Origin of the sequence: Thiothrix caldifontis (genome assembly GCF_900107695.1) — a bacterium.
GTDB lineage: Bacteria > Pseudomonadota > Gammaproteobacteria > Thiotrichales > Thiotrichaceae > Thiothrix > Thiothrix caldifontis.
On sequence record NZ_FNQP01000017.1, the window covers coordinates 1 to 56,643 of the forward strand.

At 49.9% G+C, this 56,643-nt stretch carries 60 protein-coding genes and 2 tRNA genes (1 of these 62 only partly in view); 48 read left to right on the forward strand and 14 right to left on the reverse strand.

Features of this window, described 5'->3' with window-relative positions; genetic code table 11:
• Positions 1–782 precede the first annotated feature (782 nt).
• Genes BLV87_RS13305 through trxB form a run of 5 tightly spaced genes read right to left on the reverse strand, consistent with a single transcriptional unit; the run spans position 783 to position 4,249 of the window.
• The gene (locus tag BLV87_RS13305; RefSeq protein WP_093069448.1) at positions 783–1,124 is read right to left on the reverse strand and encodes an AF1514 family protein; all 342 of its coding nucleotides are present in this window, start codon (positions 1,122–1,124) and stop codon (positions 783–785) included.
• Between the two features lie 11 nt (positions 1,125–1,135).
• Positions 1,136–1,834 carry a 7-cyano-7-deazaguanine synthase QueC gene (gene queC, locus BLV87_RS13310; protein WP_093069450.1) on the reverse strand — a complete coding sequence of 233 codons (699 nt, stop codon included), beginning with the start codon at positions 1,832–1,834 and terminating at the stop codon, positions 1,136–1,138.
• A gap of 11 nt (positions 1,835–1,845) precedes the next feature.
• Positions 1,846–2,502: a YceH family protein gene (locus BLV87_RS13315; protein WP_093069452.1), complete on the reverse strand. Its 657-nt coding sequence runs from the start codon at positions 2,500–2,502 to the stop codon at positions 1,846–1,848.
• 25 nt (positions 2,503–2,527) lie between these two features.
• Positions 2,528–3,277 carry a leucyl/phenylalanyl-tRNA--protein transferase gene (aat, locus tag BLV87_RS13320; RefSeq protein ID WP_093069454.1) on the reverse strand — a complete coding sequence of 250 codons (750 nt, stop codon included), beginning with the start codon at positions 3,275–3,277 and terminating at the stop codon, positions 2,528–2,530.
• A gap of 9 nt (positions 3,278–3,286) precedes the next feature.
• Positions 3,287–4,249, reverse strand: a complete 963-nt coding sequence (trxB, locus tag BLV87_RS13325; RefSeq protein WP_093069456.1) for a thioredoxin-disulfide reductase — start codon at positions 4,247–4,249, stop codon at positions 3,287–3,289.
• Positions 4,250–4,362: 113 nt separating this feature from the next.
• Between trxB and BLV87_RS13330 the strand changes: the two genes are divergently transcribed.
• The 3 genes from BLV87_RS13330 to BLV87_RS13340 are packed head-to-tail and all read left to right on the forward strand — an operon-like array spanning position 4,363 to position 8,812.
• Positions 4,363–6,885, forward strand: coding sequence for an FtsK/SpoIIIE family DNA translocase (locus BLV87_RS13330; RefSeq protein ID WP_093069458.1), 2,523 nt, complete (start codon positions 4,363–4,365; stop codon positions 6,883–6,885).
• A gap of 17 nt (positions 6,886–6,902) precedes the next feature.
• Complete coding sequence (lolA, locus tag BLV87_RS13335; RefSeq protein WP_093069459.1) at positions 6,903–7,538, forward strand: outer membrane lipoprotein periplasmic chaperone LolA; 636 nt, start codon at positions 6,903–6,905, stop codon at positions 7,536–7,538.
• A gap of 17 nt (positions 7,539–7,555) precedes the next feature.
• On the forward strand, positions 7,556–8,812 hold the full coding sequence (locus BLV87_RS13340) for a replication-associated recombination protein A (protein WP_093069461.1): 1,257 nt from the start codon (positions 7,556–7,558) through the stop codon (positions 8,810–8,812).
• Between the two features lie 12 nt (positions 8,813–8,824).
• Here BLV87_RS13340 and BLV87_RS13345 read toward each other — a convergent pair whose 3' ends face one another.
• On the reverse strand, positions 8,825–9,700 hold the full coding sequence (locus tag BLV87_RS13345; RefSeq protein WP_093069463.1) for a LysR family transcriptional regulator: 876 nt from the start codon (positions 9,698–9,700) through the stop codon (positions 8,825–8,827).
• A 103-nt stretch (positions 9,701–9,803) separates the two neighbouring features.
• Here BLV87_RS13345 and BLV87_RS13350 point away from each other — a divergent pair, with 103 nt between their 5' ends.
• The 4 genes from BLV87_RS13350 to soxA are packed head-to-tail and all read left to right on the forward strand — an operon-like array spanning position 9,804 to position 12,915.
• Positions 9,804–11,006 (forward strand): MFS transporter, encoded by a 1,203-nt coding sequence (locus BLV87_RS13350; protein WP_093069465.1) that lies wholly within the window; start codon positions 9,804–9,806, stop codon positions 11,004–11,006.
• Positions 11,007–11,032: 26 nt separating this feature from the next.
• Positions 11,033–11,611 carry a 2OG-Fe(II) oxygenase family protein gene (locus BLV87_RS13355; RefSeq protein WP_093069467.1) on the forward strand — a complete coding sequence of 193 codons (579 nt, stop codon included), beginning with the start codon at positions 11,033–11,035 and terminating at the stop codon, positions 11,609–11,611.
• A 54-nt stretch (positions 11,612–11,665) separates the two neighbouring features.
• Positions 11,666–12,136, forward strand: a complete 471-nt coding sequence (gene soxX, locus BLV87_RS13360) for a sulfur oxidation c-type cytochrome SoxX (RefSeq protein ID WP_093069468.1) — start codon at positions 11,666–11,668, stop codon at positions 12,134–12,136.
• On the forward strand, positions 12,133–12,915 hold the full coding sequence (soxA, locus tag BLV87_RS13365) for a sulfur oxidation c-type cytochrome SoxA (RefSeq protein WP_093069470.1): 783 nt from the start codon (positions 12,133–12,135) through the stop codon (positions 12,913–12,915). Before soxX ends, soxA begins: the two co-directional genes overlap by 4 nt.
• Before the next feature lie 6 nt (positions 12,916–12,921).
• Here soxA and BLV87_RS13370 read toward each other — a convergent pair whose 3' ends face one another.
• A complete protein-coding gene (locus BLV87_RS13370) occupies positions 12,922–13,239 on the reverse strand; it encodes a hypothetical protein (protein WP_093069472.1) in 318 nt (105 codons plus the stop codon).
• A 66-nt stretch (positions 13,240–13,305) separates the two neighbouring features.
• Here BLV87_RS13370 and BLV87_RS13375 point away from each other — a divergent pair, with 66 nt between their 5' ends.
• Together BLV87_RS13375 and BLV87_RS13380 are read left to right on the forward strand one after the other, a co-directional pair.
• Positions 13,306–13,974 (forward strand): Fe2+-dependent dioxygenase, encoded by a 669-nt coding sequence (locus tag BLV87_RS13375; RefSeq protein WP_093069473.1) that lies wholly within the window; start codon positions 13,306–13,308, stop codon positions 13,972–13,974.
• Between the two features lie 127 nt (positions 13,975–14,101).
• A complete protein-coding gene (locus BLV87_RS13380; RefSeq protein WP_093069475.1) occupies positions 14,102–14,992 on the forward strand; it encodes a hypothetical protein in 891 nt (296 codons plus the stop codon).
• A 48-nt stretch (positions 14,993–15,040) separates the two neighbouring features.
• Here BLV87_RS13380 and BLV87_RS13385 read toward each other — a convergent pair whose 3' ends face one another.
• From BLV87_RS13385 to BLV87_RS13405, 5 genes are all read right to left on the reverse strand, one after another.
• Positions 15,041–15,232: a hypothetical protein gene (locus tag BLV87_RS13385; protein ID WP_093069477.1), complete on the reverse strand. Its 192-nt coding sequence runs from the start codon at positions 15,230–15,232 to the stop codon at positions 15,041–15,043.
• Between the two features lie 87 nt (positions 15,233–15,319).
• The gene (locus BLV87_RS13390; RefSeq protein WP_093069479.1) at positions 15,320–15,664 is read right to left on the reverse strand and encodes a TusE/DsrC/DsvC family sulfur relay protein; all 345 of its coding nucleotides are present in this window, start codon (positions 15,662–15,664) and stop codon (positions 15,320–15,322) included.
• A 160-nt stretch (positions 15,665–15,824) separates the two neighbouring features.
• Positions 15,825–16,514, reverse strand: a complete 690-nt coding sequence (cas6, locus tag BLV87_RS13395; protein ID WP_093069480.1) for a type I-MYXAN CRISPR-associated protein Cas6/Cmx6 — start codon at positions 16,512–16,514, stop codon at positions 15,825–15,827.
• A gap of 5 nt (positions 16,515–16,519) precedes the next feature.
• A complete protein-coding gene (locus BLV87_RS13400) occupies positions 16,520–16,717 on the reverse strand; it encodes a hypothetical protein (protein WP_093069482.1) in 198 nt (65 codons plus the stop codon).
• Positions 16,705–17,610 carry a TauD/TfdA family dioxygenase gene (locus BLV87_RS13405; RefSeq protein ID WP_093069484.1) on the reverse strand — a complete coding sequence of 302 codons (906 nt, stop codon included), beginning with the start codon at positions 17,608–17,610 and terminating at the stop codon, positions 16,705–16,707. The genes BLV87_RS13400 and BLV87_RS13405 overlap by 13 nt, the downstream gene beginning before the upstream one ends.
• 319 nt (positions 17,611–17,929) lie before the next feature.
• Here BLV87_RS13405 and dsrA point away from each other — a divergent pair, with 319 nt between their 5' ends.
• The 13 genes from dsrA to BLV87_RS13470 all read left to right on the forward strand — a co-directional run bounded on the left by dsrA (position 17,930) and on the right by BLV87_RS13470 (position 29,689).
• Positions 17,930–19,231, forward strand: coding sequence for a dissimilatory-type sulfite reductase subunit alpha (gene dsrA, locus BLV87_RS13410; RefSeq protein ID WP_093069485.1), 1,302 nt, complete (start codon positions 17,930–17,932; stop codon positions 19,229–19,231).
• Between the two features lie 83 nt (positions 19,232–19,314).
• A complete protein-coding gene (dsrB, locus tag BLV87_RS13415; protein WP_093069487.1) occupies positions 19,315–20,391 on the forward strand; it encodes a dissimilatory-type sulfite reductase subunit beta in 1,077 nt (358 codons plus the stop codon).
• Between the two features lie 28 nt (positions 20,392–20,419).
• Positions 20,420–20,812 carry a sulfurtransferase complex subunit TusD gene (gene tusD, locus BLV87_RS13420; RefSeq protein ID WP_093069489.1) on the forward strand — a complete coding sequence of 131 codons (393 nt, stop codon included), beginning with the start codon at positions 20,420–20,422 and terminating at the stop codon, positions 20,810–20,812.
• Between the two features lie 11 nt (positions 20,813–20,823).
• Complete coding sequence (tusC, locus tag BLV87_RS13425; RefSeq protein WP_093069492.1) at positions 20,824–21,228, forward strand: sulfurtransferase complex subunit TusC; 405 nt, start codon at positions 20,824–20,826, stop codon at positions 21,226–21,228.
• 14 nt (positions 21,229–21,242) lie between these two features.
• On the forward strand, positions 21,243–21,548 hold the full coding sequence (gene tusB / locus BLV87_RS13430; protein WP_175517942.1) for a sulfurtransferase complex subunit TusB: 306 nt from the start codon (positions 21,243–21,245) through the stop codon (positions 21,546–21,548).
• Positions 21,549–21,579: 31 nt separating this feature from the next.
• Positions 21,580–21,915 (forward strand): TusE/DsrC/DsvC family sulfur relay protein, encoded by a 336-nt coding sequence (locus tag BLV87_RS13435; protein WP_093069494.1) that lies wholly within the window; start codon positions 21,580–21,582, stop codon positions 21,913–21,915.
• A 96-nt stretch (positions 21,916–22,011) separates the two neighbouring features.
• Complete coding sequence (locus BLV87_RS13440) at positions 22,012–22,779, forward strand: respiratory nitrate reductase subunit gamma (RefSeq protein ID WP_093069495.1); 768 nt, start codon at positions 22,012–22,014, stop codon at positions 22,777–22,779.
• A gap of 12 nt (positions 22,780–22,791) precedes the next feature.
• Positions 22,792–24,348, forward strand: a complete 1,557-nt coding sequence (gene dsrK, locus BLV87_RS13445) for a sulfate reduction electron transfer complex DsrMKJOP subunit DsrK (protein ID WP_093069497.1) — start codon at positions 22,792–22,794, stop codon at positions 24,346–24,348.
• Positions 24,349–24,410: 62 nt separating this feature from the next.
• Positions 24,411–26,372 (forward strand): NAD(P)-binding protein, encoded by a 1,962-nt coding sequence (locus BLV87_RS13450; RefSeq protein ID WP_093069499.1) that lies wholly within the window; start codon positions 24,411–24,413, stop codon positions 26,370–26,372.
• Between the two features lie 38 nt (positions 26,373–26,410).
• On the forward strand, positions 26,411–26,932 hold the full coding sequence (locus tag BLV87_RS13455; RefSeq protein ID WP_093069501.1) for a hypothetical protein: 522 nt from the start codon (positions 26,411–26,413) through the stop codon (positions 26,930–26,932).
• The gene (dsrO, locus tag BLV87_RS13460; protein ID WP_093069502.1) at positions 26,929–27,681 is read left to right on the forward strand and encodes a sulfate reduction electron transfer complex DsrMKJOP subunit DsrO; all 753 of its coding nucleotides are present in this window, start codon (positions 26,929–26,931) and stop codon (positions 27,679–27,681) included. The genes BLV87_RS13455 and dsrO overlap by 4 nt, the downstream gene beginning before the upstream one ends.
• Before the next feature lie 20 nt (positions 27,682–27,701).
• A complete protein-coding gene (nrfD, locus tag BLV87_RS13465) occupies positions 27,702–28,910 on the forward strand; it encodes an NrfD/PsrC family molybdoenzyme membrane anchor subunit (protein WP_093069504.1) in 1,209 nt (402 codons plus the stop codon).
• 11 nt (positions 28,911–28,921) lie between these two features.
• Complete coding sequence (locus tag BLV87_RS13470; protein WP_175517943.1) at positions 28,922–29,689, forward strand: L,D-transpeptidase family protein; 768 nt, start codon at positions 28,922–28,924, stop codon at positions 29,687–29,689.
• Here BLV87_RS13470 and BLV87_RS13475 read toward each other — a convergent pair.
• Both BLV87_RS13475 and yhbY read right to left on the reverse strand, forming a co-directional pair.
• Positions 29,666–30,358 (reverse strand): hypothetical protein, encoded by a 693-nt coding sequence (locus BLV87_RS13475; protein WP_093069507.1) that lies wholly within the window; start codon positions 30,356–30,358, stop codon positions 29,666–29,668. The two genes, BLV87_RS13470 and BLV87_RS13475, sit on opposite strands and share 24 nt — an antisense overlap.
• Complete coding sequence (yhbY, locus tag BLV87_RS13480; RefSeq protein ID WP_093069508.1) at positions 30,359–30,673, reverse strand: ribosome assembly RNA-binding protein YhbY; 315 nt, start codon at positions 30,671–30,673, stop codon at positions 30,359–30,361.
• A 46-nt stretch (positions 30,674–30,719) separates the two neighbouring features.
• On the opposite strand from yhbY, the gene rlmE reads away from it, so the two are divergent.
• The 26 genes from rlmE to infB form a co-directional block, all read left to right on the forward strand.
• The gene (gene rlmE, locus BLV87_RS13485; RefSeq protein WP_093069510.1) at positions 30,720–31,340 is read left to right on the forward strand and encodes a 23S rRNA (uridine(2552)-2'-O)-methyltransferase RlmE; all 621 of its coding nucleotides are present in this window, start codon (positions 30,720–30,722) and stop codon (positions 31,338–31,340) included.
• Between the two features lie 56 nt (positions 31,341–31,396).
• Entirely contained in the window at positions 31,397–33,337 is a 1,941-nt protein-coding gene (ftsH, locus tag BLV87_RS13490; protein ID WP_245707037.1) for an ATP-dependent zinc metalloprotease FtsH, read from the forward strand.
• 75 nt (positions 33,338–33,412) lie between these two features.
• Positions 33,413–34,231, forward strand: coding sequence for a dihydropteroate synthase (gene folP / locus BLV87_RS13495; RefSeq protein ID WP_093069512.1), 819 nt, complete (start codon positions 33,413–33,415; stop codon positions 34,229–34,231).
• 13 nt (positions 34,232–34,244) lie between these two features.
• Positions 34,245–35,579: a phosphoglucosamine mutase gene (gene glmM, locus BLV87_RS13500; RefSeq protein WP_093069513.1), complete on the forward strand. Its 1,335-nt coding sequence runs from the start codon at positions 34,245–34,247 to the stop codon at positions 35,577–35,579.
• Between the two features lie 76 nt (positions 35,580–35,655).
• The gene (gene tpiA, locus BLV87_RS13505) at positions 35,656–36,408 is read left to right on the forward strand and encodes a triose-phosphate isomerase (RefSeq protein ID WP_093069515.1); all 753 of its coding nucleotides are present in this window, start codon (positions 35,656–35,658) and stop codon (positions 36,406–36,408) included.
• A gap of 13 nt (positions 36,409–36,421) precedes the next feature.
• Positions 36,422–36,880, forward strand: coding sequence for a preprotein translocase subunit SecG (secG, locus tag BLV87_RS13510; RefSeq protein ID WP_093069517.1), 459 nt, complete (start codon positions 36,422–36,424; stop codon positions 36,878–36,880).
• Positions 36,881–36,904: 24 nt separating this feature from the next.
• Positions 36,905–36,989 (forward strand) — tRNA-Leu (locus BLV87_RS13515).
• A gap of 224 nt (positions 36,990–37,213) precedes the next feature.
• Positions 37,214–37,570: an NADH-quinone oxidoreductase subunit A gene (ndhC, locus tag BLV87_RS13520; RefSeq protein WP_093069518.1), complete on the forward strand. Its 357-nt coding sequence runs from the start codon at positions 37,214–37,216 to the stop codon at positions 37,568–37,570.
• Positions 37,561–38,037: a NuoB/complex I 20 kDa subunit family protein gene (locus BLV87_RS13525; RefSeq protein WP_028490378.1), complete on the forward strand. Its 477-nt coding sequence runs from the start codon at positions 37,561–37,563 to the stop codon at positions 38,035–38,037. The genes ndhC and BLV87_RS13525 overlap by 10 nt, the downstream gene beginning before the upstream one ends.
• Before the next feature lie 3 nt (positions 38,038–38,040).
• On the forward strand, positions 38,041–38,754 hold the full coding sequence (locus tag BLV87_RS13530) for an NADH-quinone oxidoreductase subunit C (RefSeq protein WP_093069520.1): 714 nt from the start codon (positions 38,041–38,043) through the stop codon (positions 38,752–38,754).
• Positions 38,754–40,007 (forward strand): NADH-quinone oxidoreductase subunit D, encoded by a 1,254-nt coding sequence (locus BLV87_RS13535; RefSeq protein ID WP_093069522.1) that lies wholly within the window; start codon positions 38,754–38,756, stop codon positions 40,005–40,007. The genes BLV87_RS13530 and BLV87_RS13535 overlap by 1 nt, the downstream gene beginning before the upstream one ends.
• Complete coding sequence (locus tag BLV87_RS13540) at positions 40,007–40,528, forward strand: NADH-quinone oxidoreductase subunit NuoE family protein (RefSeq protein WP_093069524.1); 522 nt, start codon at positions 40,007–40,009, stop codon at positions 40,526–40,528. Before BLV87_RS13535 ends, BLV87_RS13540 begins: the two co-directional genes overlap by 1 nt.
• Before the next feature lie 4 nt (positions 40,529–40,532).
• Positions 40,533–41,813, forward strand: coding sequence for an NADH-quinone oxidoreductase subunit NuoF (gene nuoF, locus BLV87_RS13545; protein WP_093069526.1), 1,281 nt, complete (start codon positions 40,533–40,535; stop codon positions 41,811–41,813).
• A gap of 3 nt (positions 41,814–41,816) precedes the next feature.
• Entirely contained in the window at positions 41,817–44,123 is a 2,307-nt protein-coding gene (gene nuoG, locus BLV87_RS13550; RefSeq protein ID WP_093069527.1) for an NADH-quinone oxidoreductase subunit NuoG, read from the forward strand.
• A 4-nt stretch (positions 44,124–44,127) separates the two neighbouring features.
• The gene (gene nuoH, locus BLV87_RS13555) at positions 44,128–45,198 is read left to right on the forward strand and encodes an NADH-quinone oxidoreductase subunit NuoH (RefSeq protein ID WP_093069529.1); all 1,071 of its coding nucleotides are present in this window, start codon (positions 44,128–44,130) and stop codon (positions 45,196–45,198) included.
• 10 nt (positions 45,199–45,208) lie between these two features.
• Complete coding sequence (nuoI, locus tag BLV87_RS13560; protein ID WP_093069530.1) at positions 45,209–45,700, forward strand: NADH-quinone oxidoreductase subunit NuoI; 492 nt, start codon at positions 45,209–45,211, stop codon at positions 45,698–45,700.
• A 9-nt stretch (positions 45,701–45,709) separates the two neighbouring features.
• Positions 45,710–46,309: an NADH-quinone oxidoreductase subunit J gene (locus BLV87_RS13565; protein ID WP_093069532.1), complete on the forward strand. Its 600-nt coding sequence runs from the start codon at positions 45,710–45,712 to the stop codon at positions 46,307–46,309.
• Positions 46,306–46,611 (forward strand): NADH-quinone oxidoreductase subunit NuoK, encoded by a 306-nt coding sequence (gene nuoK / locus BLV87_RS13570; RefSeq protein ID WP_093069533.1) that lies wholly within the window; start codon positions 46,306–46,308, stop codon positions 46,609–46,611. The genes BLV87_RS13565 and nuoK overlap by 4 nt, the downstream gene beginning before the upstream one ends.
• Before the next feature lie 3 nt (positions 46,612–46,614).
• On the forward strand, positions 46,615–48,639 hold the full coding sequence (gene nuoL / locus BLV87_RS13575; RefSeq protein ID WP_093069535.1) for an NADH-quinone oxidoreductase subunit L: 2,025 nt from the start codon (positions 46,615–46,617) through the stop codon (positions 48,637–48,639).
• Between the two features lie 32 nt (positions 48,640–48,671).
• Positions 48,672–50,216 (forward strand): NADH-quinone oxidoreductase subunit M, encoded by a 1,545-nt coding sequence (locus BLV87_RS13580; protein ID WP_093069537.1) that lies wholly within the window; start codon positions 48,672–48,674, stop codon positions 50,214–50,216.
• Positions 50,216–51,652: an NADH-quinone oxidoreductase subunit NuoN gene (gene nuoN, locus BLV87_RS13585; RefSeq protein ID WP_093069538.1), complete on the forward strand. Its 1,437-nt coding sequence runs from the start codon at positions 50,216–50,218 to the stop codon at positions 51,650–51,652. The genes BLV87_RS13580 and nuoN overlap by 1 nt, the downstream gene beginning before the upstream one ends.
• Positions 51,649–51,939 (forward strand): DUF2818 family protein, encoded by a 291-nt coding sequence (locus BLV87_RS13590; protein WP_093069540.1) that lies wholly within the window; start codon positions 51,649–51,651, stop codon positions 51,937–51,939. Before nuoN ends, BLV87_RS13590 begins: the two co-directional genes overlap by 4 nt.
• Before the next feature lie 65 nt (positions 51,940–52,004).
• Positions 52,005–52,081 (forward strand) — tRNA-Met (locus tag BLV87_RS13595).
• Positions 52,082–52,147: 66 nt separating this feature from the next.
• Positions 52,148–52,624 (forward strand): ribosome maturation factor RimP, encoded by a 477-nt coding sequence (rimP, locus tag BLV87_RS13600; RefSeq protein WP_093069542.1) that lies wholly within the window; start codon positions 52,148–52,150, stop codon positions 52,622–52,624.
• Positions 52,621–54,117: a transcription termination factor NusA gene (gene nusA / locus BLV87_RS13605; protein WP_093069544.1), complete on the forward strand. Its 1,497-nt coding sequence runs from the start codon at positions 52,621–52,623 to the stop codon at positions 54,115–54,117. The genes rimP and nusA overlap by 4 nt, the downstream gene beginning before the upstream one ends.
• Before the next feature lie 21 nt (positions 54,118–54,138).
• Positions 54,139–56,643, forward strand: partial view of a translation initiation factor IF-2 gene (gene infB, locus BLV87_RS13610; protein WP_093069546.1) — the 5' portion only. 447 nt of this gene lie beyond the right edge of the window; only the first 2,505 of its 2,952 coding nucleotides appear in the window; it begins with the start codon at positions 54,139–54,141; its stop codon lies off the right edge, out of view.

A 56,643-nucleotide genomic window follows, 5' to 3' on the forward strand; every position in this document is an offset into this window, starting at 1 on the left:
CTAAGGTCTTTGATTCAAGACAATCTGGTTTTCTTGTTAGGGACTAAACAAATTCAAAAAATGCCAGAAGTTCTAACAGCTATCTACGAAATGGAAATAGATTAATCCTAAACATTCTCACCCTGTCCATGCAGGGTGGGACTCTAACCTTGTGGGTTCCACAGAATAAAAAAAATCGCCATAAACAAACCCCTAGGCGACGCAAGGAGCGTCCCCAGCACCAAGCCCCAGATTGGTGCTTGGGTAAAGGTTTATAAGCGAATACAAAAACAACGGTATACAAATTTGAATAGTGCGATACAGAACGTATCTAAAGGAGGGAGAACAGAGGGAGGAGCGAAAGCAATTAACAGTTTATTGGGCGGAATCTATGTCTAACAGACTAGGCAGCCTGCGGATAATCAGTGAGCACACGCCGCCTATCCTGTTCGTAAAGTCTTCCGCATATTCTGGGATTGTCGTCACTGCCTTCTAAAGCACCACACGAACCGAAAAACACGCTACCGCCCTGCCACGTTGAAACCAGCATAGGGTTGGCTGCGTGTTTTTATAATTGGTATGGCATAAGTTAAGTTGTCGTCAGTGCTTGATGAATTGACCGAAACTCTAGCATAAGCTGACGAAAAATACCCACTTATAATGCGTCAATTCAATCACACGGACATCCGCTTCAAGAAAGCCCCTACGCATTCTAGCAGGCGCTAAGTATCCGACTCAGCGGGTTGAGTGAAATCAACGCTTTTCGGTGAAATCCTTCTACTGAGCGAGAAGCTAGCGTAAGGCTACACCGCAAGGTAAAAGAAGATAAAGCGCCCCTTGTCGATGTCAATCTTCAGGGTTGCACCATGACTCAGCGCATAGTCGATATACGCGGGTATGGGGCTGCCTGCGTGGCATTCATCACCGTGTTGCGGAGAGTCAAAACCTTTGTCGCCATCATGAAATGCTAGCAGCATAGCACTTTCCAGCAGTGCTTCCGCTTTATTGTCCGCCAGTTGCTTGGCAGCATTGAAATCTTGAATCGGTGTTTCCTGCTCGATTTCGATGATGGTTATGCCGCTGTAATCGGGTTCGGAGCGGAGTTTACAGACGAATTCGGAAGGGAGGGGGTTAGTTTCTTTCATCAGGTCATTCCTCAGGCTGATCTTTGAGCATAGCGCAGCAATAACGGGTCAGCCACGCCCGCTTCAACAAAGCCCTTGGCGCGGAGCAGGCAGGAATCGCATTGCCCACACGGTTTGCCGCCATCACTGGGGTCATAACAACTGCTGGTCAGGCTGTAATCCACGCCAAGTTCCATGCCCTTGATGATAATGTCGGCTTTACTCATCTCAATCAGCGGCGCGTGGATAGTGAGTTTATTGCCTTCAACCCCGCTTTTGGTCGCAAGGTTTGCCATCGTCTCAAACGCGCTGATGAATTCCGGGCGGCAATCGGGGTAGCCGGAATAGTCGAGCGCGTTGACCCCCACGAAGATATGGTTAGCTTGCAGCACTTCCGCCCAACCCAGCGCGAACGACAGAAAAATGGTATTGCGAGCGGGGACGTAGGTAATCGGAATAGCCGCTTCCATCGCGGCAGTATCACGCCCTTTAGGAACATCAATATCAGCCGTCAACGCCGAACCGCCAAAAGCACGCAGGTTAATGTCAGCAATGACGTGTTCTTTAACTTGCATCGCCGCAGCAACCCGTTGAGCGGAGGTGAGCTCGATGCTGTGACGCTGCCCGTAGCGGAACGAGAGTGCATAAGGCTCATAGCCTTGCGCTTTGGCAATGGCGAGAACCGTGGTGGAATCGAGTCCGCCGCTGAGGAGGATGACTGCTTTGTTCATGGTGTCCCTTGTTAAAGCAATTGGCTTTCCAATGCTGCCAGCCGTTGTTCTAGGTCGGCGACCCGTGCCTCCAGTTGAGCGTAATGGTCTTGGCGTGAGGTGCTGCCTTGGCTAGCAGTGGTTGGGATTGCAGGTTCAGTGGTTTGCAACTCATCCAACTTTTCTGTACCAAGCGTATGAAAATAGCGGTCTTCACGCCGCCCCGCACCCGCAGGCAAGCGCACTGCCAGCGGTTTTTCGGCTGCCATCCATGCTTCTAAAATCTCACGGATTTCATCAGTGTTGGCAAAGTCTGCCATGCGCTCGGTGCGGGTTTTGATTTCATTGAGTGTTTGCGGGCGGCGTAGCAATAGTACGCACAGAACAGCTTGCTGCTGGCGGTTTAGTTTCAGGCGACGGTCGACTTTATGTTCCACGCGCTGGGCGCGTTCGCTGTATTGGATTGCAGTCCAACCGCCCTCCACCAGCACTTTAGCGGTATGCCCGACGACGCCTTCGGTCAAATTCATGGTGGGTTCGCGGCTGCTTTTTTGGTTGCAGGCGTTCATCAGGGAATTGAAGGTCAGCGGATAGCTGGCGGGCGTAGTGAGTTGTTTTTCCATCAGGCAACCGAGGATACGGAGTTCTTCGGCACTGAACGGTGGTCTGGGTTGTTCGTCGTCAAACATTGTGCTTAGCCCTGTGTGTTATTGTTTAAGTCGCTTGTGGTTCCCAATGGGAAAGGTCAGCATGAGTATCCGCGACCCAATAGCGTGGCGGGGGAAGGTGTAAATTATCCTGCAAAATCTTCAGATAGGCGCTGCGGGAAATGTTTTCCGCGCCCATGCTCATCAGATGCGGGTTCTCAATTTGGCAGTCGATCACGGCAAAGCCCCAACGTTGTAAGTGCCAGGCTAAGGCTACCATGGCAATTTTGGAGGTATCCGGTTCACGGCTGAACATGGATTCGCCACTGAATACGCCGCCGGTTGCTACACCGTATAAGCCGCCGACCAGCTCACCCGCCGGATTCCATACCTCTAGCGAATGGGCAATGTCGTGGGCGTGTAACATGCAGTATGCGGTGTGCATTTCGTGCGTAATCCACGTTTCGGCAGTATAAGCGCGAGGGGCAGCGCACGCATCAACGACATCGGCAAAGCAAGTATCAAAGGTGATGCGATAGCCTTTGTTGCGCAGTGATTTACGCAAACTACGGGTCATGCGAATGTTGTGTGGAAAGAGTACCGTGCGTGGATTCGGTGACCACCAGTAGATGGGTTCCCGTGGCCCAAACCACGGGAAAATACCTGCACGATACGCATTTTTCAGGCGAGTCACGCTTAAATCCCCGCCGACGGCTAATAAGCCGTTGGGTTCTTCCCACGCCATTTCCACGGGAGGGAAGGGTTCTTCCGACCAGGTGGGATTGAGTAAAGTGAGGCTAAGGGATCGTGGTAGCACGCCGTTCCTTTAGTGAGTTTTCGCTAATTGATCTAAGTATTTTTCAGCATCCAGTGCTGCCATGCAACCTGTGCCTGCGGAAGTAATAGCTTGACGGTAAATATGATCCATGACGTCACCGGCTGCAAATACCCCTTCGACACTGGTTTGGGTGGCATTGCCTTCCGAGCCGCTTTTCACTTTGAGGTAGCCGCCACTCATGTCCAATTGCCCATCAAAAATGGCAGTATTGGGTTTGTGACCAATGGCAATAAAAATGCCGTGTACGGCGATGTCTTGGGTTGTGCCGCTGTTCACGTCTTTGACGCGCATTCCGGTGACGCCGGTTTTGTCGCCCAGCACTTCATCGAGGGTGGTGTTCCACAGGATTTTGACCTTGCCTTGTTCAACTTTTTCAAACAGGTGTTTTTGCAAGATTTTTTCAGAACGCAATTCGTCACGACGGTGCACTAACGTGACTTCAGAGGCGATATTCGCAAGGTAGAGGGCTTCTTCAACGGCAGTATTGCCACCACCAATCACTGCGACCTTTTGATTGCGGTAGAAAAAGCCGTCACACGTGGCGCAGGCAGATACCCCTTTGCCACTGAATTTTTGCTCAGATTCCAGACCTAAGTACATCGCTGACGCACCAGTCGCTATAATCAAAGCGTCACAGGTGTATTGCCCATTGTCACCATTCAGCGTAAAAGGACGATTTTGCAGATCAACACTATTAATGTGGTCGAAAATGATCTCGGTATCGAAGCGTTCGGCATGTTTTTGCATCCGTTCCATTAATTGTGGCCCCATGACGCCAGCATCATCGCCCGGCCAGTTATCCACTTCGGTGGTGGTCATCAATTGCCCGCCTTGCGCCATGCCAGTGATCAATACGGGGTTTAGGTTGGCGCGTGCGGCGTAAACAGCAGCGGTATAGCCCGCTGGCCCCGAACCGAGGATGAGTAAACGGCAATGTTTGGTTGTGTTCATGTATAATTCTCCTTCCGAATCGGCTAATCCTATGTGACATGCCGTGCCGGGTAAAGTAGTAATCGGAAAAACACCCCCTATAATCAGGGTATCAAACAAACAGGGATATTGGTTTGGCTAAGGTTATTCTCAATCAAAAAAAGCGTCTGGGTCTACAACAGGCGAGTGTCATCATTTTCATGGGCATCGCTGCGGTGATCTTATTGGCATTGCTGTCGTACAGCCCGCTGGATCCAGGGCCGTTTCATCATAACACCCGTATTGGCCCCTGTGATAATTTAGCGGGGTGCAAAGGTGCATGGCTTGCGGATTTCTTGTTGGGACTCTTGGGTTATTTGGCTTATGCCTTGCCGCTAGTGTTGGTGGTGATGGGGTTGACGGCGTTTCGTATCGGCCCTCACATGAAAAATCCTAACAATCCAGTGGGGGGAATTAACGATATTATTACCAGTGTGGGGGCTTTGTTCACGCTGCTGTCGGGTGCTGGGTTAGCACATTTATTGTTCGTGCCATTCCCTGAGGGGATTGGTGGCGGGATGCTAGGGCAAGCGGTCGCCAAGGTGTTTACCGGCACGTTTTTGGGTTTTTTTGGTTCTATCTTGTTTTTACTGTCATTATTTTTGGGCAGTATTACGGTCGTTGCGGACATTTCATGGGCGGAAGTGACCGAAAAAGTGGGTGACTGGATGTTGCAACTCTTTAATAAGTTGCAAGGTTTGGAACAGGCTGAAGCGGACGGCGATGCGGGTGCTGTACCTGCTAAAAGTGGTGTGTTAGGGCGATTTTCTGAGGTATTGAGTCGCAGTAAGGACTATTTACAAGGTGGTTCAGGGGCGTTGGATAAAGCCAGCGATTGGATGAATCGCACGGTCGGGGGATCGTTAGTGGGTAAGCGTGCTGAGCCTAATTTGGGGGATGGCGTGGACTTAACGGATCTTCATGCACCGGTTCGGGATGAATCGCGTTTGGATGTGCCAGATTTTTCGAGTTTCGCTCGTGCGAAGCAGGATACCCCTGAAGTGAGTGTTGAAGAGCCGGGCAGCGATATTAAAAAATCCCCACCAAAGGCTGATGAAACGGTTGTGCATGATATTGCAGACAAATTACCACCGCTAAAACCGGGTAAAGGCCGTGGTTTGGTTTTGCCGCGTTTAACCCTGTTGAATCCGCCACCCCGTGAGCGTGTGACACAACCCAAAGAACGCTTGAACGAGTTAGCGGATAAGCTGGTGGAAGCTTTAGGGCATTACGGTGTGCCTGATGTCAAAGTCGTAGCCCGTGACCCCGGGCCCGTGATTACCCGTTTCGAGCTGGAACTGCCAGATGGTACGAAAGCTTCCAAAATATCCGGTTTAGCGTCTGACTTAGCACGGAATATGTGCGTATCCAGTGTACGTGTGGTGGAGGTTATTCCGGGGCGACCGACCATTGGAATTGAAATCCCCAATGATCGCCGTGACGTGGTGACGATGAGCGAAATGCTGGCGTCAGCGGTTTACAAGAAAAATCCTTCACCGTTGACCTTGGCACTGGGGAAAGACATTGCCGGACACCCGATTGTGGCTGATCTGGGGCGGATGCCGCATTTGCTGGTAGCGGGGACAACAGGCTCAGGCAAATCGGTATTCATCAACGCAGTGCTCATGAGTTTGCTCTACAAAGCCACACCCGCTGAAGTGCGCATGATTATGATTGACCCGAAAATGCTGGAATTGAGCAGCTACGAAGACATTCCGCATTTGCTGGCGCCGGTGGTGACGGACATGAAGCACGCCGCTAATGCCTTGCGTTGGTGTGTGGCGGAAATGGAGCGCCGTTATTTGCTCATGTCGAAACTCAAGGTGCGCAATATTGCCGGTTTCAATGAAAAAATTATTGAAGCGCGTGAAAAAGGCGATGTTATTCTCGACCCTCTATTTGATCCGCTGAAATCGGTGGATGGACACCCGCAGCCCTTAGAAACCTTGCCTTACATCGTGGTCATCGTGGACGAATTCGCCGACATGATGATGGTGGTGGGCAAAAAAGTGGAAGAGCTGATTGCACGGCTGGCACAGAAGGCGCGGGCATCCGGTATCCACTTAATTTTGGCGACGCAACGCCCGTCTGTTGATGTTATTACAGGTTTGATTAAGGCGAATATCCCGACACGAATTGCGTTTCAAGTCTCGACGAAGATCGACTCGCGCACGATTTTGGATCAGGGCGGTGCGGAACAATTGCTGGGTTACGGTGATATGTTGTACATGCCACCGGGGACTTCGTTGCCGCAACGGGTACACGGTGCACTCGTCACCGACCGCGAAGTGGAAGAGGTTGCCAACTACCTCAAGCGGCAAGGGGAACCGGATTACATTGATGATGTCTTAGCTGATAACACGTCTGCGTCTGATGCCGTACCGGGATTAGAGCCGTTGACGGAACGGGAGGGCGAATCCGACCCGCTGTATGATGAAGCAGTGGCGGTGGTGATCGAATCCCGACGTGCGTCGATTTCTTATCTGCAACGTCGCCTCAAGGTGGGTTATAACCGGGCAGCGCGAATGATAGAAGACATGGAAAGCGCAGGTGTGGTCAGCCCAGTGTTGAGCAATGGCTCACGCGATGTATTGGTTGCCGCACCGCCAAAAGATTGAATAACATGAGGTTAATGATGAAAACAAGGTTCACGAAAACACTGGCAGTACTGTTGGCGACGGGCTTAATGAGCAGCAGTGCATGGGCTGACGGTCGGGCAAAACTTGATGAGTTCTTTACGAAAATCAACACCATGCAAGCGGCTTTTACCCAGCAAGTGGTTGATGAAAAAGGTGCAGTACGCCAGTCATCCAGTGGTAACGTATTCCTGTCACGCCCCGGTAAATTCCGTTGGGAATACGCCGCACCGGACAAGCACGAGATCGTTGCTGATGGCAAAAACGTGTGGGTTTACGATGTGGAGCTGGATCAGGTAACGGTTAAACCCATGACCCAAGCCTTATCCGCCGCGCCGGTTGGGATGCTGACCCAAAAGCAGCCGGTTGATAAACAGTTCAATGTGCAGGAAATGGAAGCGGAAGGCAGCACCCTGGAATGGTTCCGCCTGACGCCGAAGAAGCAGGATTCTGATTTCACCACGATGGATTTGGGCATTAGTGCTACCGGTGTGGAAGAGATGATCTTGGGCGATAAATTTGGGCAACAAACCTACATTAAATTCCAAGGCTTGCGTACCGATATTGACATCGACAAGAGCCGCTTTAATTTCACGCCACCCAAAGGGGCTGACGTGATCGGGAAAGCTTCCTGATCCCGTTAGCTGAACGTATGCGCCCGGCGACGCTCGATGAGTACGCCGGGCAGCTTCATCTGCTTGCCGCTGGCAAACCGTTGCGGCGAGCCATCGAAGAATCCCGCCCGCACTCCATGCTGTTCTGGGGGCCACCCGGAACCGGCAAAACCACCTTGGCACGCTTAATCACTCATTATTGGAATGCAGAATTTCTCACCTTGTCGGCGGTATTGGCGGGGGTGAAAGAGATTCGTGCAGCGGTGGAGGTGGCGCGGCAAAACCGGGCGCAATTCAGGCGTGCCACGGTGTTGTTTGTGGATGAAGTTCACCGTTTCAATAAAGCGCAGCAAGATGCGTTTTTGCCGCATATTGAGGATGGCACCTTGCTGTTTATTGGCGCGACTACTGAAAATCCTTCCTTTGAATTGAATAATGCGCTGTTGTCACGGGTGCGTACCTATGTGTTGCGTTCTCTGTTGGCGGATGACATCAAGCAAGTGTTACAGCGTGCTTTACAAGATAGCGTGAAAGGTTTGGGTGCATTGTCATTGCAGGCCAGTGTTAGTGTTTTGGATGCGTTGGCAGCGGCAGCCGATGGCGATGCACGGCGGGCGCTGAACTGGTTGGAAATGGCAGCGGATTTGGCGGAAGAAACCCCGGATGGTTTGCAGATTACGGATACGACCGTCAAGGAAGTGGTGGCGGAATCGCTGCGTCGTTTTGATAAGGGCGGCGATTTGTTTTACGAGCAAATTTCAGCCTTGCACAAGTCGGTACGCGGGACTGACCCGGACGCAGCCTTGTATTGGTTGTGCCGGATGTTGGATGGTGGTTGTGACCCCTTGTACATTGCGCGGCGGGTGGTGCGCATGGCGAGTGAGGATATTGGTAATGCCGACCCGCGCAGTTTGCAGTTGGCACTGAATGCGTGGGACGCTTACGAGCGTTTAGGTAGCCCAGAAGGGGAGTTGATGCTTGCGCAAGCAGTGGTGTATTTGGCGTGTGCGCCCAAAAGCAATGCGGTGTACACGGCTTATAAACTGGCGCGGGCGGATGCGCAACAGTCCGGTTCGTTGGATGTACCGCTGCATTTGCGTAATGCCCCCACCAAGCTGATGAAGGCATTGGATTATGGCAAGGGCTACCGCTATGCCCACGATGAGCAGGATGCGTATGCGGTGGGTGAAAGCTACTTCCCGGATGAGCTGAAAGGGCGGCGTTATTATGAGCCGGTTGAACGTGGCTTAGAAATTAAGATTCGTGAAAAACTGGCTGCTTTGCGAAAACAATAGGGGTGTTATGCTTCAGTGAGCGCTTTGTTCCAGCAGGAAATCGACGAAAGCACGATTAGCGCGGGATAAATAGCCAGCCTGTCGCCAAGCGATGCACAAATCCAGCCACAACGGTTGTTCAAACGGTAAATCGACCAGTTCGGGGTCTTCTTTTACCACCATCGTCAGCAGGGTGGAAATGCCAAACCCTTGTTTGATAATCGACTTAATCAGCGGTAACAGGTTGGTTTCAAAACCGATTTTTGGGGTAACACCGGCTTCTTGCGCCAGGCGGTCGATGATTTTGCGGTGGAAATAGCCGGGGCGGAACATCACCAGTTCTTCAGCGAAAAATTCGGGCAGACTGACGCTGGCTTGGTAGGCGAAAGGGTGTTCTTTGGGCACGATCACGCGCATTTCTTCACGTTGAATCGTGACCGCTTCGAGTTCGGGTGGAACAAAATCGCGCACGATCACCGCTAAATCGAGTTCGCCGCCTTCCAGCATTTGTTGCAATTGCCATGTGCCGCCCTCGACCACTTGCAGGCTTAAATGCGGAAAACGGTGCCGAAATGCCATCAAAATCGGCGGAAAATAATACGAACCCAACATCCCCGGAATGCCGACACGCACCATGCCTTGGGTTAGCCCTTTGAGTTCCTGCATTTCCAGTTGGGCATCACTGACGGCTTGCAGGATGCGTTGCGCGTGAGGTAACAAGCGTGTGCCTTCATCGGTTAGGGTCACTTTGCGGTCGTTGCGGTGGAATAGGGTTAAATCGAGTTCGGCTTCGAGTTTGCGGATGGCAACACTCACCGCCGGTTGCGCCACGTATAATGCTTCTGCGGCGCGGGTGAAGCTGCCCAGCCGGACGATTTCGTGGAAATAGCGCAGTTGTTTGAAGTCCATGCCAGCCTCATCGGTAAACAAACATTATCGAAACCATTCTTAGTATATATTTTATCAATTGTTGCGGTGCAATTATGCTGAGTCCTCACTATTGGAGGTTACGATGATTGAAGCGAATACCCGTGCTTTTCGTGCTGCAACGCTGGCCTTGTGCTTTGGTTCGGCGATGATTTTTGCCAACTTGCATGTAGTGCAGTCGTTGTTGCCGACGTTTGCGCAGCAATTTCAATTGACGGAGTTGGAAGCAAGCTGGAGTTTGACGATTACGATTTTGACGTTGGGTTTATCGTTGCTGGTGTATGGGCCGTTGTCGGATGCGATTGGGCGTAAACCGATCATGGTGGTGACGATGGCAGGGGCAGTGTTGACGACCTTGGCATTGTCGCAGGTGGAAAGTTACACGAGTTTGTTGGTATTACGTGGGTTGCAGGGCTTGTTTTTGGGCGGGCTGCCTGCGATTGCGATTGCGTACATGGGCGATGAATTTACCCGCAAAGCGGTGGTGTTGGCGGTGGGAGTGTACATCAGTGCGAACAGTCTCGGCGGAGTGACGGGGCGCATGGTGGGCGGTTTTGTGGGGGAACATTTTGGTTGGGCGGCAGCGTTTGGGGCAATGGGGGTGTTGAGTGCGGTGTTGCTGGCGGTGTTTGTGTGGCTGTTGCCGAAGTCGCAGAATTTTCACCCGAAACCCTTGCATCCGGTACACATTGCGCGGGATATGGGAGGGCATTTGCGTAATCCGGTATTGCTGGTGGCGTTTTTGATTGCGGGCGGTAACTTTATGATTTTTCTGAATCAGTACAGTTACATTACGTTTGTGTTGGCGGCTGAGCCGTATCATTTGTCACCACACGCGCTGGGGTTGCTGTTTTTGACGTATTTGAGCGGCACGTTGGCGGCGGCGTTGTCGGGGCGGGTGACGCAGTATTTTTCCGCGCCTGTGGGGATGGGTTTGGGGATTGTGTTGTTGATGGGCGGCACGCTGTTGACGCTGATTCCACACCTGTATGCGATTGTGTGGGGGTTTATGGTGAGCAGTTTGGGTTTTTTCCTGACGCATTCGCTGGCAAGTAGTTGGGTGAGTCATCATGCGTTGCAGGCGCGGGCGAGTGCATCGTCGTTGTATTTGGTGTTTTATTACATGGGGGCGAGTGTCGGCGGGTTTGTGCTTGCGCCCTTTTGGGCATGGGAAGGCTGGTTGGGCATTGTGGTGGGGTCGTTGTTGGTTTATAGCCTGACATTGGGGTGCAGTGTGTGGTTATACCGCTGGCAGGTGCAGGCAGAGTCGCGTAAAGTTTGGGTATGATTCCTAAGTATTGAATAGGTTGTGTTATGCGTGAATTAGCGCCGAATTCGTTTATTTTTGAACAGAGCGATGCGTTGCCGGGATTTTTGTGTGACAACATGGTGGCACGTTTCGAGCAGAATCTGGCGGATCAATACGCGGGGCGTATCGGTCAGGATATGGGCAGCAACCAAAGCGTGAAGAAAACCACCGATATTTTCGTGAGCGGCGACGATAAGCCGCATTGGAAAGATGTGGATAATAATTTGCACCGTTCGCTGGCGTTGGCCTTGCGGGAATTCCGCGAAATGTTTCCGTATTTCAAAGGCCCGTTTAAAGACATGGGCTATAATTTGCAACGTTATCAGCCGGGTGAGTATTACCACTGGCACATTGACGGCGGCAGTCATCAGTTTGCGATGCGCCAGTTGGTGGCGTTGTGGTATTTAAATGATGTGCCGGTGGAGGCGGGTGGTTCCACGGATTTTTTGTTTCAAAACCTCAGTGTGCAGCCAGAAAAAGGTAAGTTGGTATTATTTCCCCCGTTTTGGACGCATGAACACCGCGCGGGTGTGATGCAGTCAGGGGTGAAATATATTGCTACCACGTGGATTATTTTCGCCTAAACTTAGTTTGATTTAAATCAAGTTTGTTTGGGCGCAGAGGCATAGAATGACACAATGAAAACTGTAAATACCTTAATTTTCCTGCTATTTGCAACGACACCTAGTTTGGCGGCGGAAGCTGAGGGTGTTCCGCCCCCGCCTGAAGCGTATTGCAAATGGGAGATGGTCAATTATTCAATTCCAGCACCGTTGTGTGGTTTAAAAGGCGATGCGCTACGTGGCGAGAAAGTCGTTGCGGATGCGTCTCGCGGGAATTGTTTAGCCTGTCACGAATTGCCGATTAAGGGGGTAGAAGCCTACGGCACGATTGCCCCGCCATTATCCGGCATTGCCAAGCGCTTGGCAGAGCCGCAATTGCGCTTGCGAGTGGTGGATTCACGCCATTTGAACCCCAATTCGATTATGCCGGGTTTTTACCGTGACCCCAACCTGATTAATCGCCCCGGCAAGGGGTACGAGGGCAGAACCTTCCTCGCTGCTCAGGATGTGGAAGATGTCATCGCTTACTTGGTAACACTCAAATGATTACACGCACGTTATCACGCTTGTTGGTGAGCGGTTTTTTGCTGGCAAGCGCTGGCAATGTCTTGGCAGAAGCGCCTAAGCCCGCTAAGTCGGGTTATGAGTTCGTTAAGGAAGAAACCCGTGCCATGCAAGATGATGAGGTCGAAAACACCGGCTTTATTGCGGTCGAGCAAGGGCGTGAGCTGTTTAATGAGTCACCCGCTTCAGGCAAATCGTGCGCCAGTTGCCACGGTGAAATGGGCGAAAAACTGGACGTAAAAAACCTCGCCCGTTACCCGATTTACGATAAAGCCTTGGGTGGCATTGTGCGGTTGGATGATCGCATTAACATTTGCCGTGAAAAACAGTCAGGCGAAACGCCATTGCCAGCGTATTCCGCTGAATTAATTGCCTTGGAAACGTTTGTGCGTCATCTGGCGGTGGGTGAGCCGGTGAATGTGCAAATCGATGGCGAAATGGCGGATTTGCTGAAAAAAGGCGAGGAACTTTACCACATACGGTTTGGCTTGATTGATATGTCGTGCGCCCATTGCCATGACAGTTATCCGGGGCAATTTATTCGCGGGCAAAAGATTAGTCAGGGGCAGGGCAACGGTTTCCCTGCTTACCGTTTGGATACTGGCGAAATGGCAAACCTCGATTTGCGGATTAAGCAGTGTTTGGTGTTAATGCGTGCGGAGCCATTTGCACCGGATGCGGAAGAAAGTAAATTGCTGGGGGCGTACATTATGTCGCGTTCCAACGGGCTGAAGATTGAAGCTCCAGCCATTAGATATTGATTGTTTTTAGAGCAAATCATGCCCCAGCATATCGCCTTCGGTATTCATGTGGATTTCGCGTACTTGTGGCATCCGCTTGAGGATGTAGGCTGCCATTAGCGTGCCACTCTTTTGATTGCCATTGGAAAGTGCCGTCAGAATTTTGTCTGCCACAATTTGACAACGTTGTTCCTGATCGGGGTTGTCTACCCACTTCCGGCTCATTTGATAGCCTTTGCTCATGTCCCGATCCATTTGGGCAAAAAAGTCTTCGCCTTCTGTCAGCATAAAATCTGGCACGTCAATATCGCGTGTGGTGTCGTTGATTTGTATCCGTAATTGCATCACTCTTTAACCTATGCTTCTGTCTTGCGGGCAGATTACCCGATTCCGGCTTTGAAAGGAAATGCTATGCTCTTACTGATTAAAAATGTCCTTGACGTACAACGTGTGAAAGAAGTGCAGGAATTGCTTGCCACGGGTGAATTTGTGGATGGGCGCTTTTCGGCAGGAATGGAGGCGGCAAAGGTGAAATATAACCAAGAGCTTTCCCCAAATAGCCCCTTGCATCGGCGTTTGAATGCCATGGTGATGTCGCCGTTGGTGCAACACCCGGAATATCAGGCAGCGGTGATGCCATTGCGGGTGGCGACGGCGTTTTATGCCCGTTATTTGCCAGGGATGACGTATGGTTTCCACGTAGACGATCCGGTCATGGGGCCAATGTCGGGGCGTTACCGTACTGATGTGTCCACGACGGTGTTTCTTAACGACGCTTATGACGGTGGCGAAATCGTTATCCGTACCGCTTATGGGGAAGAAAAAATACGCGGGGAAGCCGGTGATGCGGTGGTGTATGATTCTGGCAGTTGGCACAAAGTCGCGGAAGTGACCAAAGGTATACGTTTAGTGGCGGTGACGTGGGCGCAAAGTTTGGTGAAAGATCCGCAGCAACGTGAGTTGCTCTACCAATTAGCCAAAGCCCGCGAAGGCGTGATAGCAAAATTACCCCTGTCAGATGAGGCTGCCAGTATTAGCACCGTGCACATTAATTTGCTGCGGATGTGGAGTGAAGTGTAGTGACTAACGTAAGCCCACCATTAAGCTGAAAATTTCTGTTCTTTATCTGGAATGTAGTTTGCTTACCACGCTCTTTAGTAGAAAACAGCAGCTAAGAATGTGTGAATGCAGTTACAAGGAGTTTTGCGTGGCGCAACTGGTAATCAAAAAGCTTTCATGGTGGGAAGGCAATGCAAAGCAGCTTATATTGTGGGGGCCGATTGCGGCTGTACAGGCTAGTACATTGGTCGGTTTAGGATATTTTTACCAACGTCTAAGCGACTTGGAGGGGCAGGGTGTTAAGCTCGATTATCCACTGCTATTAGCTAGCACTTTGCAAGATGTGGAAGCATCGAGCGTGCCACGTGTTCGGCGTATTCCACCGCCGCCGCCTCCTGTTGCTCCTATGCCGGTCGCATTGCAAGTCGCTGTTGATAGTACCCTGACGCGTGGAGTCATGCGTGTTGGTCAAGATTTTTCTAAAAATGAAGTCATGGCTCAAACCTTTTCAACAGTAGACAGTGCTCCAATGACTAGCAGCAAGTCGGTGCTTGCTGTATCCGAGCCTGTTGTCAAAACCGTTAAAGCGGTTGAGCGTGATGCTGAACGTGTGGCGCAGGCAAATCGTTCGAGTACGCTGAGCAAGTTGAAAGTTAATGATATACAGGCGACTCAAAAACCGCTGATATTACAGCGTATGTCATTCAGTGATACGCCTGATGCTGTGGTGTCGATACCTGCGGAAGTGCCTCGCGGTAAGCCTTTGCCTGTTGGAATAGTGGCATGGGTTTACCTCGGCGAGTTGCGTAGTTATGGGTGGCATGGGCAGCGTTTGCACATTGCCCCAGGTAGTGGTTTGCCTGTGGTGGGTGAGCAGTACCGTACTCAAAAAATTCACGGCATTTATGATCAGCCCTACGGTAATCGCACGATGGGGGGCTTCCAACAAGGTGATACAGTCAGTATTCTGGATGTGCGCCACGAGGCGAATCTTGGTGTGTGGGCGAAAGTGCGCAAAGTACGTTCAGTCGGTAGATAAATAAAAAGCCGCTATTCAGCGGCTTTTACGCATTTGAAGCTTAGAAGCTTATTTCCAGAAATTCGCTTCTTTGGAAGCCATTTCGCGGACTTCGTTAGCCAGTTCCTGATAACGTTCACGGTAAGATTTCCACTCACCAACGTAGTACTCTTCAGCACTGAATTCGCCTGACTGTTCGTATGCAGTGAACTTTGCCTGCATTTCAATCATTTCGCTGATCAGCTCTTGCTTAGTGCTCATGTCCGATGCCTCTTTAAATTAATTAAATCCTGATAACAGGATAAACGGATTCTGCTAAAAGGGGGAATACCCCCTTTCGGGTAGAAATCAATAGCCGCCTTTGCGGTTAGTCGCTGGCAGACCAGCCACTTTCAGACCTTGCTTGCTCGGTGCACGTGGGAATAGAGTGTACATGTCTTTGCTGGTTAACTTTTTGTCGCCCCACTGTTCAGCCATTGCTTTCTGAATGATACGTTCCATCGGCTGTGTGCCACCGTTGTTGATGTACTGATCACGCAGGTAGTTAATGACATCCCAGTGACGCTCAGTCAATTCGCCAATGCCCTCTTCGGCAGCAATAACTTTAGCAACTTCTTCGTTCCAATCGTTCAGGTCTACCAAGTAGCCTGCCTCAGTGGTTTCGATGGTTGTGCCATTTACTTCGTAAGCCATGTTTGATTCCTCATGCAAAAGTGAATGTTGCCATTCGATGAAATTCTTGACCGCAAAATTATACGAAAAAGCAGTACGCCTCCCATTCCTCAAAAGGGATACCCCGAAGAAAGCCGTGTATGCCGATGGGCGTAGGGGCGTATTGCATACGCCCTCTTCATTATTCCGTCGGTTTAAGTGTTTTAATGCCTTTATGCGGCATAAACAGCCCACAACCCAGCTTGCGCCCCTCACCCAGTCCGTATTGCTGCAAGCGAATTGACGGGTCGCTGTCTAGGTCAGCAATCATCAAATGGCGGGTATGTAATACACCATCAGGTGTGCGCAGTGCATGGCTTTTGCCGCACAACATTTTTTTTACTTTGAAATCGGCGACCCGTTTCACTTCTTCCGCCATACGTTGCAGGAAGCTATTCTCGTCTTCAGCCTCGTCTGATAACACGTAACGCGCAAAAATGACCGAGGTATGCACGAAAGGTTTTTCCTTCATATCCTGCAAGCCGACCGCGTAGCCGTTTACATCCAGCGTTGTGCCGGACAGTGCTTGTGTTTCTGGGATGCGAAGTTTGGGAATGCGTAAAAACATCCGTGTGCGGCGTGACGGTAACAGGAATTGGTTGCTGGCATCATCGGGGCGTTCCCAGCCATTGCCACTTTCAGCAACGTGAATCGGGTGTACACCCGCGACGACTTCATCGGCAAACCACGGTAGGGCTTGCTGGACGGCTTGTGCCAAATCCCACGCATGATCCAGCGGCAATTGTTTGCACGCAATCGCGAAACTCACGTCCAGCACGTCATCGGATGCTTGATAGGGGAGGGTTTTGTCCTCGTCTTCCTGCCAAAACATGTCGCTTACCTCGCCGACGAAAAAGTGATTTCCAACTGGTCGTACCAGTCTTCGGGGCGGTCTTTATAGCCGGGTGGCTCAATATCAATCTGGAAAAAGATTGAGCCGGTTTCTAAAGCGCGTTGCTGCACGATTTGCTTTAGCTCCTCGAAATTGCTGATTTTGTCGCCGTCTACCATCAAAATTTGGCTTAAACTGAGCATAGTGTCTCCTTAGGTTCTTCCACCCGATCAAAATAACGTCCGCGATACAGTAGGCGGGTTTGTGTCGGGTCGTCGCTGTCTTTAAATGCAGTGCGGTTGTGCAGCACGTTGTTGCACAACAAGCCTTCGCCTGCCTGTAATGTGTACCTTATTTTGTAAGGTGAGTCCTGTTGCCATAAATTCAATAGGAATTCAGCGGCTTCGCGTGTCATGGGGTCATCACGCCAGATCACATTGCGCTGGCGGGCGGAATAACGCATGTGCAAATGACCCGCAGCGGTGACGCTAAACACCGGGCCGGACTGTTCAGGGCGAATGATTTCCTCGTTCAGGACATTGGCGGGAATCGTGAACGCATTTGGGTGCATCAAGGCGTGGATGTAATCAGGGTTGGCATCACGTAATAAAATGTAGGCAATTTCGTGATCCATCAACCAGCTTTCACCGCCTTCGAGTGCTGGTTGAGCGCAATGCAAGACCATGCCGTAAATTTGTGCTTTCGGTAGGTTGTAATAGCCATCGGTATGCCAGCTCAACGGTTTATTGGTGTACGGGATGTAATCGTGTTGCCCTGCGTGTGAAGTGACTTGCAGGGAGGTCAGGCTATCTTCATCCGCGCACAAATTACTATCCAAGCGCGACAGCCCCACTTTTTGCCCCAGACGGTGTACATGGCGTTTGCTACGTAAGTCGCCTTGCAGGAAGCGGTACAACGCAAAATTGTGTTGTTGGCAGGTAGCTTGCAACCGCGTGAGCTCTGCATCGGTGGGATTTTCGGGGTCTTGGATGGGAATCAGCATTCGTTCCAACGCTAACGGATAGGCGGCTAACTTTTTTGTCCGCCATGTCTGATAAGTATCTAAGCTTTTGATATGAAAGGGTGAGCTTTGCATTTGACAGACCTCGATAAAGACCGTTGCTAAATCCAGCTATTTGCAATATTAAAAAATCCGAATATGCTATTGTACCGCTGCCAGTGGACTATTTTTGATTATGTTAAGCACCTATCCCCTTAGGGATACAGCATGGATTCAGCTAACACCCCATGGGTGAGATTCTATGATGCAGGCATGACGCATACACTTAGCCCACTCGCAAATAGAGCGAACACCGTTACGCGACCCGTTTTTGATTTGATCTTTCCCTTGGCTTTTGAGTTGTAGAGCTGGTCAAGAGGAAACGCCATTGCAATCGTTTACTGAGGAGGCAGGTATGGCAACGAACAATTATCCAACGCCGATGCTGGATGTACTGGAAGAAGGCCCATGGCCTAGCTTCATCAGCGGTTTCAAGAAACTGCGTGATGAGCATCCAGATGAGCGCATCCGCAATGTCGTCAACGGCCTGATGGGTCAGTTGGAGCATTCTTACGAAACCAAAATGGGCTACTGGAAAGGTGGTACTATTTCTGTCTTCGGTTACGGCGGCGGCATTATCCCGCGCTTCTCTGAAGTCGGTCACATGTTCCCGGAATCCAAAGAATTCCACACGCTGCGTGTACAGCCACCGGCTGGTAACTACTACACCACTGACATGCTGCGCCAATTGGCTGATAGCTGGGAAAAGTGGGGTTCTGGTTTGCAGACTTTCCACGGTCAAACCGGCAACATCATGTTCATCGGTGCGAACAGCGTCAACTTCCAACACTTCTTTGATGAAATCAATGAATACGGTTGGGACTTGGGTGGTGCAGGCCCTTGCGTGCGTACAGGTATGTCTTGCGTCGGTGCTGCCCGTTGCGAAATGTCCAACTGCAACGAACACGCTATCCATCGCCGTCTGATGAATAACTTCACGGATGACGTGCATCGCCCGGCTCTGCCTTACAAGTTCAAATTCAAAATTTCTGGCTGCCCGAATGACTGCCAGAACGCGATTGAACGTGCGGACTTCGCCGTTATCGGTACTTGGCGTGATGAGATGAAAGTCAACCAAGAAGCCGTTAAAGAAATGATCATGAAGAAAGCCAAGGAAATTGGCAAAGAAGGTGATCGTTCTGCGGGTCGTCAATACATGTTCGACAACGTTATCAGCCGCTGCCCAACGCAAGCGATCAAGCTGAACGATGACGACACCATTACGGTTGATAACAGCAACTGTGTGCGTTGTATGCACTGCCTGAACGTTATGCCAAAAGCGCTGCAAGTTGGCGACGACAAAGGCGTAACCATCTTGATCGGCGGTAAGCGTACCCTGAAAATCGGTGACTTGATGGGTACAGTGGTTATCCCATTCATGAAGCTTGATAACGAAGAAGATTACGAGCGCATCGTTGAACTGGCTGCTTCCATCATCGACTTCTGGGCTGAAAATGGTCTGGAGCACGAGCGTTGCGGCGAAATGATTGAGCGTATCGGTCTGGTGAACTTCCTCGAAGGCATCGGTATTGACCCAGATCCAAACATGATCAAGCAACCACGTAACGTTTCTTACGTGCGTACTGACGGTTGGGACGAAGCTGCTGAAGCTTGGTTCAACCGCAAGCGCGAAGAGAAAATGGCTGCTGCTGCCTAAGACGGCACTTCGCAGCAAGGCAGTGTTTAACCCTGCCTTGTTGCCCAGATTATTGATAAATTTGAGTTTGACGGAGGCTTCACATGGCCGCACCAGAAATGCGCGATCCTATTGAATCTGGATGCCCGGATGGTTTCCAGTACATGCACCCAGTTATGCGCCGTAACTTCGGCCTGTGGGCATATCACGAAGACCCACGCCCAGGCGTTTTGGTTCACGTTTCCAAAACGGGCGAAAAAGTTTGGACAGTTCGTGCCGGTACTCAACGTATCCTCGACGTGTTCACTCTGCGTAAGCTGATGGATATCGGCGATACTTATGGCGAAGGTTATGTTCACTTCACCATTCGTTCTAACATCGAATTCCAAGTAGCGGACGGCGCGAAAGTCGAACCACTGGTAAAAGCATTGGAAGATGCTGGTTTCCCAGTCGGTGGTACACGTAACTCTGTTACTTCACTGTCTCATACTCAAGGTTGGTTGCACTGCGACATTCCGGGTACTGACGCATCCGGCGTTGTGAAAGCGATGATGGATGAGTTGCTGCCTGAGTTTAAAGCATGGAACATGCCTAACCGCGTACATATCACCACGTCTTGTTGCCAGATCAACTGCGGCGGTCAGGGTGATATCGCGATCAACGTTCAACATACCAAGCCACCGAAAATTAACCACGCGCTGGTTGGTAACGTGTGCGAACGTCCTTCCGTTGTGGCACGTTGCCCAGTTGCAGCGATTCGTCCTGCGATGGTTGATGGTAAGCCTTCCTTGGAAGTTGATGAGAAGAAGTGCATTTGCTGCGGCGCTTGCTACCCACCATGCCCTCCAATGCAGATCAACGATCACGAAGCTACTCAATTGGCAGTTTGGATTGGCGGTAATCACTCCAATGCGCGTGGCAAGCCTACTTTCCAACGCTTGGTTGCAGCGGGTATCCCGAACAACCCACCACGCTGGCCTGAAGCGACTGCGATTGTTAAAAAGATTCTCGCTTGCTACAAAGAAGGTGCGAAAGATTGGGAGCGTATCAATGAATGGGTTGAGCGTATCGGCTGGCCGCGTTTCTTTGAAGTCACTGGTTTGCCATTCACCAAATATCACATCGATAACTGGCGTGGTGCGCGAGCGAATCTGAACTCTTCAACGCACATCCGCTTCTGATCGACAACGGTACGAGGAATAGCACGGAATGAAATACACAATTATGGTTAACGAAGGCCCGTATCAGCACCAGTCTGCTGATACCGCACTTCAGTTTGCCCGCGCTGTACTGGAGAAGGGACACGAAATCTTCCGTGTATTCTTCTACCACGATGGCGTAAATAATGGCACACGTCTGAGTGTTCCACCGGCTGATGACCGTCTGATCCAAAAGTCTTGGTCAGAACTGGCTGAGAAGCACGGCTTGGATTTGGTTATCTGTATCGCAGCCGCACAACGTCGCGGTTTGATGGATGCCGATGAAGCCAAGCGTCAGGGTTTGGATGCTAACAACATTGCTCCCGGCTTCCGTATTTCGGGCTTGGGTCAATTGGTTGAAGGCGGTATCCAGTCTGATCGTTTAGTCGTGTTTGGCGATTAAGGAGCTGAAAAATGTCTACAAAGAATTTTTTGTTTGTCAATCGTAAAGCTCCTTATGGTACGGTCTACGCACTGGAAGCCTTGGAAGTCGTACTGATTTCTGCTGCGTTTGAGCAAAATGTTAGCTTGGCATTCATCGACGACGGTGTTTACCAAATTACCAAAGGCCAAAACAGCAAAGAAACCGGTATGAAGAATTTCTCACCGACTTTCCGCGCATTGGGCGACTACGACATTACTAAGTTGTATGTCTCTACCGAGTCTTTGGCAGAACGTGGTCTGACGGTTGATGACCTGATGGAACTCACTTACGAAGACGCTGATGATGATTACGCTGAAAAGCCTTCCATTATTCTGGTCAACCGCGAGGAAATGGCTGCAATGATGGCAGAGCAAGAAGTGATTTTGAGCTTCTAACGGAGGATTTGAACATGTCTATGTTACATATTGTCAACAAGTCCCCGTTTGAACGTGTGGCTTTTGAGAGCTGCTTGGCTCATGCCAAGGCAGGTGATTCGATCCTGATGATTGAAGATGCCGTGGTTGGTGCAGTCGACGGGTCAAGCTTTTCTGGTAAAGTAAAGGCTGCGATGTCTGATAAGACTGTGTATGTGTTGGGTGCAGACCTGGCAGCACGCGGTTTGGAAGGCAAAGTAATGGATGGGATTGTGAGCGTTGATTACGCAGGTTTTGTAGACCTGACGGCAAATAACGATACCACCCAAAGCTGGCTGTAAGTTTTAACATTTTTTGACAGGAGGCCACACAATGGCATCAATTAACGTTGGCGGTAAAGACATTCCGTTGGACGAAGAAGGCTATCTGGAAAACCTGAACGACTGGACTCCAGAAGTTGCAGAAGTTCTGGCTAAAGGTGAAGACGTAACGCTGACTTCTGAACACTGGGAAATCCTGAATTTCCTGCGTGAATACTATGAAGAGTATCAAATCGCTCCAGCGGTTCGCGTTCTGACTAAAGCAGTTGGTAAGCGTTTGGGTGCTGACAAAGGTAACTCTAAGTACCTGTACAGCCTGTTCCCATACGGCCCTGGCAAGCAAGCGTGTAAATACGGCGGTCTGCCTAAGCCAACTGGTTGCGTGTGATTATATAGAGTTGCTCCGGTTCGCGCCGGAGCCTCTTCTTAAGCCCTGTTGTTGACAGGTTTTCAGAAGAGAGACTAATGACTTCAGGAGTACGCAGTGACATTCGTAAGTATCCTTTACGGACTGTTGTTTTGGGCGGCAACGTTAATTTTGATTGGCGGTGTGGCTGTAAAAGTCCGTCAATACTGGAACACCCCAGCCCCATTGAAGATTCCGACCACACCCGCACCGGTTACGCAGGGCGGTGTTGTATGGCGCATGTTCCGTGAAGTGGTGTTTTTCCAGAGCTTGTTTCGTTCAAACAAAACCTTGTGGTTGTTTGCGTTCTTGTTCCACATTTCTTTATGGTTAGTGTTGATTCGCCATAGCCGCTATTTTGTGGATATGAACGAACTCTTGGTGTTTATGCAACCATTTGGTCGTTACGCAGGTTTTACAATGGTATTGGGTTTGGCAGGTCTGTGGGCGCGTCGCTTCCTCGTTGATCGCGTGCGTTATATTTCCGCGCCATCTGACCATTTGATGTTGGCACTACTGATTGCGATTGGTGTAAGCGGTCTGATGATGAGTTTTGTTGCTCATGCGGATGTCACTCAAGTTAAAGCATTTTTCGGTGGCATGTTGACCTTCGGTTTCTTTGGTGAGGCCGGTCTGCCAGCCGACCCGATTGTATTGGTACATTTGTTGTTGGTGGCATTGCTGATGATTATCTTCCCGATCAGTAAGTTGCTGCACGCACCGGGTGTGTTTTTCAGCCCGACTCGTAACCAAGTGGATAACCCGCGTGAAAAACGCCATGTATCCGGCTGGGCATTGGAACTGGAACGTCAAGGTAAAAACTACCTCGACGAACTGAAGAAATAAGAGGTAAGCACCGTGGCTGATTACGAAGTTCCAAAGTTGACGGGCGAAGGGTATTGCGAAATTCCCGCAGTACGCGAAGGGGTGATGGAGAGCAAAGGCCCTTTCATCGCCAAGCCAGATTTCCAAAAAGCACTGCATTTTCCGGATGATTTCGCTGAAATCGGTGCGTTAGTGCCGAACTGGAAAGAACGCGCACTGGGTAAAATGGCTGATTTGAAAAGCCGTTACCGTTCGCTACAAGTTTTTCTCGATATTTGCGTTAAGTGTGGTGCGTGTACAGATAAGTGCCATTACTTCATCGGTACATCTGACGCAAAGAATATGCCCGTGGCACGTCAGGATTTGTTGCGCAAAGTTTATCGCCGTTACTTCACGTTTGCGGGTAAATATTTCCCCAAACTGGTCGGTGCAACCGACCTGACTGAAGAAGTATTGGCTGACTGGTATAACTATTATCACCAGTGTTCACAGTGCCGTCGTTGTTCCGTATTCTGCCCTTATGGCATTGATACGGCTGAAATTTCAATGGCAGCACGTGAAATTCTTGACCACGTTGGTTACGGTCAAAAGTATTGTAACGAGATTATCGGTAAGGTCTTTAAGATCGGTAATAACCTCGGTTTGCCAGGCCCGGCACTGTTCGACACAGTGGAAGGTTTGGAAGAAGACGTTGAAGCAGATACTGGCATTAAAGTCCGTTTTCCGCTGGATGAAGACGGCGCGGAAGTGTTGTTGGTAACGCCATCGGCAGACTTCTTTGCAGAACCGCATATCGACGGTTTGGTTGGTTACGCGAAAGTGTTCCACGAAACTGGCGTGACTTGGACGATGAGTACCATTGCGTCAGAAGCGGGTAACTTTGGCATGTTCATCGGCTCTTACGAGACCATGCGCCGGGTTTCTTTGCGGGTTCGCGAGGCGGCGATCAAGCATAAGGTTAAGCGCATTGTGTTTGGCGAATGTGGTCACGCATGGCGCGTGGCGTACAGCTTCTTGAATACCTTGGCAGGACCGTTTGATTTCTTGGATCAGCGTTACCCGATTCCACAGCACATTCTGGAATTCACGTGGAGTCATATCCAAGCCGGTAACTTACAAATCGACAAGACCGAGAATGACGATAAAGTATTGACCTTCCACGACTCGTGCAACGTCGCGCGTGGCAGCCGGATGGGTGATTACCCCGGCGGTCAGTTCGACATTCCACGTAACGTTATCCGTGCGGTCTGTAACAACTTTGTGGACATGCCAGCCGATACCATTCATGACGCGACCTTCTGTTGCGGTGGCGGTGGCGGTTTGTTGACCGATGACTTGATGGAAATTCGCGTGAAAGGCATTCAGCCGCGTGCTGAAGCCCTCAAACACGTGACTACGCACAATGGTGTGACGCACATGGCGGCAATTTGTGCGATTTGTAAATCACAGTTTACGAAGGTGTTGCCGTATTACGGTTTCACGATGGATCAAATTGTTAGTGTTCACCAGTTGGTGAGTAACGCGCTTGTCCTGCAACGGCAAGTGTCCGTGCAGGCACGTCCCGACGATGAAGACGGTGACGAAGACTAAATTACGACATTTATTTCCTCACGGCATAGCCGGGAGCGGATTGAAATTAACAGGAGATAGGCATGGCAACCGCAGCTCACGACAGCAAGCTTTCAGGTCAAGGTCACACGTACCGTCGTTTTAAAGATGGCGACCACGAATGGGATAATATGCACGACAAAATATTTGTCGCGGATACTAGTCACAAATGCCCTACCTACATTCACAAAACACCACCTTGCCAAGGTAGTTGCCCATCAGGTGAAGATATCCGTGGTTGGTTGCAAATTGTGCGTGGCATTGAGAAGCCACCTGTTGGTATGACTATGCAGGAGTACGCTTTCCGCCGTTCCACCAATGCTAACCCGTTTCCATCCATGATGGGTCGTGTTTGCCCTGCGCCTTGTCAGACTGGCTGTAACCGTAACGACGTTGACGATTTCGTCGGCATTAACTCGGTTGAGCAGTACATTGGTGACAGCGCGATTGCGGCTGGCTTCAAGTTTGAAGCACCGGCTGAATTGAGCGGCAAGAAAGTGGCTATCGTCGGTGGCGGCCCTGCGGGTATGGCGGCTGCGTATCAGTTGCGTCGCATGGGTCATGCTTCTACTGTCTTTGAACAACACCCTGAACTGGGCGGCATGATGCGCTACGGTATTCCGGGCTATCGCGTACCACGCGACAAGCTGGGTGCAGAAATGCAACGCATCATCGATATGGGTGACATCACTATCAAGTGCAACACCACTGTCGGCAAAGACGTAACCATTGAAACACTGGAAAGTGATTTCGATGCAATCCTGTGGACTGTTGGTTGCTGGAATGGTCGTGGCCTGTTCGTTGACAAGTTTGCTGAAACGCCAAACTGCGTGTCTGCGGTTGACTTCCTCGAAGCCTATAACAAAGGCACGATGAAATATACCGCACCTCGCGTAGTGTGCGTGGGTGGTGGTGATACCTCCATCGACGTGGTTTCCGTATCTCGTCGTATCGGTACACTGGCTAACTACGCTGAAAATGCTGAAGATTCCGCGACGGGTAAACTGGTTCATGGTGAAGTTGGTGAAAAAACTGCTTCTGCTGTTACTCTGACCACCTTGTTCCCGCTGGATCAAATGACTGCTGCGGAACACGAAGTACAGGACGCGCTGAAAGAAGGCGTAACTATCCTGACGGAAGTGATGCCAACTGCCTTGGTATTGGATGAAAATGGTCGTGCGATTGGCTTGAAAGTGGTCGAGTGCGTGATGAAAGGCAATATGCCTGTCGCGAAAGAAGGCGGCAAAGAAACCATCATCGAAGCCGACATCATCGTTTCTGCTATCGGTCAGTTTGGTAAACTGGACGGTATCGAAGCCCTGAACAATGGTCGCAACCAAATCAACGCCGACGCGCTGTATCAAGTACCGGGTAAGCCTGGTCACTTCGCTGCTGGTGATGCGGTACGTCCGCATTTGCTGACGACTGCGATTGGTCAAGCATCGATTGCGTCTGAAACCATCAATCAGTACTTGCGTGCGGAAGAGCTGAAAAAGCGTCCTAAAGTCGACAAACACCACTTCGACCTGATGGAAAAACTGCACGAAGCCGGTTTGGATCCAGCAAGTTATGAAGATAGTCGTTCGGAAGACATGCGCGGTACTGACGGTGCGAAATACGCGGTTCACAACTACGACGACCGTTCCAAGAACGTGATCGTGCCTTCCAAAGATCTGTTCTTGGGGCACTTCAATACCGTAGCACGTAACCTGCGTACTGAAGACGTACCAACGGCTGAAGAAGTACTGGGTCACTTTGCAGAGCGCATGAACCCACTGGCAGAAGCCGATGCGATTAACGAAGCTAAGCGTTGCATGAGCTGCGGTATGTGTTTTGAGTGTGACAACTGCGTTATTTACTGCCCGCAAACTGCCGTTTACCGCGTGCCTAAGAAACAGGCGACACTGGGTCGTTATGTTGCAACCGATTACGCCAAATGTATCGGCTGCCATATCTGCGCAGACGTTTGCCCAACTGGGTACATCGAAATGGGTCTGGGCGAATAAGCGTCCTTTCCATGAGTGCAGGCTCGACAGGAATCAGCATGACTAGCAAGTTTTCAAGCGTATTTCTGGCAGCAACGTTGGCTTTTGCCACGCTGTTGGCAGGTTGTAGCAAAGCCCCTACGGAGGCTGACCTCAATCTTGCCACAGCAAAAGCAAAGGCTGATCAGTGTGTTGAACCAGAAGATGTTATCCGTACCAAACACATGGATCTGCTCATGCATCAGCGTGACGCGACCATGATTGAAGGTATCCGTACCAAACAGCACAGTCTGAAAGAGTGCATTAATTGCCACGTTTCAACGACTAAGCAAGATGGTACGCCTTTGCATTACGGTGACAAGGAACATTTTTGTACCACCTGCCATGCGGCGGTGGGGCAGAAAATTGACTGCTTCCAATGTCATGCTGATCGTCCGCAAATTGATCAAGATCCGAATTATCAGCATACCGTTGGTAGTGCTGCAGGTCATCACTTTACGCAAGGTGTAACGGCTGCGTTAGCACCCACAGCGGCTGAAGTTCAAATGGTGACGCAACCACAACAAGGAGCTGCGAAATGAATCAGAACCGTGTTGATGAATACCGTCGCAATTTTATGACAACCTTGGGTGGTGTTGCGGCAGTGGCTGCGGTTGCCCCCAGTTTTGTCTTGCAAACCGCACACGCCGCTGGCGAAGTCGCCGCGAAACCCATTGACCAAGCTGTTACCAATGCCAAGCGTTGGGGCATGTTAATTGACGTGACCAAACTCACCGATGGCGGTGCAGGCATGGTTGCTGCGTGCAAAAAAGAACACGGTTGGGGCGATGAAGCCCATTCCGCTGACACCCAAAAAGCGCATTGGGCGCGGGTGGTGAAAGTCACGGATAAACTGACCCAAAACAGTTTCAGCTTGCCGGTCATGTGCCAGCATTGCGAAAACCCGCCGTGCGTCGATGTGTGCCCGACAGGTGCATCCATGAAACGGGCGGATGGCATTGTGCAAGTCAATAAGCACATTTGTATCGGTTGCCGTTATTGCATGATGGCTTGCCCGTACAAAGCACGCAGTTTTGTGCATGAAACCTTGCAAGATCAAAAGCCGCATTCCCCTCGGGGCATGGGTACGGTGGAATCCTGTAATATGTGTGTACACCGCATTGACGAAGGCAAGTTGCCCGCGTGTGTGGAAGCCGCACCGGATGCTGTGATCTTCGGCGATTTGAATGACCCGAACAGCGCGGTCAGCCAAGCGATGAAAACCATCGGTGGCAAGCAAATCCGTGCCGATCTCGGTTTGAACACTGGCGTGCGTTACCACGGCATCTAACGGAAAGGACGTAAACAGCAATGGCTAGTCAAGCAATCATTTTCCGCGAAACCAAAGACAGCAAGGGTTTTTATATCCTGCTGGCGGTTTTGGGTGCATTCCTCGCGCTGGGTGCGCTGGCATTTTTCCACGCTGAACATCATGGGCATCATGTTACTGGCATGAATAACCAAGTTGTTTGGGGGTTGCCACACGTTTTTGCGATTGGTTTGATCGTCGCCGCTTCCGGTGCGTTGAACGTTGGTTCAATCGGTACGGTATTCGGCAAGAAAATCTATCAACCAATGGGGCGTTTGTCTGCACTGCTGGCGATTTCCTTACTGGTCGGTGGTTTGATCGTGTTGGTATTGGACTTGGGGCATCCTGATCGTTTGATTATTGCCATGACGACCTATAACTTTAAGTCGATCTTTGCGTGGAACATTATTCTTTATAACGGTTTCTTGGCATTGTCAGCAGTGTACATCTGGACAATGATGGATCGTAAGGTCAAGAAGTTTTACAAGTTGGCAGGGGTTGCAGCATTCACTTGGCGATTGATCCTGACTACTGGTACGGGTTCCATCTTCGGTTTCTTGGTGGCGCGTGATTTCTATAACTCTGCGGTCATGGCTCCGTTGTTTATCGTGATGTCCTTTGCAATGGGGTTGGCGGTTTTTATTCTAGTGCTGCACTTTGCGTATAGCTGGACAGGTCGGACATTGGGTGATGTGGTGATGAACCGCCTGCGTTATTTGTTGGCAGTGTTCATCGGTGGCGTATTGTTGCTGGAAGGTGCGCGTCATTTCACCGGTTTGTACATTGCGCAGAAAGCGGGTGTGGAAAACTTCATCCTGTTTGAGGGTGGTATTTACACGCAATTGTTCTGGATTGGGCAAATTTTATTAGGTAGTTTGCTGCCATTGTCGCTGATTTTCTGCCGTAAGTTGGCGAATAATCGCGTAGCATTATTGCTTGCGGCGCTGTTTACTATCGTCGGTGGCTTTGCGCAACTGTATGTGATTTTGATTGGTGGGCAAGCGTATCCATTGGTTTTATTCCCTGGTGCTGAAGTTTCCAGTGATTACTTTGACGGTGCGATTAATGCGTATGCGCCAAGTATCTGGGAGTTGATGCTGGGTCTGGGTGGTGTAGCACTTGCGTTGGTCATGGTGACGATTGGCGTGAAAGTATTGCGCTTCCTGCCGGATTCCTTGTCGGATGCGGTGGCTGATCCGCACAGCAAGTAATGGTTGCGTGCTTGAATCTTAAGAAAACCGGCCTCGTGCCGGTTTTCCTGTTATGGCTCTTTTATTTAACGGCTTGTTCGCCGTCGTTAGAGCAGCAGCTTGATCACCTGAAACTGTCTGTCGCGACCACGCAGCTTTTGCTGGTGACGACGACAGATTGGGAGACTTCGACTGCCACGCTGCAACGCATGGAAAAGTCTGCTGATCATTGGCAAGCCGTTGGTGAGAGCGTTCCAGTTAGGGTAGGGCGTAACGGGCTTGGCTGGGGCGTGGGCTTGCATCAGGATGGTGACGTTGTGCAAAAACAGGAGGGTGACGGTAAAGCACCCGCAGGTGTGTTTCCATTGGGGATGGTGTTCGGTTACGCTGACCAAGTGCCTGTTGGTTTGCAAATGCCCTACCGGATTGCCAGCGACCGCGACTATTTCATTGATGCGGTGGATTCACCCGATTACAACCGCTGGCGCAGTATCCCGTTGGATCAGGCGAATGAACCCAAACAATATTGGCGTTCGTTTGAACGGATGCGCCGTGATGACCATCAATACGAACTGGGTATGATGGTCGGGCATAACTTATTCCCCACCACAGCAGGGCGTGGTAGTGCTATTTTTCTGCATGTTTGGTTAAATCCTGATACGGCGACATCTGGTTGTACAGCAATGTCAAAAGCGGATTTATTGAGCATTTTGACGTGGTTAAAACCTACAGCTAATCCGCTGTTGATACAAGTGCCAGTAGATCAAGTGGCAGATTTACGCTTTCCAGAAGCTCAATAAGCTTTTGGTTTGTTCCAGTAGGTAGTTTTTTCGCCAAGGGTCATGCTCGACCGTTTTCAGTAATTGTTCCAGTTGGTGTAGGCAAGCACGTTGCCGCTTACTGTTGCGTTGCGCCCAATCCTTTAGCAGTGACAGCAGGGCGTTGTCCAAGTCAAGATCGAGATAAACGGGTTTGGCATATTCCTGCAAAATCCGTTCAAACAACGCTTGTTGGCGTTCGATGGGTAATACACTGTAACACTCCCACAGTGTGGTGCAGGCAGTGCGCATCAGCGTGTAGATATGCTCTTCTGGGTCTTCCATTTTATTCGCTAAAATGGGCAAGTCGCTGATGACCGCAAGGCATAAATCAATGGTTTCACGGGTGGGTGTGGTTGCTTTGCGGGCAACAGCTAACACGTTGCGAATAGCTGTGGTTAGGTGCAGAGTACTGTTAGCGTGAATATACCCTTCTGCATTTGCATGGCGTTGGGTCATATCTGCCAGCATTTGCCGGTATTTGGGTTCACTTGATGTGTCGCTACCCAGTAAATCGGCAAAACAGATCAGGAGGGTGTCACGAAAATCAGTATCCTGCAACGCTTTTTCCCGAACAAATGTTTGCAGTTCTTGATGGGAAAGCTGCTGGAGGATATAGTCAATTTGCCCAATACGTGTAGTCGGTTTCACTTAAAAAGCCTGTTCTTTGAGAATATCGGGGCGATCAGGGTTGCGGCGATACAGTACAGCGACATTTCCTACCCGTTGAATCAGTTGTGACTGGCTATATTGAAGAATTTGTTCAATCATCTCATTACGTAAGTCGCGATCACCGACACTCAATTTAATTTTTATCAGTTGATGATAATCAAGTGCCCCTGTGATTTCTTCGAGTACAGTAGGTTTTAGCCCATGCTGACCGACCAAGACAACGGGGTTAAGTGCGTGAGCACGGCTCCGTAGGTATTTTTTCTGAGTTTCTGTCAATGTTCCGGTCGTTTCCATGATACGCTTCCCTAAATTGACGAAGTGTAATGAGTGATAACACGGCATGGCAAGAAGCAAAAGCAGTCAACGGTGGTTGGGTGAGCATTTTAGTGACGAATACGTCAAAAAAGCGCAACAAGAAGGGTATCGTTCACGAGCAGTCTACAAGTTGCAGGAAATTCAGGATAAAGATCGTCTTTTACAGCCGGGTATGAACGTGGTTGATTTAGGTGCAGCACCTGGTGGTTGGAGTCAATATGCAACCAAGTTTGTTGGGCAAAAAGGTAGGATTGTTGCCAGTGATATTCTTCCTATTGATCCTCTGCCGTTTGTGGAGTTTGTATTGGGAGATTTCCGTGAGGAATCAGTTTTAACAGAAATCTTGAGTTTGCTAGGAGGGGATAAAGCAGATCTTGTTATTTCTGATATGGCACCCAATATGAGTGGTGTAGATGCCGTTGACCAGCCACGCTCTATACATTTGTGTGAACTTGCACTGGATATGGCACGGCAAGTATTAAAGCCTAGTGGTACTTTTTTGGTGAAATTGTTTCAAGGGGATGGTTCTGAGGCGTTTCTCCGTGATGTCCGCAGCAGTTTTAAAACAGTAAAAGTGCGAAAACCGGCTGCATCAAGACCACGTAGTCGGGAGGTTTATGTATTAGCACAAGGTTTTGTGTTGTAATATCTCGGTAATAGGTGTTGCATATGGATAACACCAGTTGATAGTGGAGAAGTCACTTGAACGATTTAACCAAAAATTTGCTGATTTGGGCTGTTATTGCTTTCGTATTGATTGCAGTGTTCAGCAAATTCAGTGTTCCAGCCCAGCCTGCCACTGCCGTGCCCTACTCGGACTTTTTGACGAATGTTCGGAATGGGAGTGTCAAAGAAGTTGACATCAAAGGGCAGAAAATTATTGGACTTGATAGTAACAATAGCCGATTCATTACTTATAGTCCGCCAAATGACGCTAAGTTAGTTGATGATTTGGTGGCTAATAAGGTTAAGTTCCAAGCATCACCACCGGAAGAGCGCTCTGTGCTATGGGATATTATTATTAGCTGGGTGCCTTTCCTGCTGATCATTGGCTTGTGGATTTATATCATGCGCCAAATGCAAGGTGGTGGCGGTGGACGAGGGGCTATGTCCTTTGGCAAAAGTCGTGCTCGCATGATGACTGAAGACCAAGTTAAGGTTAACTTCAATGATGTTGCTGGTTGCGAAGAAGCCAAGGACGAAGTTGCTGAGTTGGTCGAGTTTCTGCGTGATCCAGGTAAATTTCAAAAACTTGGAGGTAAGATTCCGCGTGGCGTATTGATGGTGGGGTCACCAGGTACAGGTAAAACCTTGCTGGCAAAAGCCATAGCAGGTGAGGCTAAAGTGCCATTCTTCAGCATTTCTGGTTCTGACTTTGTGGAAATGTTTGTTGGTGTGGGGGCTTCCCGTGTACGTGATATGTTTGAACAAGCTAAGAAACATGCTCCTTGCATTATTTTCATTGACGAAATTGATGCCGTTGGTCGCCAGCGAGGCGCTGGCTTAGGTGGTGGTCATGATGAACGTGAGCAAACCCTTAACCAGTTGTTAGTAGAGATGGACGGTTTTGAAGGAAGCGAAGGAATTATTGTTATTGCTGCTACTAACCGTCCTGATGTATTGGATGCAGCCTTATTGCGCCCTGGTCGTTTCGACCGTCAAGTGGTGGTACCGTTACCTGATGTACGGGGGCGTGAGCAAATTCTCAAAGTTCATATGCGTAAAGTGCCATTGGGTGATGATGTTAAGCCATCCCTGATTGCACGTGGTACACCGGGTTTCTCAGGTGCTGATTTGGCAAATCTGGTAAATGAAGCAGCTTTGTTTGCTGCACGCGCTAATAAACGCACAGTCGATATGCATGAGTTTGAGAAAGCCAAAGACAAGATCATGATGGGCGCTGAACGCAAGTCAATGGTTATGAAGGAAGAGGAAAAGTTAGCGACGGCTTACCACGAGGCCGGTCATGCCATTGTGGGCTTAAGCGTTCCTGAGCATGATCCTGTCTACAAAGTCAGCATTATTCCGCGTGGTCGTGCCTTAGGTGTTACTATGTATTTGCCGGAAGAAGATCGTTACAGCGCTAGTAAGCAACGTTTAGAAAGCCAGATTTCTAGCTTGTATGGTGGTAGGATCGCGGAAGAGTTGATTTATGGTGTAGAAGGTGTAACTACTGGTGCCTCTAACGATATTGAACGGGCTACTAGCATTGCGCGTAATATGGTGACTAAGTGGGGTTTATCAAGCCGTATGGGGCCTTTAGCTTATTCTGAGGATGAGGGTGAAGTCTTCTTAGGGCGTTCAGTTACGCAGCACAAGCACGTTTCCGATGAAACTGCTCATGCGATTGATGGTGAAATTCGCGAGGTGATTGATCGTAATTATAATCGTGCAAAGCAGATACTGACCGATAAAATGAGTGTTTTGCATGCTATGGCACAAGCACTGATGAAGTATGAGACTATCGACCGTGCGCAAGTAGATGCTTTGATGCGTGGTGAGGAACCGCCACCACCGGCGGATTGGAATGATGATGACTCTTCTTCTGGTGGTCGTGGTGCATCACCTAAAACGCCTTCTGGCACTGGTAAGGCAACAGATGCAGATGGTAGTGTGATTGGTGGTGCTGCGAGTTCACATTAAATTTTTCTGATTGCAGGATCAGTTAAGCAAGGCGCGAGTATTTAGCTCGCGCCTTTTTCATTATGGAATGGTGCAATGACTTGGAAAATAAAACAATCTTCAGTGCAGGTAATGGGAATTCTCAACGTTACACCTGATTCATTTTCTGATGGTGGCTTATTCCACGGGATTGATACAGCTTTACGTCATGTTGAGCAGATGTTACAAGAAGGTGTTGATATTATTGATGTCGGTGGGGAATCAACACGACCAGGTGCAGCATCAGTTCCCATTCAAGTCGAGTTGGATCGTGTTATTCCTATCATTGAGGCAATACGTTCACGTTTTGCAGTACCCTTGTCAGTTGATACCAGTAAGCCTGAAGTTATGTTAGCGGCAGTAGCCGCAGGTGTCAGCTTGATTAATGATGTATGTGCTTTGCAGCAGTCTGGGGCATTAGAAGCATGCGCTAAGCTTACGGTTCCTGTTTGCTTGATGCATATGCAGGGTCAGCCGCGCACTATGCAACAAGCTCCTTATTATCAGGATGTTATAGGTGATGTTCGGCAGTTTTTTCAGGAGCGTATTGCGGTCTGCGAGTTGGCAGGGATAGATCGCAAGCGCTTGATAGTGGATCCAGGGTTTGGATTTGGAAAAACATTGATGCATAATGTAAGTCTATTGCGTGATTTGGGTGAGTTTTCTGCATTGGGCTTGCCTATACTCGTTGGGCTTTCTCGCAAAACCATGATAGGGAATTTATTAAATAACCGTCCAGTTCATGAGCGTGTATACGGTAGTGTCGCAGCAGCAGTCATTGCAGCAATGCATGGTGCTAATATTGTTCGTGTACATGATGTGGGTGCAACGGTTGATGCAATAAAACTGGTAAACGCAGTGCTAGAGAAGAATTGAGGTAGATGGGCTAATGGCAAGAAAATATTTTGGCACGGATGGGATTCGCGGCAAGATCGGGCGCTACCCGATGACACCTGACTTTGTATTAAAATTGGGCTGGGCGGCTGGCAAGGTGTTGGCAAGTAACGGGCATCCTTTGGTGCTGATCGGTAAGGATACGCGGATTTCCGGCTATATGCTCGAATCTGCGTTGCAAGCAGGTTTGGTAGCTGCGGGGGTCAATATCCGTTTGTTGGGGCCGATGCCTACGCCTGCGGTGGCTTATTTAACTCGTGCGTTCCGTGCTTCTGCTGGAATCGTAATCAGTGCCTCGCACAACCCTTACGATGATAACGGCTTAAAGTTTTTCTCTGGTGATGGCACAAAATTACCCGACGAAGTGGAGGAAGAAATTGAACGTTGGTTGGATATGGACTTTAAAACCGTGTCTTCCGACGAACTGGGTAAAGTCGAACGTGCTAAAGACGCGGCGGGGCGTTACATCGAATTTTGCAAACGTGCGTTGCCCAATACGGTTTCCCTGAAAGGCTTGCGGATGGTGGTGGATTGCGCCAACGGTGCGACTTACCACGTTGCACCCGATGTTTTCAAGGAATTGGGTGCGGAAGTCATTGCGATTGGCAACACGCCTGATGGCATCAATATTAATGAAGCGTGCGGCGCAACTCATGTGGATGGTTTGTGCGATGCCGTCTTACGTTATCGTGCTGATCTTGGTATTGCCTTGGACGGTGATGGTGATCGTTTGATTATGGTGGATCAGCACGGTGATACAGTTGATGGTGATGAGATTCTCGCCATTATTGCGCACCATCGTCATGCTGAAGGCAAGTTGCACGGCGGCGTGGTTGGCACGTTGATGAGTAATCTCGGCTTGGAAAAGTCGATTCAGGCGTTAGGCGTACCGTTTTACCGCGCCAAAGTCGGCGACCGCTACGTTATTGAGCAAATGACGCAACACGATTGTGATTTGGGTGGCGAATCCTCTGGGCATATCATTGTGCGCAATTTCATCACGACGGGTGATGGTATCATTGCCGCACTGCAAGTGTTACGTGCCATGCGCATGACGGGCAAATCGTTACGTGATCTGAAAAGCGTAATGACTAAGTACCCACAAACGCTGATCAATGTTCCAACAAAGCACAAGATCAATTTGGATGAATCCATCGAGATTCAGGATGCCGTGCGTCAAGTTGAGCAACAATTGGGGAATCGCGGGCGGGTATTGTTGCGTGCATCAGGCACTGAGCCATTGATTCGGGTAATGGTGGAGGGTGAAGACCCCAGCGAAACCGCTGAATTGGCAGCGCAAATCGCCAGTGCGGTACGGGCTGCCGCCTGACCTGCCCGGAATGAAGATTGATTTCCACAGATTATACAGGTAATCTTTCGCCCTTGCTTGAAAGAGAGGTGGAGTTATGCGTCAAAAATTGGTTGCAGGTAACTGGAAACTAAACGGGTCAAAGGCGAGTATCGAGTCTTTGATGGGTGGCATTCTAGCTGGACTGGAAGGCATGGATAATGTGGCGGTGGCAGTTTGCCCACCTTACGTCTACATTCCCATGACGCAGGCACTGGTGGTTGGAAGTCGTATCGGTCTGGGTTCTCAGGATATTGCTGATCAAGACGCAGGTGCTTTCACTGGCGAAGTTTCCGGGGCGATGCTCAAGGAGTTTGGCTGTGACTACGCGATTGTGGGTCACTCTGAACGCCGTGCCATTTACGGTGAGCAAGACGCTGATACTGCACGTAAGTTTGCTGCTGCACGTAAGTATGGCCTCAAACCGATTCTGTGTGTGGGCGAAACGCTGGAGGAGCGTGAAGCAGGCATTACCGAAGCGGTCGTGGCGCGTCAATTGGATGCGGTGATTGCACTGGAAGGTGTGGAAGCATTGACTGACGGTGTGATTGCTTACGAACCGGTGTGGGCGATTGGTACGGGTAAAACCGCTAGTCCGCAACAAGCGCAGGATGTTCATGCGTTTATTCGGGGCAAATTGGCGACGCTGAATGCAGCGGTTGCAGCGAAAGTACAGATTTTATACGGTGGCAGCGTCAAAGGTGCGAATGCTGCTGAATTGTTTGCAATGCCGGATATTGACGGTGGCCTAATTGGTGGTGCATCACTGGATGCCAACGAATTCTTGGCTATTTGCAAGGCCGGTAACTAAGGTTCAAAAAACTATGTTATACAATGTCTTGTTGATCATTTTGATCGTTGTTTCTGTGGCTATGATTGTGTTAATCCTAATGCAACAGGGCAAAGGTGCTGATGCAGGTGCTGCGTTTGGTAGCGGTGCGTCGGGTACGGTATTTGGCTCGCAAGGTTCAGCGAACTTTTTGAGTCGTACCACCGGTATTCTAGCGACCGTCTTTTTCTTGGTGGCATTGGCCTTGGCATTTTTGGCATCAGGGCGCACGCTGGAATCCGTCAGCATTATGCAATCTGCTGCACCAGAAACCAAGACAGAAACCCCGGCAGCACCGTCAAGTGATGTACCACCAGCACCTGCCGCCGAGAAAGCCTCTAGCGATGTTCCGCCTGCTGTTGATGCTAAGCCGTCTAACAAAGTTGAAGAAAAGGCAGTGGTTGATGAGAAAAAACCAGTTGCCGATGAAAAACCCGTGCAAGAAAAGAAATAGTAGGATAGAATTCGCGCCTGCTTTGCCGACGTGGTGGAATTGGTAGACACGCTATCTTGAGGGGGTAGTGGCGCAAGCTGTACCGGTTCGAGTCCGGTCGTCGGTACCATACATGAAAAGCCTGTCATCGTAAGATGATGGGCTTTTTGCTTTTATGCCTAATTCTTGCTAAAACCTGACAATACCCACTTTGGGGAATTAATCTGTGGTTCATGCACCGTTATATTCGACTGTATAACGAAATAGTGATACAAACAGTGTGTGTTTGGAATCATGCATCACAGACAACCGAGTGATTTGGAGAGAACGCTACGGTTTGCACCAGGAGTTAGTATGCTAGGAGAATACCTTCCCATTCTCGTTTTTCTGGCAGTCGGTTTTGGCTTAGCAGTGGTATTGCTAGGTTTGGGTTTGCTTGCAGGCCCGCGCCGACCAGACGCAGAAAAAGATTCGCCATTTGAGTGTGGCTTCCCCGCGTTTGAAGACTCTCGCATCAAATTTGACGTGCGCTACTACCTCGTCGCCATCCTTTTCATCATTTTCGATCTTGAAATCGCCTTTTTGTTCCCTTGGGCCATTGTGCTCGACACCATTGGGGTGTTCGGCATCGTGGCGATGGGTATTTTCCTGACTATCCTGATTGTTGGTTTCATCTACGAGTGGAAAAAAGGGGCGCTGGAATGGGAGTAGAAGGGGTTCTGGAAAAAGGCTTTGTCACCACGACAGCCGATGCCCTGATCAACTGGGCGCGTACTGGCTCGTTGTGGCCGATGACCTTTGGTCTGGCGTGCTGCGCGGTCGAAATGATGCACGCGGGGGCTTCACGTTACGATTTAGACCGTTTCGGTATTGTGTTTCGCCCCAGTCCGCGCCAATCGGATGTGATGATCGTGGCAGGAACGCTGACCAACAAAATGGCTCCGGCGTTGCGTAAGGTCTATGATCAGATGGCGGAACCGCGTTGGGTAATTTCGATGGGTTCTTGCGCCAATGGTGGCGGTTATTACCATTATTCCTACGCGGTGGTGCGCGGGTGTGACCGGATTGTGCCGGTGGATATTTACGTACCCGGTTGCCCGCCAACCGCTGAAGCCCTGCTGTATGGCATTATCCAGTTGCAGAATAAAATTCGTCGAACCAACACGATAGCGCGGTAATTCATGGCTGTATCACTCGAATTTGTTAAGGATTATGTTCAGGAAGGACTCGGCGATAAGCTGTCAGCCAGCGTTCTGGCGCACGGCGAGTTGACCTTGGAAGTAGCCGCTGAACATTGGCTGGAAGTGGCGCGTTTCCTGCGGCACGATTCCATGTTGGATTTTGCGCAACTAACCGATTTGTGTGGGGTTGATTACCTCACGTATGGCGATGTGGAGTGGGATGTGACCACTGCCTCGCGCAGCGGTTTTAGCCGTGCGGCACAAGCCACCGAAGCGGATTCGTTTGATTTTGATGCGCAGGAGGAGGGTGCTCAGTTCGCGGGTAAACGTTTCGCAGTGGTTATTCACTTGCTATCGGTAAGCCGCAATATGCGTATTCGAGTGCGAACACGCTGTGATGACAACGATTTTCCGGTAGTGGCATCGTTGGTGGACATCTGGAGTTCGGTGAATTGGTACGAGCGTGAAGCATTTGATCTGTTTGGAATTATGTTCAGTGGACACCCGGATTTACGCCGCATCCTCACCGACTACGGTTTTGTCGGACACCCCTTCCGCAAAGATTTCCCGCTCATCGGGCAGGTTGAAATGCGTTACGACGCTGAGCAAAAGCGCGTCATTTACGAACCTGTATCCATTGAAGCGCGGGTGTTGGTTCCGCGCACTATCCGCGCTGACCAGCGTTTTTCCCCAGCCGTGGAGCGTGATGACTAATGCCTGAAATCCGCAATTTTACGCTGAATTTTGGCCCAGCTCACCCCGCAGCGCACGGTGTGTTGCGTCTGGTGCTGGAAATGGACGGTGAAACCATCGTCCGTGCTGACCCGCACATTGGCTTGCTGCACCGTGGCACCGAGAAGTTGGCAGAAAGCAAACCGTATAATCAAAGCATCGGTTACATGGATCGCCTCGATTACGTGTCAATGATGTGCAATGAACACGGTTACGTGCTGGCGATTGAAAAGCTGTTGGGGATTACCCCGCCAGAACGTGCGCTCTATATTCGCACCATGTTCGATGAAATTACCCGTATTCTCAACCACTTGCTGTGGATTGGCGCACACGCGCTGGACGTGGGTGCAATGACCATGTTCCTGTACGCTTTCCGCGAACGTGAAGATTTGATGGATGCGTATGAAGCGGTGTCTGGCGCACGTTTGCACGCCACGTATTACCGTCCGGGTGGTGTTTACCGTGATCTGCCGGATTCCATGCCGCAATTTTTACCGAACCGTTTCCGCACCGAAGCCGAAGCTAAGCGCCTCAACGCCAACCGTGGTGGTTCATTGCTCGACTTCTTGGAAGATTTCACCAACCGTTTCCCCGGTTATGTGGATGAGTACGAAACCTTACTGACCGATAATCGCATCTGGAAACAACGTCTGGTCGGGATTGGCGTGGTGTCACCGGAGCGTGCGCTGCAACTCGGTTTTAGTGGGGCAATGCTACGCGGTTCGGGCGTGGAATGGGATTTACGCAAGAAGCAACCGTATGCGGCTTACGACAAGATGGATTTCGATATTCCGGTGGGAACGCATGGCGACAGTTATGACCGCTATTTAGTGCGGATCGAAGAGATGCGCCAATCCAATCGTATTATCAAGCAATGCATTGACTGGTTGCGTGTGAATCCCGGTGAAGTAATGCTGGAAGACAGCAAAATCGCGCCGCCGAAACGCGCTGAAATGAAGCAGGATATGGAAGCCTTGATTCAGCACTTCAAGCTGATGACCGAAGGCTATTGCTTACCAGAAGGCGAAGCGTATGCAGCGGTGGAACACCCTAAAGGTGAATTTGGCTGCTACATCGTCTCGGATGGTGCGAATAAACCGTACCGCTTAAAAGTACGTGCGCCGGGATTTGCACATTTATCCGGCTTGGATGAAATGGTGAAAGGCCACATGTTGGCTGACGTGGTGGCGATTATCGGCACCCAAGATATTGTTTTCGGGGAGGTTGACCGTTGATGACTGAACATCCCATTACGATGCTCAAGCGCAAAAGCGACTTGCTCAGCCATCACGAGCGTGAAGACATTGATAGTTGGTTAGCACGTTATCCGGCGGATAAAAAGCAATCGGCATTGCTGGCAGCGTTACGCGCGGTGATGCACGAAGACCATTATTTATCCCGCGAAAAAATGGATGCGGTGGCAGATTATTTAGGCTTGCCCGAAATTGCGGTGTATGAAGTTGCCAGCTTTTACTCCATGTATGAAATGGATGCGAAAGCGGCGGCGAAGTACAGCATTTCGGTTTGCACCAATGTCTCCTGCATGTTGTGCGGTTCGGATGTGATTCTCGATCATATTGAGAAAAAGCTGGGTATTAAGCTGGGCGAATCCACGCCAGATGGTAAATTCTTCCTCAAAGTCGAAGAAGAGTGCCTCGCCGCTTGCAGCAGTGCGCCAATGATGCAGGTCAACCACGTATACCACACCCATCTCACCCCTGAAAAAGTGGATGAGATTTTGGACGGACTGGAGTAAGCACATGGCAAATCAAGTCTGTTTCATCACGACCCAATTTGGCGACCAAGCCCACACGCTGGAAAGCTACCTCAAAGTAGGCGGTTATCAGGCATGGCGTAAAATTCTGGCTGAAAAAACACCTGCTGAAGAAATCATTGATACGATCAAAGACTCCGGTTTACGCGGGCGCGGCGGTGCGGGTTTCCCCACCGGCATGAAGTGGAGCTTTATGCCGCGTACTATGCCGGGGCAAAAATACATCGTGTGCAACTCGGATGAATCCGAACCGGGAACCTGCAAAGACCGCGACATCTTGCGTTTCAACCCGCACGCGCTGGTAGAAGGCATGGCGATTGCGGGTTACAGCATTGGCGCAACCGTGGGCTATAACTACATGCGCGGCGAGTTTATGGATGAACCGTTCATCCATTTCGAGCAGGCAGTGAAAGAAGCCTACGAACTCGGTTTGCTGGGCAAAAATATTCAAGGCAGTGGCGTTGATTTTGATCTGTACGGTACGCTCGGTGCGGGTGCGTATGTGTGCGGCGAAGAAACCGCTTTGCTGGAATCGCTGGAAGGCAAAAAAGGTCAGCCACGTTTTAAGCCGCCATTCCCCGCGAGTTTCGGTTTGTACGGTCGCCCGACCACGATTAATAATACCGAAACGCTCTCGTCCATTCCGGTGATTATGCGCAATGGCGGCAAGTGGTTCGCTGATCTGGGTGTGAAAAACTCCGGCGGCGAAAAGCTGTTTTCCATGTCAGGGCATTTGAATAATCCCGGCAATTTCGAGATTCCGATGGGGATGCCGTTCCCTGAACTGCTGGCGTTAGCTGGCGGGGTGCGCAACGGACGCAAGCTGAAAGCAGTGATTCCGGGTGGTTCGTCCGTTCCGGTGTTGCCGGGTGATGTCATGATGGGCTTGACGATGGACTATGACACCATTGCCAAAGCCGGTTCATACCTTGGTTCGGGCGCGGTCATTGTGATGGACGACACCACCGATATGGTCAAAGTGTTGCAACGTATTTCCCGCTTTTACTTCTCCGAATCCTGCGGGCAATGCACGCCATGTCGTGAAGGCACAGGTTGGTTATACCGTATGTTGACCCGCATTGTGGAAGGCAAGGGCAAGATGGAAGACGTTACGCGGCTCGAAGAGATTTCCCACAATATCGAAGGTCGTTCCATTTGCGCCTTGGGTGAAGCGGCAGCGATGCCGGTGTGGAGTTTCGTTAAGCACTTCCGTGAGGAATTTGAGTACTACGTCAAGCACGGTCGTAGCATGGTGGGACAGGGGTAACACATGGCAGAAGAATTCGTCACCATCGAAATTAACGACCAGCCGGTTCAGGCTCGCAAAGGTGCGATGCTGATTGAAGTGGCTGATAATAATGGGATTTCCATTCCACGTTTTTGCTACCACAAAAAGCTCTCGATTGCCGCTAACTGCCGCATGTGTTTGGTGGAAATGGAAAAGTCGTGGAAACCGGTTCCCGCTTGCGCCACGCCCGTGAATGCAGGCATGAAATTCTGGACGCGCTCAGACAAAGCCAAAAACGCGCAGAAAGGCATTATGGAATTCCTGCTGATTAACCATCCGCTGGATTGCCCGATTTGCGACCAAGGTGGCGAATGCGAATTGCAGGATGTCTCAGTCGGTTACGGTAGCAATAAATCGCAATACGCCGAAATCAAGCGCGTGGTGCAAGACAAAGACATTGGCCCGTTAATCGAAACCGAAATGACCCGCTGCATTCAATGCACCCGCTGTGTGCGCTTCGGTGACGAAATTGCCGGAATGCGCGAAATGGGCGGGGTAGGGCGCGGTGATCGGCTCGAAATCGGCACGTATATTGAGAAATCGCTCCAATCGGAACTCTCCGGCAATGTGATTGACCTCTGCCCTGTGGGTGCGCTGACCGCGAAACCGTCACGCTACAAAGCACGGGCGTGGGAAATGGTGGCGCATGATGCGATTGCCCCGCACGATTCGGTGGGTTCACACCTTCAGGTACACACTTTCCGCAAAGAAGTGGTGCGGGCAGTACCGCGTGAAAATGACGCGATTAACGAATGCTGGATTTCCGACCGTGACCGTTTCAGCTATCAAGGCATTGCCAGTGCTGACCGTATTACCAAGCCGATGCTCAAGCGTGACGGGCATTGGTATGAAGTGAGCTGGCAACAGGCGTTAGATGCGACCGCAGAAATTTTGCGGGCGGCTGACCCAGCGCGTACCGGTGCATTGGCAAGCGCGACTTCCACTGTGGAAGAGTTGTATTTGTTCCAGCGTTTAATGCGCGGTTTGAACATTCGCAATATTGACCACCGTGTGCGCCAGACTGATTTCAGCGACCAAAGTGCTGCACCGCTTTGCCCATCGTTGGGTATGCCCATCGCGCAATTGGAACAGCAAAATGCGGTATTCCTGATCGGCTCTAATGTGCGCCAAGAACAGCCGTTGCTGAATCACCGCATCCGCAAAGCGGCACTCAAAGGCGCGGCGGTGATGGCGTTGAATCCGCGAGCCTTCGATTTCAACTACGACGTGGCGCAACAGGCGGTTGCTCCGGCAGATATGCTGCAAGCTTTACAAGCGATGGCGAATGACCCCGATAATGCGGTGATGGCAACGCTTAAAAATGCGGAACACGCGGCGGTATTGCTGGGCAATGTTGCCGTTCAGCATCCCGATTTTGCGGCGTTACGCGGCTTGGCTTACACGATTGCGGAACAAACGGGCGCAACCTTTGGCTATTTGGCGGAAAGTGCTAATACCGTGGGTGCGTGGGTAGCAGGTGTTGTGCCGCACCGTTTATCGGCGGGACGTGAACTCAAACAAGCGGGTGTGCCGGTTGGTGAGTTCCTCAGTGAAAATACCCGCACGTTTGTCTTGCTGAATACCGAGTTGGCAGATTTCGCGAATCCGCAACAAGCAATGAAAGCTTTGAGTGCGGCGGAAAACGTGATTGTGATTGCGCCGTTTGCGGATAATACGACGCGCAAATACGCGACAGTGTTATTGCCCAGTTCGACGTTTGCGGAAACTTCCGGTACGTTCATTAATGCAGCGGGACAGTGGCAAAGCTTTAAGGGCGCGACTGTGCCACCGGGTGAAGCACGTCCTACTTGGAAAGTGCTGCGGGTGTTGGGTAATACGGCAGGTGTGCCTGAATTTGATTGGGTTGCCACCGAAGAAATTGTTGCCGAGTTGCACCTTGAACTCGACGGTGTAGCGGTTTGTAACAACCGTTATGCTGGCACTGTAGGTAGAGACGCAAAATCTTGCGTCTCTACAACGGCAGATGGGGCGTTTCAGCGTATTGGCGATGTGCAAATGTATCGCGTTGATCCGCTGGTGCGCCGTGCGAAAGCCTTGCAGGCGATGATTCCTCCGGCGGCGGTGCAGTTGAATCCGCAAGATGCGGCGAATATGGGTGTCGCGGCTGGCGATACGCTTAAGGTGTCGCAAGGTGCGGTGACGATCACGTTGCCAGCACAACTGGACGCGGGGATTCCAGCAGGTTGCGCCGGTTTGCAGTCGGGCATTGAAGTATCCAACGTGTTGGGCGCGGCTTTCGGTGCGCTTCAAATAGCAAAGGCAGGTTAGGGGAATGATGGAAATACTCGCAAATTTCTTCGGTGCCTTCCTCCCTGAGTGGATGGTGACGCTGCTAATCATTTTGATCAAAGTGGTGGCAATTGTGTTGCCGCTGATCCTATTAGTGGCTTACGCGACTTACGCAGAACGCAAGATCATCGGTTTCATGCAGGTGCGCGTCGGACCGAACCGGGTTGGGTTCAAAGGCTTGTTGCAGCCGTTTGCGGATATGTTCAAGCTGATTTTTAAGGAAATTGTTATTCCTGCGAGGTCTAACCGTTTCTTATTTTTGATCGCACCTTTGTTGGCAATGGGGCCTGCGTTTGCAGCTTGGGCGGTGATTCCGTTCAGTGACGGCATGGTGTTGGCGGATGTGAATGCGGGGTTGTTGTTCCTGCTGGCATTGACTTCGTTGGGTGTGTACGGGGTGATTATTGCGGGCTGGGCTTCCAACTCCAAGTACGCGCAACTTTCCGCGCTGCGTATTGGGGCGCAAATGGTGTCGTATGAAATTGCAATGGGGTTCGCACTGGTTGGGGTGTTGATGGCATCCGGCAGTTTGAATCTTGGCGATATTGTGCGGGCGCAATCGGGCAGCATTTTTAGCTGGTTTGTGTGGCCTTTATTTGGCTTGTTCTTGGTGTATTTTATTTCGGGTGTGGCAGAAACCAACCGTGCGCCGTTTGACGTGGCGGAAGGCGAATCCGAGATCGTGGCGGGTTTCCATGTGGAATATTCCGGCATGGCGTTCTCGATTTTCTTCCTCGCGGAATACGCCAATATGTGGCTGATTGCCGCACTGACTTCGTTGATGTTCTTGGGTGGGTGGTTGTCACCGTTCCAAGGGCTGACTTTCTTGACGGATATGCCGGTATTGGGCAGGGTGTTTGGTGATGGTATCCATTGGTTACTATTGAAAGCCTCGTTCTTTATGCTGCTGTTCTTTTGGTTTCGCGCCACGTTCCCGCGTTACCGTTATGACCAAATCATGCGCTTGGGGTGGAAAATTCTGATCCCGATCACCTTGGTGTGGATTTTTGCGGAAGGGCTGGCGATTGCGCTGGGCTGGAAACCGTGGCTGTAAGGAGACTGATATGAGTTTCAACTGGAAACATTATTTCAAGACGTTCAGCCTGAAAGAATTGATGCAGGGCATGGGCGTGACGGGGAAGTATTTCTTCGAGCGTAAAATCACGATTCAGTACCCGGAAGAAAAAACGCCGATTTCTAACCGTTTTCGGGGGCATCACGCATTGCGGCGTTACCCGAATGGCGAGGAGCGTTGCATTGCCTGCAAATTGTGCGAAGCGGTTTGCCCCGCACTGGCAATCACAATTGATTTGGAAGAACGCCCGGATGGTACACGCCGTACCACGCGCTATGACATTGATATGTTTAAGTGCATTTACTGCGGTTTCTGTGAGGAAGCCTGCCCGGTGGATGCGATTGTGGAAACCAATATTTTCGAGTATCACTTTGAAAATCGTGGTGAAAATATTCAAACCAAAGACAAATTGCTGGCAATCGGTGACAAGCACGAAGCTGAGATTGCCAAGATGAAAGCCGCTGATGCGCCGTACCGTTAAGGGGATGACATGACATTTGAGCAGATTATCTTTTACCTGTTTTCCGCTGTATTAGTGGCAGCGGCAGTGGGGATGGTGACGGTACGCAGCCCAGTGTATGCGGCGTTGTGCCTGATTTTGAGCTTTTTCACCAGTGCCGCATTGTGGTTGCTGTTGGAAGCGGAATTCCTCGGCTTGGTGCTGGTATTGGTGTACGTCGGGGCGGTGATGGTGCTGTTTTTGTTCGTGATTATGATGCTGGACTTGAACACCGATCCATTGAAAGAGGGGCTAGTGAAACACGCACCTGTTGGCTTTGTGGTGGCAGCGGTGATTGCGGTGGAAATGATTCTGGTGCTGCAAAGTGCGCCGTTTCAGATTGCGACACCGTTGAATCCGGCTCCGGCGAATAATACCGAAGCGTTGGGCGCGATTTTGTATACGGATTATGTGTATCCGTTTGAAATTGCGGCGGTGATTCTGGTGGTGGCGATTATTGCCGCGATTACCTTGACGCTACGTCGTCGCCCGGATTCGCGTAAACAAGATATTAGCCAACAGGTGCAGGTGAAGCGGGCAGACCGTGTACGTCTGGTGAAGATGAAAGCCGAAACCAAGGAGCAAGCATGATCCCTTTGTCGCATTTCCTGATTGTGGCGGCCTTGCTGTTTGCGATCAGCATCGCAGGCATGATCCTTAACCGTAAGAATGTGCTGATTTTGTTGATGTGCATCGAGATGATGTTGCTGGCGGTGAACCTGAATTTTATCGCGTTTTCCCATTATCTGGGGGATATGGCAGGGCAGGTGTTCGTGTTCTTTATCCTCACGGTGGCGGCAGCGGAAGCGGCGATTGGCTTGGCGATTTTGGTGGTTTTGTTCCGTAACCGGCGCACGATCAATGTTGAACAACTTGATGCGATGAAGGGGTAAGCGATGGAAGCAATTTATCTGGCTATTCCGCTTGCACCGTTGTTCGGGGCGATTGCTGCGGGGCTGTTTGGGAAAAAAATTGGACGTGCAGGAGCGCATTGGGTCACGATTTTGGGCGTGGCGGTGGCGTTTTTGCTGTCGGTTTACGTTGCCTATGATGTGATGGGCAATGGTAATAGCTATAACGGTACGGTGTATACGTGGGCAGTGATTGCGGATATTCGGTTTGAAATCGGTTTCATGCTGGATAACCTTAGTACGATGATGATGTTGGTGGTTACGTTTGTTTCCTTGATGGTGCATATTTATACGATTGGCTATATGCACGAAGATCCCGGTTATCAGCGTTTCTTCAGTTATATTTCGTTGTTTACCTTTTCGATGCTGATGCTGGTCATGAGTAACAACTTTTTGCAGTTGTTCTTTGGCTGGGAAGCGGTTGGGTTGGTGTCGTATTTGCTCATTGGTTTTTGGTTTAAGAAAGATACCGCGATTTACGCCAATATGAAGGCGTTTCTGGTGAATCGGGTGGGGGATTTCGGGTTTTTGCTGGGGATCGCGGCGGTATTACTGTATTGCGAAACTTTAGATTATGTACAGGTTTTTGCGCGCATACCACAGTTGTCTGGGGCTAACGATTTTAAGGTGTTTGAGGATACGAAGTGGCACATTCCAACCGTTATTGCCATTTTGTTGTTCATTGGAGCGATGGGTAAGTCGGCGCAAGTACCTTTGCATGTGTGGCTACCAGACTCGATGGAAGGCCCGACACCAATTTCAGCGTTGATTCATGCAGCAACGATGGTAACAGCCGGGATTTTCATGGTGGCTCGGATGTCCCCTATCTTTGAGCTGTCAGATACGGCATTGAATTTGATCCTGATTATTGGGGCGACTACGGCTTTCTTTATGGGGCTGATTGGGATTGTACAGAATGATATTAAGCGGGTGGTGGCTTATTCCACGCTATCACAGCTTGGTTATATGACTGTGGCATTAGGAGCCTCAGCTTATTCGGCCGGGGTTTTCCATCTGATGACTCACGCATTTTTTAAAGCATTACTGTTCTTGGCGGCTGGTTCTGTAATCATTGCGATGCACCATGAGCAGGATATTCGCAAAATGGGTGGGCTGAAAAAGTATATGCCGATTACGTATTGGACTTCCCTGATTGGTTCATTGGCATTGATTGGTTTCCCTGGTTTTTCCGGTTTCTTTTCCAAAGATCTGATTATTGAAGCGGTACACGAATCACATCTGTGGGCGGCTGGTTACGCTTATACGCTGGTATTGTTAGGTGTGTTTGTCACGGCTTTTTATAGTTTCCGTATGTTCTTCTTGGTGTTCCATGGTAAAGAGCGCTTTGACACACATGGGCACGGTCATGATGATCACGGTCATCATGGGCACGGTGACAAGCCACATGAGTCACCGTGGGTTGTAACAGTTCCCTTGATTGCTTTGGCAATTCCGTCGGTGTTTGCCGGATATTTGTTGGATCCAATGGTGGTTGGTTCATTTTTTAAGAATGCAATCTTTGTCAATGATGCTGCACATGGTTTTGACTTAGGGTTGAAAAGTTGGTTATCAGCACATTTGGCAATTGAGCATATGAGCGCTGAGTATCATGGTGTAATGGGTTTCATCCTGCATGGTTTGATGGCACCACCTTTCTGGTTGGCAATGGCTGGGTTGGCTACTGCGTGGTTTATTTACTTGAAAGATGATTCACTGGCGCGTTGGGCGTATGACAAGTTCCGCTGGCTGCATACCTTGTTGGACCGTAAGTATTATTTGGATGATTTTAATCAGAATGTGTTTGCGAAAGGATCGGTCAGTTTGGGTAATGGGCTGTGGTCTTTCGGCGAGCGGGTGATGATTGATGGTTTTGTGGTGAATGGCGCAGCAAAAGCAGTCGGATGGTTTTCTGGTGTGATGCGTCATCTTCAGACCGGGTATTTGTATCACTACGCCTTTTCGATGGTGGCAGGCATCTTGTTGATGCTTACTTGGTTTTTGTTTTTCTAATCCCGTTCTGTTGGCTTTAACTGGAATTGCACATGCTTGATTTGCCAATACTGAGTTTGTTGATCTGGTTGCCGATTATCGGTGGCTTAGGTGTATTAATTGTGGGCGATCGTTCTGGCGCTAAACAGTTTGCACTGGGAATTGCGTTACTGACGTTTGTGATCAGTTTACCGTTGTATACGTACTTTGTACCTAGTACTGCTGAGATGCAGTTTGTGGAATTTATCCCTTGGGTTGAGGCGTTTAAGATTAATTACCATCTGGGGGTGGATGGCATTTCTATGCCATTGATTCTGCTGAATACCTTTATTACGGTGATGGTGGTGATCGCGGGTTGGGAAGTGGTTACGTATCGAATTTCCCAATATATGGCGGCTTTTTTGATTATGGCGGGGATTGTCAACGGGGTATTTGCGGCGCTGGATGCGATGCTGTTCTATATCTTGTTTGAGGCGATGCTGATTCCGCTGTTTTTGATCATTGGGATTTGGGGTGGAGCACGTCGGGTGTATGCCACGATCAAATTTTTCCTGTATACCTTTTTCGGTTCGGTGTTTTTGCTGATCAGTTTGATCTACCTGTATCAATTGGGTGGCAGTTTCGCGGTGGCAGATTTACATAAATTGCCAATAGATATTATTCCGCAAACTTTGATTTTCTTGTCATTCTTGCTGGCTTTCGGGGTGAAAGTGCCGATGTGGCCGGTGCATACGTGGTTGCCGGATGCGCACGTGGAAGCGCCTACAGGTGGTTCGGTGATTTTGGCGGCGATTACATTAAAAGTCGGTGGCTATGCATTCTTGCGGTTTGCCTTGCCGATTGTGCCGGATGCGGCAGCACAATTAGATTGGTTAGTTATTCTAATGTCACTGACAGCAGTGGTGTACATTGGTTTTGTGGCTTTGGTGCAGCAGGATATGAAAAAGTTAGTGGCTTATTCTTCCATTGCACACATGGGGTTTGTTACCTTGGGCTTTTTCGTGATCTATGGCATTGCGAAGAATACGCTAAATATCAGTGGTGCGATGAATAGTGCCGTGTTGGCAATTCAGGGCGGTATGGTGCAGATGGTTTCGCACGGCTTTATTTCTGGCGCTATGTTCTTGTGTATCGGTGTTTTGTACGATCGGATGCATACGCGTGACATCAATGCCTATGGAGGGGTTGCTAATAGGATGCCTACGTTTGCAGCTTTGTATGTGTTATTTGCGATGGCGAATACGGGCTTGCCAGGTACATCGGGGTTCGTGGGTGAATTCATGGTTATTCTGGCGAGCTTTCGTGCAAGTCCGTGGATTGCCTTCGCCGCCGCAACGACTTTGATTGTTGGGGCTGCTTATACACTTTGGTTAGTCAAGCGGGTCATGTTTGGTGAGGTGAAAAATGCTGAAGTGGCTACCTTGCAGGATCTTGGTCGGCGGGAGTTTTGGATGTTGGCGATATTAGCGGCGGCAGTATTATTACTGGGCTTGTGGCCTCAACCCTTGACGGATGTGATGGAAGTGTCAATCAAAAATCTGTTGTCTCAGGCTTTGCAAAGCAAGGTATGTAGTGGATTCGCAGGGGGATGCCCATAATGAATATTGTGATTGCGATGCCGGAGATTTTTCTGCTGAGCACGATCTGCTTGATTTTATTGCTGGACGTTTTTTTACGCGAAGATTGCCGCATGATTACTTATTTGCTGACGCAAGTGGCGTTGCTGGCAACGGCATTATTGGCTTATGGTGCAATGGACGGCGAGAAAACGACGGGTCTGAATGGCATGTATGTGCGTGACGATCTTGCTGGTGTATTGAAAATTAGCATTTTGTTACTAACCTTTGTGGTGTTTGTGTATGCCCGCAAGTATCTGAAAGATAGAACGATATGGGTGAGTGAGTTTTTCCTGCTAGGCTTGTTTGCTGTGTTGGGAATGTTGGTGATGGTATCTGCTAATCATTTGCTGGTGGTCTATTTGGGATTGGAGTTGTTGGCACTGTCGATGTACGCACTGGTGGCGTTTAATCGTGATGATGGGCGTTCTTCTGAAGCAGCAATGAAGTATTTTGTGCTGGGGGCGATAGCTTCCGGTTTGTTGCTGTATGGGATTTCGATTCTGTATGGATTAAGCGGGAAGTTGGAGTTTGCTGAAGTACTGACTTATGTTAGTTCCCAAAATGTGCTAGAAAATATTCCACTGCTATTTGCACTGGTGTTCATCGTGGCAGGGATTGCATTTAAATTTGGCGCAGTGCCTTTTCATATGTGGGTTCCTGATGTGTATCAAGGCGCTCCAACAGCGGTAACTATGTTTCTAGGTAGTGTACCGAAAGTCGCTGCGTTAGCGATGTTGTTACGTGTATTAGCTGAATCTATGGGGGCGGCTCAACCGGGTTGGGCGCAGCTATTATTGGTCTTCGGTTTACTCTCGGTATTTCTCGGTAATTTGATTGCTATAGCACAGTTCAACCTCAAGCGGATGCTGGCGTATTCTACCATTGCACATATGGGGTTCATTTTGTTAGGGGCACTGACGGGAACAACGGAAGGTTACAGTGCGGCACTGTTTTATACGATTACTTACGCCATGATGGCAGCAGGTGGTTTTGCCATTTTGATTTTGTTGGGGCGCGAAGGCTTTGAGGCGGAAACTCTGGATGATTTGAAAGGTTTGAACGAGCGTAATCCGTGGTATGCCTTTATTATGATGGTATTCTTATTTTCAATGGCTGGTATTCCTCCAACCGTGGGCTTCTACGCGAAATTGTCGATTATTCAGGCGGTTATGCAGGCGGGTTATTTGTGGCCTGCGGTGTTCATGGTGGTGATGTCGGTGATCGGGGCGTATTATTATTTGCGTGCCATCAAAATGATATACTTTGATAAGCCGGAACAAACTGCGCCGATTCAGGCTGAACTTGATTTTAATATACTGATTAGTGTAAATGGTGTACTCATGGTGCTATTGGGATTGTTCCCAAGTGCGTTAATGGGTGTTTGTTCAGCAGCAATGGTCGCTAGTCGTTTATGAATTTATCAGTTTTACAGTGGGGCTTTCTTGGCCTCGCTTTTGTGTTGGCCAACCTGCCATGGTTAAGTCAGCGTTGCTTTTTGATCCTGCAATGTGAAAACAAGTCCGCCTGGTTGCGTTTGCTGGAATGGTTTGTTTTGTATTTCGTGGCTGGTGGTCTGGCGCTGTTGTTGGAGCAGCGTGCGATGGGGACAATACACGTTCAGGACTGGGAATTTTACGCCGTTACCTTGGCTTTGTTTCTGGTGTTTGCATTTCCTGGCTTCATTTATCGCCATGTACGTTAATTTCGGGTTTTGTTTCGATAATGCTTGCAAGGTACAAACCTTTGCTTTATAGTTCGCTCCTCTGATGCGGGGTGGAGCAGTCTGGCAGCTCGTCGGGCTCATAACCCGAAGGTCGCAGGTTCAAATCCTGCCCCCGCTACCAAATATAAGAAGGCCCCTATCAGGGCCTTTTTTATTATGTGCTACCCAGTAAAGTACCCAAGACGTAATGCAAGAAAGATTAGATACGCTAATTAACACCACCGTAACCGGTCTCGGTTATGATTTGTGGGGGTATGAATACCGTCCACAGACAGAAAGCGCGTTACTGCGTATCTTTATCGACTCAGACCAAGGCATTACAGTTGATGATTGTGGACGTGTAAGCAATCAGTTGAGTGCCTCGCTCGATGTGGAAGACCTTATTCCGGTAGCTTATATTCTTGAAGTGTCTTCCCCTGGTATTGACAGGGTGTTATTCATTCCTGAGCATTATGCTCGGTATGTGGGTAAACACATTAAAGTGCGCACCCGTCTTCCCGTAGAAAAGCGTCGTAACTTCGTTGGCAAGTTGCAGGCTGTGAATGACAGCCATATCTTCATGGAAGTGGAAGGCACAGTCTTTGAGATTCCTTACGATATTATTGATCGTGGGCGAGTCGTTCTGGATATTCGACCTCAGCGCAAGGGCGGTAAACACGCATGAATAAAGAAATTCTCTACGTTGTTGATGCAGTCTCCAATGAAAAAAATGTCAGCAAGGAACTTATTTTCCAAGCGGTAGAAACCGCCTTGGCAATGGCTACCCGCAAGCGTTACGGTATGGGTATTGATGCACGTGTATCGGTTAATCGCCAGACGGGTGATTATGAGACTTATCGTCGTTGGAAAGTCGTTGATGACGAAGATCCTGAGTTTGAAAGTCCTGAACGCCAGATTTTAGAAAGCTATGCCAAAGATCGTGGTTTCGATGTGGCGATCGGCGATTATGTTGAGGAATCTATCCCATCCGTCGAGTTTGGACGTATTGCCGCCCAAACGGCCAAACAAGTGATTGTTGCCAAGGTACGTGAAGCTGAGCGTGAAAAAGTTGTTTCTGCTTATCGTGATAAAGTCGGACATTTGATCATGGGAGTAGTTAAACGTGCTGACCGTAAAGGTATTGTGCTGGATTTGGGTGAAAACGCTGAGGCATTTATTCCACGCGAAGAAATGATTCCAGGTGAAATGCTACACGTTGGTGCACGGGTCAGAGGGTATCTGAAAGAAATTCATCAAGACATGCGTGGTCCACAAATTATTGTGAGTCGTTCAGATGTTAATTTCCTGATTGAACTGATGAAACTGGAAGTTCCTGAAGTCAGTCAGGAAATGATTGATATAATGGGGGCTGCTCGTGATGCAGGTTCCCGTGCTAAAGTAGCCGTTCGTGCTAACCTGCCGAACATTGATCCCATTGGTGCTTGTGTAGGGATGCGTGGTTCGCGTATTCAAACTGTGACCAACGAACTGGGCGGCAAAGAGCGTGTCGATATCGTTCTCTGGAATGAAGATATCGCAACCTATGTGATGAATGCTATGGCTCCGGCTGAAGTACTTTCTATCGTTGTTGATGAAGAAAGTAAAAGCATGGACATTGGTGTGGATGGCGAAAAGCTGTCACAGGCCATTGGGCGTGGCGGTCAAAATGTGCGTCTTGCCAGCGAATTAACTGGCTGGACGCTCAATGTGATGAGCGTTGAAGAGGCAGAGGCGAAGACTCAGGCAGAACAACAAGCTATCATCAATTTGTTCATGGAAAAACTTGACGTTGATGAGGAAGTCGCTGTAATTCTGGTTGAAGAAGGTTTTTCCACCCTCGAAGAAGTTGCCTATGTGCCGATTGAAGAGTTCATGGCAATTGAAGGTTTCGATGAAAGCCTTGTTAATGAATTGCGTGACCGCGCCCAAACCGCGTTGTTGTCACAAGCCATTTCACAGGATAGTCACTTGCCAGCAGCAGACCTTCTGCACATGGATGGCATGGATGATACCTTAGCCTTTAAGTTGGCAACCCAAGGTATTTGTACGATGGAAGATCTGGCAGAACAATCCGTGGATGAACTCATGGAGTTGGCTGACATTGATGAAACACGTGCAGCCAGTTTGATTATGAAAGCTCGTGAACCTTGGTTTGCGGACGATAAAGCAGAAGCTTAATTCTGCGGGAGGAAGGAATAGATGTCGGACATAGCAGTCAAAAAACTTGCCGAGATGATCAACGCTCCCGTTGAAGTTCTGCTCAAGCAGCTACAGGATGCCGGTATTCATGTTAATGGCTCAGATGCATGGATTACCGATGCGCAGAAGCTGAAATTGTTGGCGCACATTCGTCAAGGTGCAGCACCAGTGAGTAATTCTGGCAATAAAATTACGTTGAAGCGTCGTTCCACTAGCGAAATGACGGTTGGCGCGGGTGGTGCGCGTAGCAAAACGGTTAGTGTTGAAGTGAGACACAAGAAAACGTTTGGTGCGGGCGTTAAACCACCAGAGCAAACGACCGCTGACTCGCAACCCCCAACATCATCTGCTACAACTGGTGGTGCAGTACGACTCAGCCGTACTGAAGAATTAGCACGGCAATTATCTGCTGAACGTCAAGCACGAGAATCTGCGGTACAGAAAGCCGAGCAAGGACGTCGCCAGCTTGAAGCCAAGCGTATGGAGCAGCGCCAGCCTGCTGCTGTTGAACCGCCTCAACCAGAGCCTTCAACACCTGCTGCTGTTGCACCCGTAGAACCAGTGTCTAATCCAGTAATCGAAGAGGTGAACATCCCACCTGTTGCTGAAGTATCAGCCGTTGTTGTCTCTGACGTCATAACGCTGCCGATTAATATAGAGAGTACTCCTGCGGCAATTACTGCCGCTGAGATAGACGTTACTAAACCAGTATCTCCTGTTCATGTTGTGTCACCTGAAATGCCAGTTGTCACTAGTGCTGATACTAGCAGCAGTACAGAACTGACTGAGAACTTGAGTGCTAGAGAGCAACGTGAAGTTGTCGTGGCAGCGGCAAGGGAAGAAGCGGCATCTGCTCTGAAACGGCGTCCCTCCAAGTTGAAGCCGAAGCCATCGTTAGCACCGCGCGAAGTGGCTGATGTCAGCGAGCCTGAAGCAGAAAAAGCGGTTGTAGTGAATACCACGGTTGAGAAGTACACAGAAGTGGTGGCATCGTCTGACGATAAGCGTGTTGATAAAAAGTCATCCAAAAATAAAGTGGCTGGGCGTGGTGGACGCGAAGAATTGCATGTTCCGGCTGGTAACCGCCCTGGTAAAAAGAAGGGGGGTGGCGGTCGGCGTGAAGCCTTCAAGCCAGATACACGTCAACAGAGCAATGCTAAGCATGGTTTTGAAAAACCGACAGTCCCTGTCGTTAAAGAAATTGAAATCCCGACGACCATCGTTGTTTCTGACTTGGCGCAAAAACTGGCTATTCGTGCGACTGATATTATCAAAGCGATGATGAAAATGGGCATGATGATGACCATTAATCAGGCTATTGACCAAGATACTGCAATTCTGGTGACAGAAGAGTTAGGCCATAAAGCCAAACCGATGCAAGAAATGGATGATGCTGCATTATTAGCGGCGATGATCGGACAAGATGCGACCGAATACGAAGTGAAGCCGCGTCCACCTGTCGTCACGATTATGGGACACGTTGACCATGGTAAAACCTCCTTACTCGACTATATCCGTAAAACGCGGGTTGCAGCAGGGGAAGCCGGAGGCATTACGCAGCATATCGGCGCTTACCATGTAGACACTGATCACGGCACGGTAACTTTCCTTGATACACCCGGTCATGCAGCCTTTACCAAAATGCGGGAGCGTGGTGCGCAAGTGACGGATATTATTATCCTGATCGTTGCGGCTGATGATGGTGTTATGCCTCAAACCAAGGAAGCTATCAAACATGCGAAAGCAGCCGGTGTGCCTATGGTGGTGGCGATCAACAAGATCGACAAGCCAGCCGCAGACCCTGATAGAGTATTGAGCGAGTTATCGCAGAACGAAGTCCAGACTGAGGCATGGGGGGGGGATGTTCCGGTCGTACAAATTTCTGCTAAAACCGGTCAAGGTATTGACGAATTGCTGGAAACTTTGTTGTTGGTCGCTGAAGTCCAAGAATTGACTGCTCCAACAGAGGCTCCAGCGACGGGCAACGTGATTGAAGCCAGTATTGAAAAAGGTCGTGGTGCGGTAGCAACGGTGTTGGTACGCAGTGGTACGTTGCGTCGTGGCGATTTGTTACTGTGTGGTTCTGAATATGGTCGGGTACGTGCCATGTTTGATGAAGCAGGCCGCCCCGTAAAAGAAGCAGGCCCTTCGATTCCGGTGGCAGTGTTGGGGCTTTCTGCCGCACCTGATGCGGGTGATGAAGTGGTCGTGTTGAATGACGAACGCAAAGCGCGTGAAATTGCGGAATTGCGTCGTGAAAAGCAACGTGATACCCGCTTCGCGGCACAACACGTCAGTAAATCAGAAGATTTCTTCACGCAAGTGAAGGCCAGTGAGCGTGCTCAGGTAAATGTCCTGATCAAAGCTGACGTACAAGGCAGTGTCGAAGCTTTGCGTAATGAATTGCTAAATCTGTCAACAGATGAAGTTGAAGTGCGTGTGGTCGCTGCCGGTGTCGGTGGTATCAGTGCCAGTGATGTGGATTTGGCTTCTGCATCTCGTGCT

Coding starts and splice junctions, on each gene's coding strand:
- BLV87_RS13305 (WP_093069448.1), bottom strand. CDS start 1,124: ATGAAAGAAACTAACCCCCTCCCTTCCGAATTCGTCTGTAAACTCCGC.
- queC (WP_093069450.1), bottom strand. CDS start 1,834: ATGAACAAAGCAGTCATCCTCCTCAGCGGCGGACTCGATTCCACCACG.
- BLV87_RS13315 (WP_093069452.1), bottom strand. CDS start 2,502: ATGTTTGACGACGAACAACCCAGACCACCGTTCAGTGCCGAAGAACTC.
- trxB (WP_093069456.1), bottom strand. CDS start 4,249: ATGAACACAACCAAACATTGCCGTTTACTCATCCTCGGTTCGGGGCCA.
- lolA (WP_093069459.1), top strand. CDS start 6,903: ATGAAAACAAGGTTCACGAAAACACTGGCAGTACTGTTGGCGACGGGC.
- BLV87_RS13340 (WP_093069461.1), top strand. CDS start 7,556: ATGCGCCCGGCGACGCTCGATGAGTACGCCGGGCAGCTTCATCTGCTT.
- BLV87_RS13345 (WP_093069463.1), bottom strand. CDS start 9,700: ATGGACTTCAAACAACTGCGCTATTTCCACGAAATCGTCCGGCTGGGC.
- BLV87_RS13350 (WP_093069465.1), top strand. CDS start 9,804: ATGATTGAAGCGAATACCCGTGCTTTTCGTGCTGCAACGCTGGCCTTG.
- BLV87_RS13355 (WP_093069467.1), top strand. CDS start 11,033: ATGCGTGAATTAGCGCCGAATTCGTTTATTTTTGAACAGAGCGATGCG.
- soxX (WP_093069468.1), top strand. CDS start 11,666: ATGAAAACTGTAAATACCTTAATTTTCCTGCTATTTGCAACGACACCT.
- soxA (WP_093069470.1), top strand. CDS start 12,133: ATGATTACACGCACGTTATCACGCTTGTTGGTGAGCGGTTTTTTGCTG.
- BLV87_RS13370 (WP_093069472.1), bottom strand. CDS start 13,239: ATGCAATTACGGATACAAATCAACGACACCACACGCGATATTGACGTG.
- BLV87_RS13375 (WP_093069473.1), top strand. CDS start 13,306: ATGCTCTTACTGATTAAAAATGTCCTTGACGTACAACGTGTGAAAGAA.
- BLV87_RS13385 (WP_093069477.1), bottom strand. CDS start 15,232: ATGAGCACTAAGCAAGAGCTGATCAGCGAAATGATTGAAATGCAGGCA.
- BLV87_RS13390 (WP_093069479.1), bottom strand. CDS start 15,664: ATGGCTTACGAAGTAAATGGCACAACCATCGAAACCACTGAGGCAGGC.
- cas6 (WP_093069480.1), bottom strand. CDS start 16,514: ATGTTTTGGCAGGAAGACGAGGACAAAACCCTCCCCTATCAAGCATCC.
- BLV87_RS13400 (WP_093069482.1), bottom strand. CDS start 16,717: ATGCTCAGTTTAAGCCAAATTTTGATGGTAGACGGCGACAAAATCAGC.
- BLV87_RS13405 (WP_093069484.1), bottom strand. CDS start 17,610: ATGCAAAGCTCACCCTTTCATATCAAAAGCTTAGATACTTATCAGACA.
- dsrA (WP_093069485.1), top strand. CDS start 17,930: ATGGCAACGAACAATTATCCAACGCCGATGCTGGATGTACTGGAAGAA.
- dsrB (WP_093069487.1), top strand. CDS start 19,315: ATGGCCGCACCAGAAATGCGCGATCCTATTGAATCTGGATGCCCGGAT.
- tusD (WP_093069489.1), top strand. CDS start 20,420: ATGAAATACACAATTATGGTTAACGAAGGCCCGTATCAGCACCAGTCT.
- tusC (WP_093069492.1), top strand. CDS start 20,824: ATGTCTACAAAGAATTTTTTGTTTGTCAATCGTAAAGCTCCTTATGGT.
- tusB (WP_175517942.1), top strand. CDS start 21,243: ATGTCTATGTTACATATTGTCAACAAGTCCCCGTTTGAACGTGTGGCT.
- BLV87_RS13435 (WP_093069494.1), top strand. CDS start 21,580: ATGGCATCAATTAACGTTGGCGGTAAAGACATTCCGTTGGACGAAGAA.
- BLV87_RS13450 (WP_093069499.1), top strand. CDS start 24,411: ATGGCAACCGCAGCTCACGACAGCAAGCTTTCAGGTCAAGGTCACACG.
- BLV87_RS13455 (WP_093069501.1), top strand. CDS start 26,411: ATGACTAGCAAGTTTTCAAGCGTATTTCTGGCAGCAACGTTGGCTTTT.
- dsrO (WP_093069502.1), top strand. CDS start 26,929: ATGAATCAGAACCGTGTTGATGAATACCGTCGCAATTTTATGACAACC.
- nrfD (WP_093069504.1), top strand. CDS start 27,702: ATGGCTAGTCAAGCAATCATTTTCCGCGAAACCAAAGACAGCAAGGGT.
- yhbY (WP_093069508.1), bottom strand. CDS start 30,673: ATGGAAACGACCGGAACATTGACAGAAACTCAGAAAAAATACCTACGG.
- rlmE (WP_093069510.1), top strand. CDS start 30,720: ATGGCAAGAAGCAAAAGCAGTCAACGGTGGTTGGGTGAGCATTTTAGT.
- folP (WP_093069512.1), top strand. CDS start 33,413: ATGACTTGGAAAATAAAACAATCTTCAGTGCAGGTAATGGGAATTCTC.
- glmM (WP_093069513.1), top strand. CDS start 34,245: ATGGCAAGAAAATATTTTGGCACGGATGGGATTCGCGGCAAGATCGGG.
- tpiA (WP_093069515.1), top strand. CDS start 35,656: ATGCGTCAAAAATTGGTTGCAGGTAACTGGAAACTAAACGGGTCAAAG.
- secG (WP_093069517.1), top strand. CDS start 36,422: ATGTTATACAATGTCTTGTTGATCATTTTGATCGTTGTTTCTGTGGCT.
- ndhC (WP_093069518.1), top strand. CDS start 37,214: ATGCTAGGAGAATACCTTCCCATTCTCGTTTTTCTGGCAGTCGGTTTT.
- BLV87_RS13525 (WP_028490378.1), top strand. CDS start 37,561: ATGGGAGTAGAAGGGGTTCTGGAAAAAGGCTTTGTCACCACGACAGCC.
- BLV87_RS13530 (WP_093069520.1), top strand. CDS start 38,041: ATGGCTGTATCACTCGAATTTGTTAAGGATTATGTTCAGGAAGGACTC.
- BLV87_RS13535 (WP_093069522.1), top strand. CDS start 38,754: ATGCCTGAAATCCGCAATTTTACGCTGAATTTTGGCCCAGCTCACCCC.
- BLV87_RS13540 (WP_093069524.1), top strand. CDS start 40,007: ATGACTGAACATCCCATTACGATGCTCAAGCGCAAAAGCGACTTGCTC.
- nuoF (WP_093069526.1), top strand. CDS start 40,533: ATGGCAAATCAAGTCTGTTTCATCACGACCCAATTTGGCGACCAAGCC.
- nuoG (WP_093069527.1), top strand. CDS start 41,817: ATGGCAGAAGAATTCGTCACCATCGAAATTAACGACCAGCCGGTTCAG.
- nuoH (WP_093069529.1), top strand. CDS start 44,128: ATGATGGAAATACTCGCAAATTTCTTCGGTGCCTTCCTCCCTGAGTGG.
- nuoI (WP_093069530.1), top strand. CDS start 45,209: ATGAGTTTCAACTGGAAACATTATTTCAAGACGTTCAGCCTGAAAGAA.
- BLV87_RS13565 (WP_093069532.1), top strand. CDS start 45,710: ATGACATTTGAGCAGATTATCTTTTACCTGTTTTCCGCTGTATTAGTG.
- nuoK (WP_093069533.1), top strand. CDS start 46,306: ATGATCCCTTTGTCGCATTTCCTGATTGTGGCGGCCTTGCTGTTTGCG.
- nuoL (WP_093069535.1), top strand. CDS start 46,615: ATGGAAGCAATTTATCTGGCTATTCCGCTTGCACCGTTGTTCGGGGCG.
- BLV87_RS13580 (WP_093069537.1), top strand. CDS start 48,672: ATGCTTGATTTGCCAATACTGAGTTTGTTGATCTGGTTGCCGATTATC.
- nuoN (WP_093069538.1), top strand. CDS start 50,216: ATGAATATTGTGATTGCGATGCCGGAGATTTTTCTGCTGAGCACGATC.
- BLV87_RS13590 (WP_093069540.1), top strand. CDS start 51,649: ATGAATTTATCAGTTTTACAGTGGGGCTTTCTTGGCCTCGCTTTTGTG.
- rimP (WP_093069542.1), top strand. CDS start 52,148: ATGCAAGAAAGATTAGATACGCTAATTAACACCACCGTAACCGGTCTC.
- nusA (WP_093069544.1), top strand. CDS start 52,621: ATGAATAAAGAAATTCTCTACGTTGTTGATGCAGTCTCCAATGAAAAA.